General features: G+C 46.9%; 56 protein-coding genes, 3 tRNA genes and 1 other RNA gene (2 of these 60 only partly in view). 27 read left to right on the top strand and 33 right to left on the bottom strand.

Features of this window, described 5'->3' with window-relative positions; all coding sequences use genetic code 11:
• From A1sIIB60_RS06680 to ffs, 5 genes are all read right to left on the bottom strand, one after another.
• Positions 1-419, bottom strand: partial view of an aspartate-semialdehyde dehydrogenase gene (locus A1sIIB60_RS06680; protein WP_095689539.1) — the beginning only. It extends 676 nt beyond the left edge of the window; 419 of the gene's 1,095 nt are visible here — the first part of the coding sequence; its start codon is at positions 417-419; its stop codon lies beyond the left edge, outside the window.
• Positions 416-1,687 carry an aspartate kinase gene (locus tag A1sIIB60_RS06685; RefSeq protein WP_095677747.1) on the bottom strand — a complete coding sequence of 424 codons (1,272 nt, stop codon included), beginning with the start codon at positions 1,685-1,687 and terminating at the stop codon, positions 416-418. Before A1sIIB60_RS06685 ends, A1sIIB60_RS06680 begins: the two co-directional genes overlap by 4 nt.
• Before the next feature lie 92 nt (positions 1,688-1,779).
• Positions 1,780-2,379 carry a recombination mediator RecR gene (gene recR / locus A1sIIB60_RS06690; RefSeq protein WP_095677748.1) on the bottom strand — a complete coding sequence of 200 codons (600 nt, stop codon included), beginning with the start codon at positions 2,377-2,379 and terminating at the stop codon, positions 1,780-1,782.
• Between the two features lie 14 nt (positions 2,380-2,393).
• Positions 2,394-4,163: a DNA polymerase III subunit gamma and tau gene (locus A1sIIB60_RS06695; RefSeq protein ID WP_095689540.1), complete on the bottom strand. Its 1,770-nt coding sequence runs from the start codon at positions 4,161-4,163 to the stop codon at positions 2,394-2,396.
• 58 nt (positions 4,164-4,221) lie between these two features.
• Positions 4,222-4,318: signal recognition particle sRNA small type (gene ffs / locus A1sIIB60_RS06700), an RNA gene on the bottom strand.
• 54 nt (positions 4,319-4,372) lie between these two features.
• Here ffs and A1sIIB60_RS06705 point away from each other — a divergent pair.
• From A1sIIB60_RS06705 to A1sIIB60_RS06715, 3 genes are all read left to right on the top strand, one after another.
• A tRNA-Ser gene (locus A1sIIB60_RS06705) sits at positions 4,373-4,457 on the top strand.
• Positions 4,458-4,535: 78 nt separating this feature from the next.
• Positions 4,536-5,033, top strand: a complete 498-nt coding sequence (locus A1sIIB60_RS06710) for a hypothetical protein (protein ID WP_125932742.1) — start codon at positions 4,536-4,538, stop codon at positions 5,031-5,033.
• 4 nt (positions 5,034-5,037) lie between these two features.
• Complete coding sequence (locus A1sIIB60_RS06715; RefSeq protein WP_125932396.1) at positions 5,038-5,541, top strand: hypothetical protein; 504 nt, start codon at positions 5,038-5,040, stop codon at positions 5,539-5,541.
• Between the two features lie 34 nt (positions 5,542-5,575).
• On the opposite strand, the gene A1sIIB60_RS06720 is transcribed toward A1sIIB60_RS06715, so the two are convergent.
• A complete protein-coding gene (locus tag A1sIIB60_RS06720; protein ID WP_095689541.1) occupies positions 5,576-6,994 on the bottom strand; it encodes an NAD-dependent succinate-semialdehyde dehydrogenase in 1,419 nt (472 codons plus the stop codon).
• Between the two features lie 24 nt (positions 6,995-7,018).
• On the opposite strand from A1sIIB60_RS06720, the gene A1sIIB60_RS06725 reads away from it, so the two are divergent.
• Positions 7,019-9,394: an amino acid permease gene (locus tag A1sIIB60_RS06725; RefSeq protein WP_223298681.1), complete on the top strand. Its 2,376-nt coding sequence runs from the start codon at positions 7,019-7,021 to the stop codon at positions 9,392-9,394.
• Here the strand turns inward: A1sIIB60_RS06725 and tadA are convergent.
• Positions 9,391-9,825, bottom strand: a complete 435-nt coding sequence (gene tadA / locus A1sIIB60_RS06730) for a tRNA adenosine(34) deaminase TadA (protein WP_257789611.1) — start codon at positions 9,823-9,825, stop codon at positions 9,391-9,393. The genes A1sIIB60_RS06725 and tadA overlap by 4 nt on opposite strands.
• Positions 9,826-9,851: 26 nt before the next feature.
• On the bottom strand, positions 9,852-10,364 hold the full coding sequence (locus A1sIIB60_RS06735) for a tRNA adenosine deaminase-associated protein (protein WP_223298682.1): 513 nt from the start codon (positions 10,362-10,364) through the stop codon (positions 9,852-9,854).
• A 46-nt stretch (positions 10,365-10,410) separates the two neighbouring features.
• Between A1sIIB60_RS06735 and upp the strand changes: the two genes are divergently transcribed.
• From upp to A1sIIB60_RS06750, 3 genes are read left to right on the top strand one after another with little or no spacing between them, the layout of a single operon-like run.
• On the top strand, positions 10,411-11,049 hold the full coding sequence (upp, locus tag A1sIIB60_RS06740; RefSeq protein WP_095671687.1) for a uracil phosphoribosyltransferase: 639 nt from the start codon (positions 10,411-10,413) through the stop codon (positions 11,047-11,049).
• Complete coding sequence (locus A1sIIB60_RS06745) at positions 11,050-12,369, top strand: NAD-dependent malic enzyme (protein ID WP_095689542.1); 1,320 nt, start codon at positions 11,050-11,052, stop codon at positions 12,367-12,369.
• Positions 12,370-12,990: a DedA family protein gene (locus A1sIIB60_RS06750; protein WP_095689543.1), complete on the top strand. Its 621-nt coding sequence runs from the start codon at positions 12,370-12,372 to the stop codon at positions 12,988-12,990.
• Here A1sIIB60_RS06750 and A1sIIB60_RS06755 read toward each other — a convergent pair.
• Genes A1sIIB60_RS06755 through A1sIIB60_RS06765 form a run of 3 tightly spaced genes read right to left on the bottom strand, consistent with a single transcriptional unit; the run spans position 12,917 to position 16,190 of the window.
• Positions 12,917-13,837 carry a DMT family transporter gene (locus A1sIIB60_RS06755; protein ID WP_420021917.1) on the bottom strand — a complete coding sequence of 307 codons (921 nt, stop codon included), beginning with the start codon at positions 13,835-13,837 and terminating at the stop codon, positions 12,917-12,919. The genes A1sIIB60_RS06750 and A1sIIB60_RS06755 overlap by 74 nt on opposite strands.
• A 38-nt stretch (positions 13,838-13,875) precedes the next feature.
• Positions 13,876-14,406: a TIGR00645 family protein gene (locus A1sIIB60_RS06760; protein WP_095689545.1), complete on the bottom strand. Its 531-nt coding sequence runs from the start codon at positions 14,404-14,406 to the stop codon at positions 13,876-13,878.
• 14 nt (positions 14,407-14,420) lie between these two features.
• Positions 14,421-16,190 carry an ABC-F family ATP-binding cassette domain-containing protein gene (locus tag A1sIIB60_RS06765; protein ID WP_095689546.1) on the bottom strand — a complete coding sequence of 590 codons (1,770 nt, stop codon included), beginning with the start codon at positions 16,188-16,190 and terminating at the stop codon, positions 14,421-14,423.
• Between the two features lie 24 nt (positions 16,191-16,214).
• Between A1sIIB60_RS06765 and A1sIIB60_RS06770 the strand changes: the two genes are divergently transcribed.
• Together A1sIIB60_RS06770 and A1sIIB60_RS06775 are read left to right on the top strand one after the other, a co-directional pair.
• Positions 16,215-17,489: a kynureninase gene (locus tag A1sIIB60_RS06770; RefSeq protein ID WP_095689547.1), complete on the top strand. Its 1,275-nt coding sequence runs from the start codon at positions 16,215-16,217 to the stop codon at positions 17,487-17,489.
• Complete coding sequence (locus tag A1sIIB60_RS06775; RefSeq protein ID WP_095689548.1) at positions 17,486-18,298, top strand: tryptophan 2,3-dioxygenase; 813 nt, start codon at positions 17,486-17,488, stop codon at positions 18,296-18,298. The genes A1sIIB60_RS06770 and A1sIIB60_RS06775 overlap by 4 nt, the downstream gene beginning before the upstream one ends.
• A gap of 7 nt (positions 18,299-18,305) precedes the next feature.
• Here A1sIIB60_RS06775 and A1sIIB60_RS06780 read toward each other — a convergent pair whose 3' ends face one another.
• Both A1sIIB60_RS06780 and A1sIIB60_RS06785 read right to left on the bottom strand, forming a co-directional pair.
• Complete coding sequence (locus A1sIIB60_RS06780; protein ID WP_095689549.1) at positions 18,306-18,635, bottom strand: PGPGW domain-containing protein; 330 nt, start codon at positions 18,633-18,635, stop codon at positions 18,306-18,308.
• On the bottom strand, positions 18,632-20,047 hold the full coding sequence (locus A1sIIB60_RS06785) for a glycosyltransferase (RefSeq protein ID WP_095689550.1): 1,416 nt from the start codon (positions 20,045-20,047) through the stop codon (positions 18,632-18,634). The genes A1sIIB60_RS06780 and A1sIIB60_RS06785 overlap by 4 nt, the downstream gene beginning before the upstream one ends.
• Before the next feature lie 172 nt (positions 20,048-20,219).
• Here A1sIIB60_RS06785 and A1sIIB60_RS06790 point away from each other — a divergent pair, with 172 nt between their 5' ends.
• Positions 20,220-21,614: an aspartate aminotransferase family protein gene (locus tag A1sIIB60_RS06790; RefSeq protein WP_095677891.1), complete on the top strand. Its 1,395-nt coding sequence runs from the start codon at positions 20,220-20,222 to the stop codon at positions 21,612-21,614.
• A gap of 11 nt (positions 21,615-21,625) precedes the next feature.
• On the opposite strand, the gene A1sIIB60_RS06795 is transcribed toward A1sIIB60_RS06790, so the two are convergent.
• On the bottom strand, positions 21,626-22,261 hold the full coding sequence (locus tag A1sIIB60_RS06795; RefSeq protein WP_095689551.1) for a nucleoside/nucleotide kinase family protein: 636 nt from the start codon (positions 22,259-22,261) through the stop codon (positions 21,626-21,628).
• Between the two features lie 51 nt (positions 22,262-22,312).
• On the opposite strand from A1sIIB60_RS06795, the gene A1sIIB60_RS06800 reads away from it, so the two are divergent.
• Positions 22,313-22,702, top strand: coding sequence for an RbsD/FucU domain-containing protein (locus A1sIIB60_RS06800; protein ID WP_095689552.1), 390 nt, complete (start codon positions 22,313-22,315; stop codon positions 22,700-22,702).
• On the opposite strand, the gene rbsK is transcribed toward A1sIIB60_RS06800, so the two are convergent.
• Genes rbsK through A1sIIB60_RS06815 form a run of 3 tightly spaced genes read right to left on the bottom strand, consistent with a single transcriptional unit; the run spans position 22,683 to position 25,574 of the window.
• The gene (rbsK, locus tag A1sIIB60_RS06805) at positions 22,683-23,603 is read right to left on the bottom strand and encodes a ribokinase (RefSeq protein WP_095689553.1); all 921 of its coding nucleotides are present in this window, start codon (positions 23,601-23,603) and stop codon (positions 22,683-22,685) included. The genes A1sIIB60_RS06800 and rbsK overlap by 20 nt on opposite strands.
• A gap of 2 nt (positions 23,604-23,605) precedes the next feature.
• Positions 23,606-24,742: a Gfo/Idh/MocA family protein gene (locus A1sIIB60_RS06810; protein ID WP_095689554.1), complete on the bottom strand. Its 1,137-nt coding sequence runs from the start codon at positions 24,740-24,742 to the stop codon at positions 23,606-23,608.
• Between the two features lies 1 nt (position 24,743).
• The gene (locus A1sIIB60_RS06815; protein ID WP_095689555.1) at positions 24,744-25,574 is read right to left on the bottom strand and encodes a class I fructose-bisphosphate aldolase; all 831 of its coding nucleotides are present in this window, start codon (positions 25,572-25,574) and stop codon (positions 24,744-24,746) included.
• 55 nt (positions 25,575-25,629) lie between these two features.
• Here A1sIIB60_RS06815 and A1sIIB60_RS06820 point away from each other — a divergent pair, with 55 nt between their 5' ends.
• A complete protein-coding gene (locus tag A1sIIB60_RS06820; RefSeq protein WP_095677764.1) occupies positions 25,630-26,664 on the top strand; it encodes a phosphoheptose isomerase in 1,035 nt (344 codons plus the stop codon).
• A gap of 14 nt (positions 26,665-26,678) precedes the next feature.
• Complete coding sequence (locus A1sIIB60_RS06825) at positions 26,679-27,992, top strand: FGGY-family carbohydrate kinase (protein ID WP_095689556.1); 1,314 nt, start codon at positions 26,679-26,681, stop codon at positions 27,990-27,992.
• Here the strand turns inward: A1sIIB60_RS06825 and A1sIIB60_RS06830 are convergent, their stop codons facing one another.
• From A1sIIB60_RS06830 to araB, 3 genes are read right to left on the bottom strand one after another with little or no spacing between them, the layout of a single operon-like run.
• Positions 27,993-28,760, bottom strand: coding sequence for an ROK family protein (locus A1sIIB60_RS06830; RefSeq protein ID WP_095689557.1), 768 nt, complete (start codon positions 28,758-28,760; stop codon positions 27,993-27,995).
• Between the two features lie 53 nt (positions 28,761-28,813).
• Positions 28,814-29,476: an L-ribulose-5-phosphate 4-epimerase gene (locus tag A1sIIB60_RS06835; RefSeq protein ID WP_095689558.1), complete on the bottom strand. Its 663-nt coding sequence runs from the start codon at positions 29,474-29,476 to the stop codon at positions 28,814-28,816.
• A complete protein-coding gene (gene araB, locus A1sIIB60_RS06840; protein WP_095689559.1) occupies positions 29,476-31,161 on the bottom strand; it encodes a ribulokinase in 1,686 nt (561 codons plus the stop codon). The genes A1sIIB60_RS06835 and araB overlap by 1 nt, the downstream gene beginning before the upstream one ends.
• 89 nt (positions 31,162-31,250) lie before the next feature.
• Between araB and A1sIIB60_RS06845 the strand changes: the two genes are divergently transcribed.
• The 8 genes from A1sIIB60_RS06845 to A1sIIB60_RS06880 all read left to right on the top strand — a co-directional run bounded on the left by A1sIIB60_RS06845 (position 31,251) and on the right by A1sIIB60_RS06880 (position 40,139).
• A complete protein-coding gene (locus A1sIIB60_RS06845; protein ID WP_095671707.1) occupies positions 31,251-32,096 on the top strand; it encodes a phosphogluconate dehydrogenase C-terminal domain-containing protein in 846 nt (281 codons plus the stop codon).
• 4 nt (positions 32,097-32,100) lie between these two features.
• A complete protein-coding gene (locus A1sIIB60_RS06850; protein WP_095689560.1) occupies positions 32,101-32,913 on the top strand; it encodes a sugar phosphate isomerase/epimerase family protein in 813 nt (270 codons plus the stop codon).
• A gap of 2 nt (positions 32,914-32,915) precedes the next feature.
• Positions 32,916-33,632 (top strand): SDR family NAD(P)-dependent oxidoreductase, encoded by a 717-nt coding sequence (locus tag A1sIIB60_RS06855; protein WP_095689561.1) that lies wholly within the window; start codon positions 32,916-32,918, stop codon positions 33,630-33,632.
• The gene (locus A1sIIB60_RS06860; protein ID WP_095689562.1) at positions 33,629-35,410 is read left to right on the top strand and encodes a D-apionate lactonase family protein; all 1,782 of its coding nucleotides are present in this window, start codon (positions 33,629-33,631) and stop codon (positions 35,408-35,410) included. Before A1sIIB60_RS06855 ends, A1sIIB60_RS06860 begins: the two co-directional genes overlap by 4 nt.
• Before the next feature lie 137 nt (positions 35,411-35,547).
• Entirely contained in the window at positions 35,548-36,615 is a 1,068-nt protein-coding gene (locus tag A1sIIB60_RS06865) for a substrate-binding domain-containing protein (RefSeq protein WP_095671711.1), read from the top strand.
• 235 nt (positions 36,616-36,850) lie between these two features.
• Positions 36,851-37,822: an ABC transporter permease gene (locus tag A1sIIB60_RS06870; protein ID WP_095677771.1), complete on the top strand. Its 972-nt coding sequence runs from the start codon at positions 36,851-36,853 to the stop codon at positions 37,820-37,822.
• Positions 37,819-38,613: an ATP-binding cassette domain-containing protein gene (locus A1sIIB60_RS06875; RefSeq protein WP_095677772.1), complete on the top strand. Its 795-nt coding sequence runs from the start codon at positions 37,819-37,821 to the stop codon at positions 38,611-38,613. Before A1sIIB60_RS06870 ends, A1sIIB60_RS06875 begins: the two co-directional genes overlap by 4 nt.
• 32 nt (positions 38,614-38,645) lie before the next feature.
• Positions 38,646-40,139 (top strand): FAD-dependent oxidoreductase, encoded by a 1,494-nt coding sequence (locus A1sIIB60_RS06880; RefSeq protein WP_095689563.1) that lies wholly within the window; start codon positions 38,646-38,648, stop codon positions 40,137-40,139.
• Here the strand turns inward: A1sIIB60_RS06880 and aroE are convergent.
• On the bottom strand, positions 40,136-40,999 hold the full coding sequence (gene aroE / locus A1sIIB60_RS06885) for a shikimate dehydrogenase (RefSeq protein WP_223298684.1): 864 nt from the start codon (positions 40,997-40,999) through the stop codon (positions 40,136-40,138). The two genes, A1sIIB60_RS06880 and aroE, sit on opposite strands and share 4 nt — an antisense overlap.
• Before the next feature lie 34 nt (positions 41,000-41,033).
• Here aroE and A1sIIB60_RS06890 point away from each other — a divergent pair, with 34 nt between their 5' ends.
• A complete protein-coding gene (locus A1sIIB60_RS06890; RefSeq protein WP_190279203.1) occupies positions 41,034-41,945 on the top strand; it encodes a TIM barrel protein in 912 nt (303 codons plus the stop codon).
• 27 nt (positions 41,946-41,972) lie between these two features.
• Positions 41,973-42,740 carry a 6-phosphogluconolactonase gene (locus A1sIIB60_RS06895; protein ID WP_190279204.1) on the top strand — a complete coding sequence of 256 codons (768 nt, stop codon included), beginning with the start codon at positions 41,973-41,975 and terminating at the stop codon, positions 42,738-42,740.
• Here A1sIIB60_RS06895 and A1sIIB60_RS06900 read toward each other — a convergent pair.
• Complete coding sequence (locus A1sIIB60_RS06900) at positions 42,737-43,618, bottom strand: ROK family protein (protein WP_095689565.1); 882 nt, start codon at positions 43,616-43,618, stop codon at positions 42,737-42,739. The genes A1sIIB60_RS06895 and A1sIIB60_RS06900 overlap by 4 nt on opposite strands.
• An 88-nt stretch (positions 43,619-43,706) precedes the next feature.
• On the opposite strand from A1sIIB60_RS06900, the gene A1sIIB60_RS06905 reads away from it, so the two are divergent.
• Positions 43,707-44,693 carry a Gfo/Idh/MocA family oxidoreductase gene (locus A1sIIB60_RS06905; protein WP_095689566.1) on the top strand — a complete coding sequence of 329 codons (987 nt, stop codon included), beginning with the start codon at positions 43,707-43,709 and terminating at the stop codon, positions 44,691-44,693.
• A gap of 11 nt (positions 44,694-44,704) precedes the next feature.
• Here A1sIIB60_RS06905 and A1sIIB60_RS06910 read toward each other — a convergent pair whose 3' ends face one another.
• The 5 genes from A1sIIB60_RS06910 to A1sIIB60_RS06930 all read right to left on the bottom strand — a co-directional run bounded on the left by A1sIIB60_RS06910 (position 44,705) and on the right by A1sIIB60_RS06930 (position 49,391).
• Positions 44,705-45,439, bottom strand: coding sequence for an SDR family NAD(P)-dependent oxidoreductase (locus A1sIIB60_RS06910; protein WP_095689567.1), 735 nt, complete (start codon positions 45,437-45,439; stop codon positions 44,705-44,707).
• 32 nt (positions 45,440-45,471) lie between these two features.
• The gene (locus tag A1sIIB60_RS06915; protein ID WP_095689568.1) at positions 45,472-45,759 is read right to left on the bottom strand and encodes a putative quinol monooxygenase; all 288 of its coding nucleotides are present in this window, start codon (positions 45,757-45,759) and stop codon (positions 45,472-45,474) included.
• A 77-nt stretch (positions 45,760-45,836) separates the two neighbouring features.
• A tRNA-Arg gene (locus A1sIIB60_RS06920) sits at positions 45,837-45,909 on the bottom strand.
• A gap of 124 nt (positions 45,910-46,033) precedes the next feature.
• Positions 46,034-48,049 carry a 5'-nucleotidase C-terminal domain-containing protein gene (locus A1sIIB60_RS06925; RefSeq protein ID WP_095677776.1) on the bottom strand — a complete coding sequence of 672 codons (2,016 nt, stop codon included), beginning with the start codon at positions 48,047-48,049 and terminating at the stop codon, positions 46,034-46,036.
• 67 nt (positions 48,050-48,116) lie between these two features.
• Positions 48,117-49,391: an FAD-dependent oxidoreductase gene (locus tag A1sIIB60_RS06930; protein WP_095689569.1), complete on the bottom strand. Its 1,275-nt coding sequence runs from the start codon at positions 49,389-49,391 to the stop codon at positions 48,117-48,119.
• 67 nt (positions 49,392-49,458) lie between these two features.
• Here A1sIIB60_RS06930 and A1sIIB60_RS06935 point away from each other — a divergent pair, with 67 nt between their 5' ends.
• Together A1sIIB60_RS06935 and A1sIIB60_RS07385 are read left to right on the top strand one after the other, a co-directional pair.
• On the top strand, positions 49,459-49,707 hold the full coding sequence (locus tag A1sIIB60_RS06935) for a type II toxin-antitoxin system Phd/YefM family antitoxin (RefSeq protein ID WP_190276881.1): 249 nt from the start codon (positions 49,459-49,461) through the stop codon (positions 49,705-49,707).
• On the top strand, positions 49,704-49,964 hold the full coding sequence (locus A1sIIB60_RS07385; protein ID WP_095677779.1) for a type II toxin-antitoxin system RelE family toxin: 261 nt from the start codon (positions 49,704-49,706) through the stop codon (positions 49,962-49,964). Before A1sIIB60_RS06935 ends, A1sIIB60_RS07385 begins: the two co-directional genes overlap by 4 nt.
• 60 nt (positions 49,965-50,024) lie before the next feature.
• Here the strand turns inward: A1sIIB60_RS07385 and A1sIIB60_RS06945 are convergent, their stop codons facing one another.
• The 6 genes from A1sIIB60_RS06945 to A1sIIB60_RS06970 all read right to left on the bottom strand — a co-directional run bounded on the left by A1sIIB60_RS06945 (position 50,025) and on the right by A1sIIB60_RS06970 (position 55,082).
• Positions 50,025-50,702 carry an LmeA family phospholipid-binding protein gene (locus tag A1sIIB60_RS06945; RefSeq protein ID WP_095677780.1) on the bottom strand — a complete coding sequence of 226 codons (678 nt, stop codon included), beginning with the start codon at positions 50,700-50,702 and terminating at the stop codon, positions 50,025-50,027.
• A 41-nt stretch (positions 50,703-50,743) separates the two neighbouring features.
• Positions 50,744-50,832 (bottom strand) — tRNA-Ser (locus A1sIIB60_RS06950).
• A 30-nt stretch (positions 50,833-50,862) separates the two neighbouring features.
• Positions 50,863-51,963 carry a sugar phosphate isomerase/epimerase family protein gene (locus A1sIIB60_RS06955; protein ID WP_095677781.1) on the bottom strand — a complete coding sequence of 367 codons (1,101 nt, stop codon included), beginning with the start codon at positions 51,961-51,963 and terminating at the stop codon, positions 50,863-50,865.
• Positions 51,921-53,339, bottom strand: a complete 1,419-nt coding sequence (locus A1sIIB60_RS06960) for an FGGY family carbohydrate kinase (protein WP_095689571.1) — start codon at positions 53,337-53,339, stop codon at positions 51,921-51,923. Before A1sIIB60_RS06960 ends, A1sIIB60_RS06955 begins: the two co-directional genes overlap by 43 nt.
• The gene (locus A1sIIB60_RS06965) at positions 53,329-54,279 is read right to left on the bottom strand and encodes a transketolase family protein (protein ID WP_095677784.1); all 951 of its coding nucleotides are present in this window, start codon (positions 54,277-54,279) and stop codon (positions 53,329-53,331) included. Before A1sIIB60_RS06965 ends, A1sIIB60_RS06960 begins: the two co-directional genes overlap by 11 nt.
• A complete protein-coding gene (locus A1sIIB60_RS06970; RefSeq protein WP_095677894.1) occupies positions 54,276-55,082 on the bottom strand; it encodes a transketolase in 807 nt (268 codons plus the stop codon). The genes A1sIIB60_RS06965 and A1sIIB60_RS06970 overlap by 4 nt, the downstream gene beginning before the upstream one ends.
• A gap of 94 nt (positions 55,083-55,176) precedes the next feature.
• Here A1sIIB60_RS06970 and A1sIIB60_RS06975 point away from each other — a divergent pair, with 94 nt between their 5' ends.
• Positions 55,177-56,518, top strand: partial view of an aminopeptidase P family protein gene (locus tag A1sIIB60_RS06975; protein ID WP_095677785.1) — the 5' portion only. 110 nt of this gene lie beyond the right edge of the window; only the first 1,342 of its 1,452 coding nucleotides appear in the window; it begins with the start codon at positions 55,177-55,179; its stop codon lies beyond the right edge, outside the window.

Genomic DNA, 56,518 nt, shown 5'->3' on the forward strand with positions numbered 1-56,518 from the left:
ATAATTCCCTTAGGGCGCTTCTTAATATCTTTTGGATTTACCTCTGGAACAACCAAAGGAACTTTCTTATCCATGCGGAACGCGCCTGAGTTATCGACAACAACTGCGCCACGAGCTGCCGCGATTGGCGCCCACTCGGCAGAGATCTCATCTGGAACATCGAACATCGCGATATCAATGCCATCGAATGCTTCAGGTGAGAGTGCAACAACGGTTAGCTCTTCACCGCGGCAAACCAACTTCTTGCCAGCACTTCGAGCTGATGCGATCAAACGGATCTCACCGTAAACATTTTTGCGCTTACTCAAGATATCGAGCATCACGGTTCCGACAGCGCCAGTTGCACCGACTACTGCCAGTGATGGAAGTTTCTTCGCTGACTTTGCTTTCTTAGCTACTTTGGCTTTTTTCTGAGTCATCGACCTGTTCCTCCATATACGACTGCTTCGACTTGATCGGCATCTAATCCGAAGGCGGTATGCGCTGCGCGAACACCCTTTTCGAGATCGCTTTCGCGGCAGATGATTGAGATTCGGATTTCAGATGTTGAAATCATTTCAATATTGAGCCCGGCTTCAGCCATTGCTGCAAAAAACGTTGCTGTTACGCCTGGATGTGAACGCATTCCAGCGCCAACCAGCGAGAGCTTGCCGATGGAATCGTCGTATTGAATTGAAGCGAAACCAACTTCACCCTGAATGCGCTTCAAGATCGCAGTTGCGTTTGCGCCTTCGGCCTTTGGAACTGTAAATGAAATATCGGTAAGGCCAGTTGCTGCGGCAGATACGTTCTGCACGATCATGTCGATGTTGATATCGGCATCAGCAATAGCTTGGAAGATGCGTGCAGCAATACCAGTGCGATCAGGTACGCCAACGATCGTGACCTTGGCTTCGGATTTATCGTGTGCGATACCCGAGATGATTGCTTGCTCCATGTTTCCTCCTTCAGGATGGTTTTCAACCACCCAGGTTCCTTCGTTTGGTGAAAATGATGAACGTACGTGAATTGGTAAGTTGTAACGACGCGCGTATTCAACGCAGCGCAAGTGCAGAACTTTTGCGCCAGCTGCAGCAAGTTCCAACATCTCTTCATATGTAACTGTCTTTAACTTGCGCGCAGTGGGAACAACACGTGGATCCGCACTAAAGACGCCGTCAACATCTGTGTAAATTTCGCAGACATCTGCATCGAGCGCTGCAGCAAGTGCAACTGCAGTTGTATCTGAACCACCGCGACCTAAAGTTGTGATGTCTTTTGTATCTTGCGAAATTCCTTGGAAGCCAGCAACGATTGCGATTGCACCGTCGGCGAGCGCTTCTTGAATTCGTCCCGGTGTTACATCGATGATGCGTGCGCGACCGTGAGCAGAATCTGTAATCACGCCAGCTTGTGAACCGGTGAATGAAAGAGCTTCATGTCCCAAATTTGAAATCGCCATTGCAAGTAGCGCCATCGAAATGCGCTCACCGGCGGTTAACAACATATCTAGTTCGCGACCGCCAGGAATTGGGGTAACGGCGTTAGCTAAATCGATTAGCTCGTCAGTGGTATCGCCCATCGCGCTGACCACCACAACGACCTGATTGCCATCCTTCTTCGCCGCCACGATGCGAGCGGCAACACGCTTCATGCCCTCGGCATCGGCTACGGAGGATCCGCCATATTTCTGAACGATTAGTCCCATGGCGCAATAGTGAACTAATTCGGGGCGGCTTTCCACCCGATTAGGGAAAATCTCAATATATGGAACAGCCATTCGATCAAATAGTGAGACGATCAGCTTTCTACGTTACGACGGCCTTCAAAAGCGCGACCAAGGGTTACTTCATCTGCATATTCGAGATCTCCGCCAACCGGCAGGCCGCTGGCTAAACGAGAGACGTTGATGCCAAGTGGCTTAATCAAGCGAGCTAAATAAGTAGCCGTTGCTTCGCCTTCGAGGTTCGGGTCGGTGGCCAAGATGACTTCGGTGATATTTGAGTCAGAGAGTCGAACCATTAATTCGCGGATGCGAAGTTGGTCAGGACCAATTCCATCGATCGGACTAATGGCGCCACCGAGCACGTGATACTTGCCGCGGAATTCGCGGGTGCGTTCGATTGCGATTACATCTTTGCTCTCTTCAACTACACAAATTTGCGCGGGATCGCGACGTGGATCGCGACAGATGCGACATTCCGTTTCTTCAGAAACGTTTCCGCATTGGCTGCAGAACTTGACGCGCTCTTTAACGGTGCGGATTGCATCAACTAAAGCAATAGCCGCATCACCATCGGTCTGCAAGATATGGAATGCAATTCGTTGTGCGCTCTTTGGACCAATTCCAGGCAGGCGACCTAAAGCATCGATGAGATCTTGGATCGCACCTTCGTACATCCCTGTGCTCATTATTACTTATTCTTTTCGTTGATCACAGTTGCACCAAGTTCGGCGGCGAGTAGCGCTGCACCTGATAACAGGTTCTTATCTGATGGCGCTTCATCTTTGCGAACTGCGCGCGCTTCAGGCGTTGAAGTTGTATCGATCGATGCATCAACAACGACTTCTATTTTACGATCGATGCCAACGATTTCGATAAATGCTTGGCGCAGGATCTCGTCTGATTCAGAGCGCACGAATGAGTCGCGGGCACCGGCGTTGACTATGCCGATCGTTATTAGTTTGTCGTCTACGGCGATTATCTGCGCGGAGGCGGAGAGCAAAGACCACGTTAGACGACGGCGCTTCTTAACGTTTTCGATTACATCTGGCCAAAGGCGACGTAAACCAGCGATGTCCATAACTTTGTTTTTCTCCGAAGCAGGTTGGCTCGTCGACTCGGGAAAAGCTTCTTTAGAGTCTCCTCCGCCAACTGCTTTCGGAGAAATAACTTCGGCAACAGGTTCTTCGGCAACTTTCGCTTTTGCTGCTGGTTTCTCTGAAGCCTTTGGCGCATCTTCAACCTTTGCGGGTGGGGTTGGTGCCGTGGACTTTGCTGGCGTTGGTGAAGGTGTTGCGATGTTTTCGACTCGTTCGAGGCGTTCGATGCGCGAAAGCAATCCCGCTTCGGAGTTATCGCCGCCAGGTAACAACATGCGGCCGCAAATGAGTTCGAGAATTAATCGTGGTGCTGTTGCACCGCGCATTTGGGTTAAACCTTCTGATGCAATATCTGCAGAGCGAGATAAGTTGGCAGCGCCAATGTTGGCGGCTTGTTTGCGCATACGTTCTAGTTGATCATCGGGAAGTCCACGCAAAATTGAGTTTGCATTTGTTGCTTCAAGTGCATCAACGATCATTAGATCGCGCAGGCGTTCAAGTAAATCGCCAGCAAAGCGACGTGGATCGTGACCGGATTCGATTACGCGGTCAACGGTTTTAAATAACGTTGCGCCATCGCGCGCAGCAAGTGCATCAACGGCATCATCCAGTAATGCGCCGTCAGTGAAACCAAGTAATTGGATAGCGATTTCATAGCTAACTCCATCTGGGCCAGCACCTGCCAGCAGTTGGCCAAGTACAGATAAAGCATCACGCACTGAGCCGCCGCTAGCGCGAACAACAAGTGGGATAACGCCTTTAGCAACGGTGACGCCTTCTTCTTTACAAATCTTTTCGAGGTGCTCAGCCAAGATTCCAGGTGGAACTAATCGGAATGGATAGTGGTGAGTACGTGAACGAATAGTTGAAATCAACTTTTCAGGTTCGGTTGTAGCGAAGATAAAAATTACGTGAGGAGGTGGTTCTTCAACAACTTTGAGAAGTGCGTTTGCCGCACCTGGCCCAAGCTGGTGCGCTTCATCGATGATGTAAATCTTGTACTTGCTTTGTACTGGTGCAAAGAATGCTTTATCGCGCAGATCGCGTGCATCGTCAACTAAACCGTGGGTGGCCGCATCAAGTTCAATAACATCAAGTGAACCCGGACCATTTGCAACTAAATCTTTACAGGATTGGCAGAGGCCACATGGAGTTGGTGTTGGGCCTTTTTCGCAGTTAAGGGAGCGCGCCATGATGCGAGCGCTAGAAGTTTTTCCGCAACCACGTGGTCCGCTAAATAAATATGCGTGATGTGTTTTTCCAGATGTAAGTGCGTTAGAGAGTGGAACAGTTACATGTTCTTGTCCGATTACATCCGCGAATACAGATGGTCGATACTTGCGATACAACGCGAGTGACATATTCACTCCTCTCATCTCGGCTTCAACTACATCACAAACTAAACAGAGTTCACAATACTTAAGGGACCCCTCACGCACCCATCAGAGCACGCCTACCCTTGCTGTATTCCTACCCTGGGGGAGTTCAGCGCGGTAATGCCGCGTGAGGGATCTGGCGTAAGGATAGTTGTTACACCTATACCCTTAGCCAGTCGGGAGCGATCCCGCCAGGAGGATTCGCATAGCGGCCGAGTGCGCACGCTTGGAAAGCGTGTAAAGGGCAACCTTTCGAGGGTTCAAATCCCTCATCCTCCGCAGGGTGTATTTCAGCCATCGCCAATGGGTGGGGATAACCTGATTAAGGTCGTCAGAGCTTTTCTCTATTTTTCAGGAATGCCAATAACTATTCCTAAATCATTACTTCTCGTACCTAAAATCCCCAGCATCGCTGTTGTTGGTTTACTAGCAGCCCAATTTCTTATCCTTCAAAGTATTGGAGGTACTGAACCTAAGTGCACTTTAAATGTCGAGAGGCCACACTATTCAACAAGTTTGTCTGAAAATCAAAACATCGATGCCATTAAACTGAATATCACCTCGATTTGTAATGTCTCACAAAAATACACTCAACTAAGCGCATCTATACAAAAAATTAAGAATAACCGCGAAATCACTGCCTACTCGTTTGTAAATGAAAGAAGGAGCTCGACCACCAAATCACCTAATGTCGCGAGCTTCAAAGAGCTCTTCGGTCCATGTCAGAAGGGGGTATCCGCCGCATATCGTGGCACCGCCCAGGGTTATGTGTACTTAGAAAATGGCAAAAAACTGGCTGTTAAGGGAGACTCAGGAAAATTTGTAGCGGCAGGATGCTTGATAGGTGCACAATAAAGGTGTGAGTTATTTTGAAGAGTGCTTAACATCTGGTGGTCTTCTTTTCCAAGAAGAAAGAAGAGCTCTTTATAAGTACCTGCTTGAAATAAACAAGGACTTTTATGTTAATCAAGCAAACATGCTTCTAGAGAAAGGTATTACAAGTAGAAGTATCGCTAATGGTGAAGCTACTTATTTCCTTAAGGGTAGAAAAGTGAATTACTCCGCAAGAGAGTTAAACTCTGATGAAATTCAATCTGAAGTTCGGGAAATCAAATTGACTAGGATTAGAAAATACAACATTAGAAAACTTGAGAAGTTTTTCGCGCAATGCGATGTAGACGTAATCTCGAACTTTCCTATCCCTGGACAAATTCCGAAGGCAGAATCAGGATACGGCTTTAATACATACCCTTTCTACACTCTTGCTTATTACGCCGACGGTAGGAACTACATAAAGGGAATAGTCAAAAAACTTAGGACAAATGACAACGAGATTCTTACAAAGCTTCGAACAGTGATTTAATCTATTTGATGAAATAAATTGGTTTAAATGTAAGTTAGATTTCGACGCCGATGTATTTCGTCTCGAGGAATTCGTGGATACCGTCGAAGCCACCTTCGCGACCAAGACCGCTCTGCTTTACGCCACCGAATGGCGCTGCTGGATCTGAAATCATTCCGCGGTTGATTGCAACCATTCCGGATTCAAGGGCTTCCGAAATCTGGATCGCGCGCTTTAGATCTTCAGAGTAAACGTAGCTAATTAGTCCGAAGTCAGTGCTATTTGCGAGTTCAATCGCTTCAGCATCGGTATCGAAGATAACCACTGGTGCAACCGGTCCGAAGACTTCGTGGTTAAGAATTTCCGCTGTTTTTTCTACTTCTAGAACTGTTGCTGGGTAGAAAGCGCCTGGACCATCAGGGGTCTTGCCGCCTGTTAATACCTTGGCTCCAGACTTAACTGAGTTATCAACTAGCTCTGCAATCTTGTTGCGTTCTTTAATTGAAACACTTGCGCCAAGTTGTACACCAGCATCGCGACCGCGTCCCATAACAAAAGTTCCCATTGCTTCAGCAAACTTTTGCATAAATTCTGCGGCTACCTTGCGTTGCACATAAACTCGGTTTGCTGCAGTACAAGCAGCTCCACCATTGCGCATCTTTGCCAACATCAAACCTTTAATTGCTTCATCAATATTGGCGTCATCCATAACAACAAACGGTGCATTTCCCCCGAGCTCCATAGAGCAACGAATTACATTATCGGCCGCTTCTTTAAGAATGATTCGACCAACTTCAGTAGAACCAGTAAATGAAAGATTCTTAACACGTGGATCATGCAACATCTTGGCGATCGCAGGACCAGTTGGTGTTGGAAGAATTAAATTAACTACGCCCTTTGGAACGCCTGCGCGATCAAGGATGTCCATGATGGCGAGCGCGGTCAGAGGTGTTTCACCGGCTGGCTTCAAAATCATTGTGCAACCTGCAGCAATTGCGGGACCAATTTTACGTGTTGCCATTCCGGCAGGGAAGTTCCAAGGAGTAATAAGAAGTGAGAGACCAACAGGTTGGTGTGTAACTAAAATTCGCTTATCGCCACTAGGTGACATGCGGAAATCTCCTGCAATGCGTACTGCTTCTTCAGAGAACCAGCGGAAGAATTCTGCGGCGTAGGCAACTTCACCTTTTGCATCAGGTAGCGCCTTGCCATTTTCTTTGGAAATCAACTCTGCTAAGTAATCTGCTTCTTGAATCATTAACTCAAATGCTTTACGTAGCATCTCTGCGCGCACGCGGGGCGCGGTCTTGGCCCAGGCAGGTGCGGCGCGGTGGGCGGCAGCTAGGGCGGCCTCGATCTGCGCATCTCCGGCGGTGGCTACCTTGGCAATTACTGAGCCATCACTGGGATCTGTTACATCTAAAGTGCCATTTCCATCTACCCATTGACCATCTATATATAACTGAGTGCGCATAAGATGAGCATACTAAATAGTTAAATGGACGCGCTAGCCGCGGTAACTGAAGGAGTTTTTGTGCCCAAGTCGTGGACAGATGGTGCGCCTGAACCAGTTGCTCTCCAAGAAACTGCGCATGTAAAAGATCCGCTTAGCTACAAGGTAAAGCGCCGTCTTTTAGGTAATGCGCTTAACCGACATTCGCTCGGACATCAACGTTTATCAAAGCGCTACGCACTCGGAATTCTCTCTTCCGACTGTATTTCATCTTCGGCTTACGGTACTGAACAGATTCTTATTGCGCTCTTGCCAGCATTTGGATTAGCAGCTTTCGCAATATTGATGCCAATGACAGCGGTTGTTTTGGTAATTCTTACCATAATTACACTTTCATACCGCAATGTGATCGATGTTTATACAAAAACTGGTGGCGCATACATTGTCGCGCGAGATAATTTCGGACCTGTAACAGCGCAGATTGCAGCAGTTGCTTTGATTCTTGATTACGTCGTAACAGTTGCAATTCAATCTGCAGCAGGTGTTGCCGCAATCATTTCTACATTCCCATCACTCGATCCATGGAAAATTCCAATGATCTTGTTGGTAATCGTTCTACTTACTTACGGAAATCTCCGCGGTGTTAAAGAAGCTGGAAAAGCTTTTGCATTCCCAACTTACTTCTTCGTCGGTTGTATGTTGATTGTCTTCGGAATGGGTTTCTGGCGACTCTTCAACGGAACGCTTCCAGTCCTTGCAACTGATCTACCCGGTGCGGTTGAAGTTGGACAAGAGCAAGGACTTTTAACGGCAGCTGCAATCTTTATCCTGCTTCGTGCATTTGCAAATGGCGGATCTTCACTAACTGGTTTGGAAGCAATTTCCGATGGCGTTGCGCTCTTTAAGACACCAGAACATGTAAACGCAAAACGCACACTCGTGATCATGAGCTGCATCCTTGGAACTCTCGTACTTGGAGTTTCTTACTTTGCTCATCACATTCAAGCAATGCCTTATGAATCAGGAACTCCTACAGTTATTTCGCAGATCGCCAAGGCTGCAATCGGTGGTGGTGCTTTCGGCAGCTTTATGTTCGTAATGGTTCAGCTTGCAACGATGCTTATTCTCTTTGCTGGCGCTAACACCACATACAGCGCTTTCCCACTGCTCTGTAACTTTGTTGCAACTGATGGCTACCTTCCACGCCAATTAACTAAGCGCGGCCACCGCCTGGCTTTCTCAAATGGCATCTTGCTACTTGCCGGTGGTGGAATTGTCTTGGTTTTGATTACCGCAGGTTCGGTTGAGCATCTAGTCGCTTTCTATGCACTCGGCGTATTTACTGGTTTTGCACTGGCCGGTTTCGGTATGACCAAGCATTCAATTCGAGTAAAACCCGACGGCTGGAGAGTACGAGTTGTAATTAATTTCCTTGCGGGATCTGTCTCACTCGTAATTGTGATCATCTTCTCTGTTGTGAAATTTACACAAGGCGCTTGGTTGGTTCTGGTGGTTGCTCCGATCATGGTTGTTTCATTCTTACGCTTACGTCGCCAATACACTCGCGAACAAGATGCTTTATTAGTCCGACGTGAACAAGAGCGTGCTACAACGATCGTTCGCCACAACGTTACAGTTCTGGTCGATAACGTGGATTTAGCAACAGTTGGAGCCATTCGGTATGCGCGTAGTTTGAAACCAAGAAATCTCAGCGCTGTTCACTTCGTAATCGATGATCGTCGAGCAGAAGCAATTAAAGAGGCCTGGGCCAAGTCAGATGCGCTAGATGATGTCACTCTCGAGTTAATCGACTGCCCTGATAGACGACTTGCAAATTCAGCGCTCGACTATGCAATCCGCATGACGGAAAAGAACGATGTCGAGTTGACGCTTCTGCTTCCTCGTCGTGCATATTCTGGTTTCCTTGGCCGCTTGTTGCATGATCAAACAGCGGAAGAAATTGCCGCACCTATTTCTCAATTGCAACGCGTTGTTGCAACTATCGTTCCTTTCGACGTGGATCGCATTACATCTGCAACACAATTAACAGTTGCGCCTCAAGGTGAAGCAAAACCAGCGGCAACTCCAGTTGCAAAATTTAAGCCTGTTGAAGATGTAATAAAGAACGTCGAACCAATTAGCCATTACGCAGAAAATATGACGCCAATTGGTGAAATCCAGTGGCGCAAGCGGGCTCATGTTCAGGGTCGCGTAACTGCAATTAAAAGCGCGCCGCGAGGATCTGCGCCAATTCTTCAGGTAGAAGTTTGGGATCAGACCGGTGGGGTTACTCTGCAATTCTTGGGACGTCGCGAGATTGCAGGCTTAGAAGTCGGTTCGCAACTACGCGCCGAAGGAATGGTCGGAGAAGAAGAAGGCGCTTTGACTATCTTGAACCCTTCTTACGAACTTCTTGTTTAGCGCTGACCTTCAAAGAAATCTCGCAGTAAATCAGCGCATTCACTTTCGCAGATTCCTGCTGTTACATCTAGCTTGTAAAGCGAACGTGGATCACGAATAACATCCCAAACTGAGCCAACTGCGCCGCCTTTGGCATCCCATGCGCCAAATATCAGATGTGAAATTCTTGATTGGGCAATGGCTCCGGCACACATTGGACAAGGCTCCAAAGTTACAACAAGCGTGCAACCATCTAAACGTGAATTTTGTAATCGTGCGGCAGCGTTGCGAATTGCAACAATTTCAGCGTGTGCAGTCGGATCATTATTTGCTTCTCTTTCATTAGATCCCGTGCCAATAACTACGCCATCTTTATTGATTACTAAAGCACCGACAGGAACATCTCCAGTAGCGGTTGCTTGACGTGCAATTGCGATCGCTTCTTGCATCAGCGATTCAGGCGTGTGGGTAGAAATTCTTATAGCTCCAATAACTCCGCAAATTGATCTGCGAATCCTAAGCGACTAGCAATTGCTTCGAGTTGTTCATCAGGGAAAAGTTCTGCATCATCACAGAGAGCAGAGATCTCCATTGAGTTAACGCCAAGGTCTGCCAAAATTTCTAGATGTCCAACCGGAAGTGGTTCATCATCTTCTTCTGGTGAATCTAAATCACAAAGCTCTAAGAATTCTGCAGCAACTTCATAATCAAGTGCGCAGGTTACATCGCTTAAAAACATACTTATATGTGAACCTAAAACACGAATCAACATAAAAAATTCTTCATCAATTGCTAGAAGCGCTATCGCGCCGCCATTTGTTTGTTGTGATTTAAGTCGATCAATAATGTGCGGCAGATCATGTGCGTCAGGTAACAACGCTAGGTTCCAGCGCCCCTCCTCGTGCCAGGCAGCAACGGCGATATCAACCTCGTTAGCCGCGACAGCCCCGTCGGAACTTGCTTCGTAATTTGCATCACTCACATCAGACATATTGGCACTCATTGGGCTAGATGAAAACCCCTGTAAGGTAAGCGCTATGAAAGTTCACGTCGCCGACCACCCGCTTATCACTCATAAGTTGACCGTCCTGCGCGATGAAAGAACTGATTCACCAACTTTCCGTCACTTGGTAGAAGAACTTGTGACCCTGCTTGCCTACGAGGCTACGCGTGAAGTCAGAACTGAAAAAGTTTCTATAAAGACTCCAGTCACGCAGACGACTGGCTTAAAACTCTCTGATCCCCGTCCGGTTGTTGTTCCAATCTTGCGCGCTGGCCTTGGAATGCTTGAAGGCATGACGCGTTTGATTCCAACTGCAGAAGTCGGATTCTTAGGCATGGTTCGCGATGAAAAAACTTTAAAGGCAAGCACCTATGCAAATCGTCTCCCTGAAAATTTAGCTGGGCGTCAATGCTTTGTTTTAGATCCGATGTTGGCAACTGGTGGAACTTTAGTTGCTGCAATTAACTTCCTAATCGAGCGCGGTGCAGATGACATAACTGCAATCTGTATTCTCTCGGCGCCTGAAGGAATTAAAGTTTTGGAAGATGCCTTTGCAAAATCTGGCGTTCCAATTACTTTAGTTACTGGCGCACTTGATGAAAAGCTAAACGAACACGGGTACATCGTTCCCGGTCTTGGCGATGCCGGCGATCGTCTTTATGGTGTTGTTTAAGTGGCCTCAACTTCCCCGGGATACGGAATCACAATCCGTGTTGAAGGTTCACCTGAACTTCAACCTGTTGCCTTAATTACTGCAACCATTACTGGCGCAGGTGCAACTATCACTGCACTTGACGTTGTTGAGTCACTTCTTGAAAGAGTTGTCATCGACGTAACTTGCGACACCATTGATGCTGATCATGCACAAGAAATAAATTTGGCTTTAACCGCACATAAAGGGCTAACGGTTCGCAAGGTTAGCGATCGAACATTTCTACTCCACCTTGGTGGGAAACTCGAGGTTCAATCAAAGGTCCCACTAAAGACTCGTGATGACCTTTCGCGCGCGTACACACCTGGTGTTGCGCGAATCTGTCAGGCGATTGTTGATGATCCAGCAGATGTGCGTCGCCTAACCATGAAGCGAAATACCGTCGCTGTTGTCACTGATGGTTCTGCAGTTCTCGGGCTTGGAAACATTGGACCAGCAGCTGCCTTGCCAGTTATGGAAGGCAAGGCTGCGCTCTTTAAGCGCTTTGCAGATGTGGATGCTTGGCCAGTTTGTCTTGACACCCAAGATGTTGATGAGATTGTCCGCACAGTTCAATTGATTGCACCTGTATACGGTGGAATCAACTTGGAAGATATCTCCGCTCCACGTTGTTTTGAAATCGAAGAACGTTTGCGCGAATTGTTAGATATTCCAGTTTTTCATGATGATCAACATGGCACAGCGATTGTCGTACTTGCGGCACTCACTAACTCACTCAAGCTGGTCAAGAAGAAGATGAATGAGATCACTATTGTTATGAGCGGTGCTGGCGCCGCCGGAACTGCAATTGCGCGGCTGTTAACCAAGAGTGGCGCCTCAAAGATAATTGCTTTCGATAAAGATGGTTGCGTCACTCCTGGATTTTCGGGAAAAATTTCAGATGCCATAAAGGGAGCCGATGTCTTTATTGGCGTTAGCGCTCCAAATGTATTGACTGAAGAAGATGTCGCTGGAATGGCTAAGGGCTCTATTGTCTTTGCACTGGCTAATCCAGATCCAGAGATTGATCCAGTTATCGCCCGCAAATATGCAGCGGTTGTTGCAACAGGTCGAAGCGATCAACCAAATCAAATTAACAATGTGCTCGCCTTCCCCGGAATCTTCCGTGGGCTACTAGATGCCAATGCCAACAAGATCACGGACGAATTACTGATTGCCGCAGCCGAGGCAATTGCATCTTGTGTATCCGAGTCTCAGTTAAATGCCTCTTTTATCGTTCCTAGCGTCTTCGATTCTCAGGTCGTCGCAAAGGTGGCGGCAGCAGTTAAAAAGAGCGTTTAAATGGAGTTTGCAGCCTCTTTTGATGCACAACTCTCCACGCTCGCACCATTTATCTTCTATGTAGTAGTTGCCGGGATTGTCTTTATTGAAACGGGCCTGCTATTCGGGTTCTTCTTGCCGGGTGATTCGATTCTCTTTAGCGCCGGACTTGTGGCGGCTATCCATGGAAATATAAATATCGTAATTCTGATATCTGCGATCTTTCTCGCCGCATTCTTCGGTGATCAAGTTGGATTCGTAATTGGTCGAGTTGTAGGTCGTCCTTATTTAGATAAGCGCGAATCTCTGCGCGTACAGAAAATGATTAAAAACGCCGAAGATTTCTATGAAAGAACTGGCTGGTGGGCTGTTGTCGCCGCTCGATTCTTCCCATGGATTCGCACCTTCGTTCCACCAATCGCCGGCGCAGCGAAGATGAATTACTACCGTTTCTTATCGGCAAACGTTCTTGGCGCACTTTTATGGGGCGTGGGAATAACTCTCGCCGGGTACTACGCAGCTTCTATTCCTTGGGTTAAGAGTTTTTCCTACGCAATCGCCGCTTTCTTTATTGGCGCTTCAGCAATCTCCGCTTTTGTGAATTACCGACGCCACCGACAACCACGCCCAGATAAGTCATAAGAATTCCAGTTACTAAGTAAGCGCTAATCTGCACACCTTGAGTTGGTGAGTAAAGGTCAATAAGTAAAGAACCAACGAGCTGCCCACCCACGCTAATTAAAGTAAATGTCAGAACACCTAAATGTTGAACAATTGTTGAAGTAAATGCGATGTAGATAACTCCGATTGTTCCGCCGGTGTACATCCACCAAGCACCAGATGGAAGTGCGACTATTTCAACCTGAGTCACTAGCGCCGCAACGATTAGGAATACAAGTAGAAATGTTGTACCCATGATGAAGTTGAGCAAAGAAGTTGTGAAACTTTGTTGGGTGCTCTCGTTAATCTGACCATTTAACGCTCTTTGAACGCCAACAATCGCTCCTGCAAAAACACCGAAAAAGACTGCAAATAGCGAGAGATTTCGCGCATCAATTCGATCAATTACCGAAACCAAGACGGCAAATACAGTTACAAACGCTGCCAAAACTCGACGCTTGGTGATCGCTTTCTTGCCACCGCCGGTTAACCCGATCCGGTCAACAAATAGCGATGATGCAGTCTGTCCTGCAATAGATGCCACTGAATAGATTGCAACGCCAACTATTGGAACTACCTGCGTTTGAAAAGCGACAAAACTGCCGCCGAGCATTCCTGCAAAGAGAGTCCAGATTGGAATCTCTTTCTTTGTCACAGCGCTCTTTAGATTGCGAATGCCTTGCTTAATTGCAGGATTAAAGGCGGCGATTACCGAAATCACAATTAGACCAGAGCCAAATGAAACTAGCGCTGCTTCAATTGGGTTTCCCATACGATGTGAAAGTTCGCCATTAGCGCGCGCTTGCAGCGCGATCATTACACCGGAGATAGCCGCTAAAAAATTTAGGCGGGGATTACTTTTATTCACTACTTATGAGTGCCGACAAATTCACGCTTATCTGCGATCCAATCCATCAGAGCGAAAAGAACGCCAGAGACAACAAATGTTAGGTGGATTGCGATTCGCCAGATGGTGCCTTCACCGACTTCAGCTTCACCAGCTAGTTCGATGAAATCTTTGAGAAGTTCGATTACCGAAATAGCAACTAGCGATCCAATTAACTTGATCTTAAGCCCACTAAAATCAATGGTTCCCATCCAATGTGGACGATCTTTCGATTCAGTTGCAATATCAATTCGAGAGACAAAGTTTTCATAACCGGCGAAGATAACCATCAAAATCAAGTTAGCTAGTAGCGTTAAATCGAGAAGTGCAAGAAGCGCCAAGGTGAATTCGCTGGCGTTCATTGAAGCTGTCTTCTCCGCCAAATGCCAAAATTCAATTACGAAGCGGTAGGCAAGTAGTCCGAGCGCCCCGACTAAACCTAAGTAAAGAGGCGCCAGTAAGAAACGGCTGCGAAAGAGAATGGCTTCAACGGCATGGGATATACGACTCATAACTTTATTTTAACTCAAAGGCCAAGTTGAAGGGTGATTTCTAACCATTCTTCTTCGCGAGAGTTGATTTCTGCGCGTTGTGTTTCTAGTTCTGCGCTGATCCGAATCAACTCTGTCGGGTCGAATGCGGCTTTTTCTTGCGCGCTTTCAAGCTCTGCGATCTTTTCCTTAGCCTTCTGAATCTGTCTTTCGACGCGAACCAAATCTTTTTTCAATTGTCGCTGCTCCGCCGCAGAAGATTGAGATTTTCCTTTTGCTGCTTCAGCTGGTTTTTGCAGCGACTGCGCTCGTTGTTCCAAGTATTGATCAACACCACGTGGCAAATCGCATAATTCTTTATCTCCTAGCAGCCCAACGAAACGATCACAGACGCGTTCCAGGAAATATCGATCGTGTGAGATGACTATAAGTGTTCCACCGTAGCTATCCAAAAGATCTTCAAGTTCAGTTAGCGTCTCAATATCAAAATCATTTGTTGGTTCATCAAGTAATAAAACATTTGGGGAATCCATTAACAAGCGCGTTAGTTGTAAGCGACGTTTCTCTCCCCCAGATAGATCTCCTACAGGAGTCCATTGCGAGTCTTTATCAAAGCCAAGACGTTCGCAGAGTTGTGATGCAGAAAGTGACTTACCATTTCCAAGTTCGATATGTGAAGCAACCTTTTCAACCGCCTCTAAAACTCGCCAAGTTGGATTTAACTCATCAAGATGCTGCGTCAGGAATGCCGCTTTAACAGTGACACCGGTTACGAGTTTTCCAGCATATGGTGGAATTTCCCCCGCCAGCGTGCGCATTAAGGTGGTTTTTCCAGCACCGTTTACGCCGACAATTCCTATGCGGTCGCCAGGACCAACGTTCCAGTAGAGATCGTCGATCAACTCTTTCTCACCGGCGCGAATTTGCGCATGGTGAGCTTCATAAACAGTGTTACCTAATCGGTTACGTGCAAATTTCAACAGTTCACCTTGATCGCGCGGCGCAGGTTCCTCAGCAATCAATACATTTGCGGCATCTACTCTAAATTTCGGTTTTGTTGTTCGCGCAGGAGCACCGCGGCGCAGCCACGCCAATTCTTTACGAATCAAGTTATTTCGACGCGCATCCATCGCACTTGCTTGTCGGGAACGTTCAGCCTTAGCCAAGACGAATGCAGAATAGCCACCGTCATACTCTTCTACTTTGCCACCAACAACTTCCCACGTTCTATCAGTGACCGCATCAAGAAACCAACGATCGTGAGTAATAACTAGGACCGCTAAATTCTTTCGTTGGTTTAAATGCTCTGCCAACCAAGCAACGCCTTCCACATCTAAATGGTTTGTCGGTTCATCCAACAGAATTAGATCAAGGTCATCGATCAGAAGTTTGGCTAATCCAACACGGCGTTTTTCACCGCCAGAAAGTGTGGCAAATTTTCTTTCAAATAAGTGATCGTCAAAGCCACCGAATAGCCCAGTAAAAACTTCTCGGATTCCAGAATCACTTGCCCATTCATGTTTTGCTCTATCGCCAATTACTACATCGCCAACTGTTGAATTGGGATCTGCTTTATCAACTTGGGAAAGCAGCCCGATATTCACGCTATTTGCTTTAGTTACGCGGCCTTGATCTGGTTGTTCAACAGCAGCAATAATCTTCATTAGCGTGCTTTTTCCAGAACCGTTACGGCCAACGATTCCGATGCGATCGCCTTCAGAAACGCCAAGTGAAACTCTTTCAAGCAGCGCTCTAATATCAAAGGCCTTTGAGACCTCTTCGATATTGACAAGATTGCGCGCCACGATGGGAGAGCGTACCTTTCAACTATGAAAGCCACGGACCGACAATTTGCCATCGATCTTGATGAACGCGATCCATTAGCGCGCTTCCGTTCGCAATTTGTGATCAGCGATCCAAATATCTGTTATCTGGATGGCAATTCGCTAGGTCGTTTGCCTCTTTCAACGATCGAGGCAGTCAACTCCTTTATGCGAGATGAATGGGGTCCCGAAGTAGTTACCGGTTGGGGACACTGGGTTGATGAAGCGCAACCAACTGGCGATCTAATTGGTCGGTCGACTCTTGGAGCTGCGGCCGGACAAGTCTTGGCTTGCGATACAACATCCGTCAATTTCTATCAGTTAGCACTGGCTGCAATTAACGCCCGCCCAGGACGCAAAACAATAATTACCGATGCTGCAAATTTTCCGACAGATCGCTACATACTTGAAGGAATTGCAAAACAGTTAGGGCTTAAATTAATAATTATTGATAACGAAACGCCAGGCAAAGCAGAGAACGAGCGAATAACTCCTGAAATCTTGGAACCTTACTTAAGTGACGATGTAGCACTAGTTACCCTCGAAGTTATTCAGTATCGCTCAGGTGCGCGCAATGACATCAAGCCCTTAACTGACTTAGTCCGCAAATACGGGGCGCTCATGCTCTGGGATGCCAGTCATGCAGTTGGTGCGATTGAGATGGACTTTGATAAGAATGGCGTTGATATCGCGGTCGGTTGTACATATAAATATGGAAATTCAGGACCTGGTTCCCCCGCTTGGTTATATGTAAATAAGAAGGTGCAGGCCGAACTTCAGGTTCCAATTCAAGGTTGGTTCTCTCAAGGTGATCAATTTGCAATGGGTCCAGTATTTGAAAAGGCGGAAGGGATTCGTGGTTTCCAAATTGCTAGCCCTTCACTCATTGGGCTTCGCTGTATAAAGAGCGCGTTTACGATGATCGAAGAAGCAGGTATCGGCGCTATCTCTGAAAAAGCAGCGATCGGAACCGAGATGATGATTCAGCTTTACGATGCGTGGCTGGCAGAACTTGGATTCACTTTACTTACTTCACGAAATCCCCAAGAACGTGGTGGGCACATTTCACTTGGCCATCCAGATGCTGCGCGTATTTGTGTTGCGCTACGCGAGTTCGCAGATGTAATCCCTGACTACCGCACTCCAGATTCAATACGTCTAGCGATAGCGCCACTGCCAACTTCTTATGTTGAAGTTTGGGATGGTTTTGCGCGCATTAGAGATCTAGTTTCATCACGGCAATACGAAAAGATTGAAAAAACAGATTCGCGTGTGACATGAGCGATCAAGATTTCGATTCTGCACTTACCTACACTTCGTATCTGGCAGTCGATGAACTTTTAAAGTTACAAAAGCCACTATCTAAAAGTACAGATTCAGAAGGTCCCGAGCATGATGAAATGTTATTCATCATCATCCATCAAAGTTACGAACTCTGGTTTAAACAGTTAATTCATGAATTTGAGGCGGCTGCAAAATCTCTTGAAGCCGGAGATACCCACCGCTCTCTTGCAATTCTAGGGCGTATTCGCACGATCTTAAAAGTCTGCGTAACACAGGTGGATATTTTAGAAACTATGACTCCCCTTCAGTTCAACGCTTTCCGCGGTTATCTTTCATCATCAAGTGGTTTTCAATCTGCACAATTTAGAAAAGTTGAGGCGCTCTTAGGTCGCAGAGATTCCAAGATGGCTTCGCACCTTCCTATCGATGTTCAGGAAGAAATCCGCGAAATCACTTCACGAAATTCGATCTGGGATTCAACTCTCGCCTACCTTGCAAAGCGCGGACATAAGATTCCTAGCGATGTCTTGGAACGCGATAAAAGCACTCATTACCAATCCGATCCACGAGTACTCGAGGCGCTCCTTGAAGTACACCGTAGCGATCCTGAATCTGCAATGGTTTGTGAGCGATTAGTAGATATCGATGAGGGCTTACAAGAATGGCGCTATCGCCACGTGAAAATGGTGGAGCGAACTATTGGCCATAAAGTGGGCACGGGTGGTTCAGATGGCGTTAAATACTTAGCAAGTACTTTATTTAATCCGGTCTTTAAAGATCTCTGGGAGATCCGATCTCAATTTTAATAAGTAGTTAAATTCTTCCCGTTGAGACAAGGAAGATAATCACAATTATAGAAATAACAGCGCCAACAGCGATCAGCGCTAATTGAGCCCACTTTGGTATGCCGGCTTTATCTGCAGCTTTTTGGGCGTAAGTTCTTGTGTGAACCATTACTCGCGCCGCCCATGCAAATTCTGTCGCCAAGATTCCTAGTCCAGCTAAAACGATCAGAATTCCAGGTCCTGGACCAACTAGAGCAATTGCGCCAGCAACAGTTATAGCACCGCCAATCATACCAATAATTATTCGCCAAACTAAGCGACCGATTACTGTTTTCTTAAACCAAGTTCTGATTCTCATTTTTTTCTTATTCCCTCAGTTAGTTCTCCGTAAGCGGCATCTGCAATTTCTCTACGTCGCATTTTATAACTTTCAGATGCGCCAGTTATTAAATGTTCAAAACGTCTATTACCTTTTATTAGCGGGTGAAGGCTTTTTGCAGTGTTCTCTTCTCCCCAAATTGGAGGTTCTTCGCGAGTAGTTTCAACGTTCGCATGCGGGCGTAGTTTGCGATAAACAAGTGCGAGTCTGCGCAAACCAAGATATGCAACATGGCGCAGACCGCGATTTAAATGTTCTTGGATATTTAAGCGGATAAAGGTGGCTCGAGAAGGACGCACTGGCTCTTTTGCCGTAGCTAGCTCGTAGAGAATCTTTGCAATCTCGGCACCACCAGTTGTTTCGGGAAGCTCTGCACATTTAGCGCTTAACGCAGCCCTTACTTGTGGGTTCTGTAGTTCGCGCACCTTCGCAGAAATATCTGCTAAATCTGCTTGATCGGCGCGAAGTGCAAAGCCAAAGTCATGGCACCACTTGGCGCGGGCATCTTGATCATCGGTCCCGCGAATATTTGAGACAAAGACTGTTGGCACCAACGCCGGCAAGAGTTCATGAACTCCGTTGTAGCCAGTCGCACAAACGCTGGCATCAAATGCGTGAAGAACTTTGGCTAGCGGGAAGTAGCGAACCACCCGGATATCTAGCCCTTCTGGAGCCAGAGATTTTCCATCTTTATCTAAAGGTTGCTTGGTAAGGATTACTTGCAGATCTTTCCAACCTAAGAGCCCTGAAAGCGCTGCGGTCATCTTCTCGTTGACATCGCTATCGCCAGTTCCGAGCTGAACCAATACAGCAGGGCGGTTTAAATCTAACCCCAGAATCTGGCGGGCCTCATCGCGGCTAAATGCAGTGCTCTTATCAAAGAGTGAAACCGGCGAAGTTAGCGTTGCATCTTTGCGAGTTGCAGTTGGCCCAAAATCATATGCGCGCGCAATATCTCCTGGTTCAACGATGTGATCCATCATCTTTGATTGCAAACCTAAGACAAATCTCTGCGGTTTCTTCTGCCAGAGACCGCGACGTACCCATACTAAAGAAAGTTTTGGATGGCTAAATTTTGCAGCAATAACACCTGGGTACGGAACTACTCCATCAAAAGATAGAACTCGTGCACCAGTTTCATCAACTAACGCTAGTAAACGATCACGCAAGTAAATATCCCAGTTATCGCGCGTCATCCACATTCGATCTTTACCAGGAATGTATTCGCAACGTATTCCCATAAAGTCCGGAACTTCTGCTATTCCGCCAGCCATAGAAACAATAATTGGATTTGCAATCTCTTTTAGAGAATATGCAATTGCAGATGCACGAGCTAAATGGCCCATTCCTACGCCATTGCTTGTTGCAAGAATTATTGTTGGTTTTTCCATAACGCCCTAAAGTTTATGAGAAACGCCCGAACTTCTCGCATAAAATGGCCTAGGGGTTGCAACTTTTTTTGACTTCAGAGATACTTAACCCACATTCGAAAGAATGAAAGGATCGGGAGAGTACTTCTCAAACGAGTTTCTAAATCAGAAACCTTTGCCGTACAGCTTTAAAATGATTACACAATCGCATCATGCGGAAAGTTTTAGATTAGTACCAGCAACATCAACGCCTGTCTCGCCTGAAAAAGTAGCCTCTTTACTTGCCTCAGAGTGGGAGTTATTTACTAAGAACACTAAGGGATCGCTCGCTGAGAGCGCACGCTCCATGAAATCCCTTCCTTTAGGCGTTACCTCAAGTTTCCAACACTGGGATCCATATCCAATTTCAATTGTCTCTGCGCAAGGCGCATGGATGACCGATGTTGATGGTCGTCAGCTGCTCGATCTTTCAATGGGCTTCGGAGCAATGCTCGCTGGCCACTTAAACCCAGTCGTCGTTGAAGAAGTTAAGGCATCGCTCGATACCGGGATGCTCTTTGTCACCCCTTCACCTATCTCAACCGATGCTGCTGAACGTATCTGCCGTCGCTTCGGTATTGATCAGGTTCGCTTTACTAACTCTGGCACCGAATCAACTATGTATGCCGTTCGCGTGGCTCGGTCTGCAACTGGTAAGCGCGATATCGTAAAAGTTGAGGGCGGTTATCACGGAAGTTACGACCCATTTGTAGTTTCAGCAAAACCAAAACTTGATGCTGCTGGCGATGCTGATTTCCCAACCGCTGTGGTTGATGAGAATTTAGTTGCCGGAAATGTTCACGTTGTTCCTTATAACAATCCTGAATCGCTAGAACAAATTTTCGCTAAGCACGCATCTACCATCGCTTGCTTCATCGTTGAACCAGTTCTCGAAAATATCGGAATTGTTCTTCCAGATGCCGGTTACCTAGAACGTGTTCGCGAACTCTGCGATCAATACGGAATTGTCTTAATCTTTGATGAGGTAAAGACTGGTTTAACTGCTGGCCATCAAGGTGCAGCGCAACGTCTTGGCGTTAAGCCAGATTTGATTACTCTTGCAAAATCAATTGGTGGCGGATTAACTCTCGCTGCATTTGGTGGCAAGCAGAAATATATGGATTTCGTTGTAAATGGAAAGATGGCTCACTTCGGAACATTTAACGGCAACCCGCTTGCCATGGCCGGAATTCGCGCTGTCGATAAAATTTGTACCGCCGAAACTTTGGCTGCTGCTGAAGCGCTTAATCAACAAGCGCTAGAGCGCATCTCAGAGATTATCGAGGAGTATCAACTACCTGCACACACCGTTGGATTCGGTGTTAAGGGCTGTATTACTTGGTCGACAACTCCAGTGCGCAACTACCGCGATTACAAAGCAACCGACTTTGGCGTAGCCGAACTCTCTTGGCTCTGGTCACTTAACCGCGGAATCATTACGCCTCCGGGACTTGATGAGCAATGGTTGATCAGTTTGGCTCACGGACAGAAAGAGATCGACATCTTGGTCGAAGATTTCCGTTCACTTGCCGCAGCGCTTCGTAGCTAATTACTTTTTAGCTAATCGATCCGAACTACGAAATCTGCTCGCGCACGCCCGCGTTCGATTAATTGGGCATTTGCTTCATCAGTTCCCTTTGCCCACGCTTTGGCAGCTTCTGGTTCTTTTCCGTAAGCGATATGGCGCGAGATTAAGCGAGCAATTCTCTTATCGTCATCTACATCAACCATCCAACTCTCATCCAATAAGTCTTTTACCGCTTCCCAACCGCCAGCATCGTGTAATAAGTAATTACCTTCAATAATTACAACCTTGGTATCTGATGTAACTACGCCCTGAGCCGCGATTGATTCTTCAATAGCACGATCAAATATTGGATAGTAAATACTCTGTGTTTGCTCAGATCTAATTCGCTTTACAAGGGATGCAAAACCTGCAACATCAAAGGTATCTGGAGCGCCTTTTCGATCAGCGCGCTTTAGATCCTTTAAAACCTTATTGCTTAAGTGATAACCATCCATCGGGACAACAGTTACAAACTCTTTGGGAAGTTTGCTCATTAAGAACTTTGAGAGCGTGGATTTTCCGGCGCCAGGTTTGCCAATTATTCCGATAAGCACGCGCTCAGTTGAGTCAGAGAGAAAGCCTTGAATCCTTGCTAGAGCCACCTGTTGGTTTGCTAATTGTTCGGGCACTTTTCAAGTTTAGCGCTTGAACTTAACGCAATACTAGGGAATCATAATTTCATGATAAAAAACGGAATCATCAACGGAGATCTCGCCTCACTTCTAGCCAGATTTCGCCATGTAAACACCATTGCGATTGTTGATGGCCCATTTCCGACTTATCCGAACGTTGAAACCATCGACCTCGCACTAGTCATGGGAACTCCAACGGTTTCACAGGTACTCGACGCGATTTTGCCGCACCTAGATTTAACTGGAATGTACTTAGCTGCAGAGTTTGAGGCGAAGGTAGATGCAGCGAAAGTTGCTGAATACAAAACTCATCATCGCGGATTAGCAACTACGGTAATTCCTCACGAAGAATTTAAAGTAAAAGTTGGCCAAGCGCTAGGAATTATTCATACCGGCGATGCTGTTCCGTACAGCAGCGTTATTTTACGATCAGGCTGAAATCAATCTCTTCAATTTTTGGATAAGAAGACTGCGCTCCCTTTCGGGTAACGCTCTTGGTTGCACAATCGATTCCAAATTGAACTGCTGATTCTTCGCTTGCACCCGATGCTAACGCAGCGGCAAATGCGCCAATAAAGCAATCGCCTGCACCAGTTGTATCCGTCGCCGTTACTTTCTTAGCTGCGAATCGCTTAACAGAACCGTCTGCAGTTACTAGCGCTGCCCCATCGCTTCCCAAAGTTACGATCGTGCGGCCAGTTTTGCGAAGCGATGCAATAACTGCATCTGAATCCGGTGCACGATGGGTCTTATCGAGTTCAGCAAATTCAATCTCGTTAGGTATTAACCAATCTGTTAACTCGAGCAGGTCATCTGTAAGTGGTTGATAAGGCGCAGGATTAAGGATTGTTGTGATCCCAAGTTCCTGAGCGGTACGAAAAGCAGCCAACGTTACTTCTTGGGGAATTTCACATTGCGCAATTAATACGCTGACTTCCTTTAACTTGGAGACTTCATCAATTGCGTTCTGTGGCGTCAGCGCAAAATTTGCACCTGGAACAATTGAAATTCGATTCTGGCCTTGGCCATCTACCCAAATATGTGCAACGCCTGTGTGTGTTGGTAATTGCAGAACGGAAGTTGTATCAATTCCACAATTCTTAAAGTTAGCCAAGCTTTCGCTACCAAATCCATCGTTTCCGACGCCGGTGATCATTGCGACTTTAGCGCCAGTACGGGCTGCCATTACCGCTTGATTGGCGCCTTTTCCACCGAATCCAGTTGTAAAACTTTCTCCAAAGCGGGTTTCACCGGCGGCCGGAAGAATGTCTGCATAGACAGTTAAATCCATCATGGTGCTGCCGATTACAGCGATCTTGGTTTTGGAAAAGTCTTGCATCTTTACAACGCAACTTCCGTACGAGTTTCATGTGATTTCATCGCTGCTGCAAATGTGCGATGCGAATCAACAACTTCAGAAACGGAGGCGCAAGCAAATTTATCGCCAAGTTTCCCTTCGCGTTCTGCGAAGTATGCAGCCCACATCTGCAATAGCGCATCAGGAAAACCAAACTCAAAGATATGTCCGGTGATTACTGGCCAATTTGAAACGTGGCCTGGTTGGATCTCTGACCAGACTTGTTCTCCGTTACGCAGCGCAAAGGTGTGATAAACCGCAGGGTTCTTTGTACTAAAGCGAACTCCCCCGGTCATTCCAATTGCGCTAAAGAAGAAGGTGTTGCTTTCGCCGGGTGCGATTCGCTTCATCTCCCAGAACATTGGAAATTCACGATCGTTGTCGGGGTTGGCAGCGCGCATCGCTAAAACTGCATTATCAAAAGTATCGCAAGGCACTTGCTCGCCTGCAGCGCTTTCACGATGCGTAACGATGTCATCAAGAATTGCAAAAACCTTAGTTGGTTTATATCCCAAGCGAAGTGGAATATGCGCTGCATGCATTCCAAGATCACCAAGTACGCCGATATCCCCGCAGAATTTACGTTGGCGTTTCCAGTTAATTTTCTTCTTGCGATCTATATCTGATGAATGAAGCAACCCTGAACGAACTTCAACTATTTCTCCTAGATTGCCGCTGCGAGCTTCGCGAATAGCAGCCTGTGCGCCCGGAAAGAATGGCAGTTCGCTAGATACGCGTACGAAATTTTTCTTACCGACTAGCGCTGCCTCAATCTTTTCTGCAGCTGCTAGATCGATTCCGAATGGTTTTTCACCTAGAAAATCTTTACCAGCGTTTATAGCGGCGATATAGATTTCTTCATGCAGGTTATGCGGAACGGCGATGTAAACCACATCAACGTTAGGGCTAGCCAATAACTCTTTGTAATCACTGTATGACTCAGAAACTCCCGCGTTGGTAAAGAATTCGCGCACTGCATCGGAAGTATCTGCGATCGCGGTAATTACTGGGCGAACTGGATGATCTAGGAGCGCATCCCAGCGCCCAACTAGAGCAAGTAGTTCACGGCCCATTAGGCCACCGCCGATAATTCCGACCTTTACCGTCTTCTGTGTAGACATATCAAGCAGAGACAATCTTTAGCGCATCCTGTGCGGATGTGCCTTTATGTAACATCGCCATCAACGCTTGAGTCATCTTCGCTGGTTTTGGATGGGCGATGATATTTCGACCATAAACAATTCCGGCTGCGCCTTGCTTTAGAACTTCGGCGGTGCGATTTAGCAGGTCCTCATCAGAGACACGTCCACCACCACGAACTAGAACTGGTACTGAACCCGCAGTTTGAATGACGTGGTGATAATCAGCTGCGATATCTGTTGGATCTGCCTTAATTACATCCGCGCCTAATTCAATTGCCTGTCGCACAAGTGGGACAACTTTTTCAAGCTCACCATCTGATGTGTATCCGCCGGTTGTTGCATCCTTCATAACTAGAGGCTCAACCATTAGCGGCATTCCGTAATGCTCGCATTGCGCCTTAAGAGTCATGATGTTGCGAATACAAGAATCGCGAAGTTCGGGGCGGCCCGGAAGATCAAGTAAGTTCACAACCACAATCGCGGCATCAAGACGAACTGCCTGCAGCACCGCATCTTCAAGCAAAATACTAAAGAGATGATCCGGAATTACCTTGCCATAAACGTTTGCGACATCCGTGCGCAACACCAGCGCCGGTTTATTTGGTTTCGGATTGTTTTGTAGGTGCTTGGCTTGCCCTAGGGTCAATTGAATTGCATCAGGTGCAGCATCGATCAAGGTATTAACTGCAGCGCCCATATCTTCAATGCCTGCAAGGAATGTTCCTTCACCAAAGAAGCCATGGTCAACTGCGATATCGAAGCAGCGGCCATTGTTAAATAAGCGCTTTAGGCGAATTGATACATCAGACATTAAGTGGCTCCATTTTCGCTGGTAATTTCATTAACTCTGCAAGTAGTCTAGAACCATGTCACAGAGTTCAACCACCCCTTCCAAGCTACCTTCTAATCAATTTGATCACTTTTATCGCGGTGGCAATCGAATCGGCGCCTTACGTCACGGCCCCGGAGGACCAATGCGTCCTGAAGAGTGGATCGGTTCGATCACAACTCGTTTTGGTGAAGCAGAGCAAGGGCTTTCACGTTTAAGTGATGGCACTTTGCTACGCGATGCAATCAAGAACGATTCTGATGGTTGGTTGGGTGCAGATCACGTAAAGAACTTTGGCTTAAGTACAGAAATTTTAATCAAGTTGCTAGATCCAGATCAGCGCCTTCCAGTTCATTACCATCCAAATAAAGCCTTTGCGAAAACTCATCTCGGTTTAGATCATGGAAAAACGGAAGCGTGGATTATCTTGGAAGCGCCCGCTGGTTCTGGAGTTGGACTCGGATTCGCACAGAAACAGAATAAAGAAGATCTACTTAAATTGGTTCGCGCGCAAGATTCTGCGGCTCTTCTTGCATCACTTCGTCGCACCGAAGTTCAAGTTGGCGATGCGGTTTTAGTTCCAGCAGGAGTTGCACATGCAATTGATGCTGGAATATTTGTTTTGGAACTACAAGAGCCAACTGATTTATCAGCGCTTCTTGAATGGGAAGGCTTTGCAGTGGATGGAATCAAAGATGGCCATCTCGGTTTAGGTTTTGAAACCGTTACCGACGCGCTGCTACTTGATCCTTTAACTGATTCTGAATTTGATTCACTAATTACTCATAACGTCTTTTCGGGTGGGGCGCTTCGTTCGGTTCTGCCTCTGAAATCAGATGGGTACTTCCGAGCGCATTTAGCGCCTGGTTCTGGTGATTTCCAAGCTGGCTTTGCCGTCGCACTTGTCTTAGATGGATCAGGATCAATTTCCTTCGCTAACGCACCAGAAATGGGGATAACTAAAGGCGATGCCATTGTGATTCCACATAGCGCTGGTGCGTTTGCTTTCAGTGGAGCGAACGCGATTGTCTGTCGCCCACCACTTGCAGAACTGGCGCGAGTTGCGCCGTAAGCGTCACGATTAAAATGTCTCAACAAATTTTGATCGGTGTCGATATCGGCACATCTCGAATCAAGGCAGTTGCAACAGATATTGATTTAAAGGTAATCGCTGAGTACGCCGAGCCAACTCCTTGGCGCCATGAGAAAAACAATAGCGATATAGATATGTTGCTCTTGGCTAAGACGGTCACCGCAGTTGCAGCGAAAGCGGCAGAACTTGCTGGTGGGAAAGTCGCAGCAATTGGTTTCACCGGCTTTAGCGAAACCGGAGTTTTGATTGATGGTGCTGGTAAGCCACTGGCACCTGGTTTAGCGTGGCACGATCCGCGTGGCTTAACTGAACCAATCATCAAAGAGCTTGGCGATTACGAATTTAGAGCGCGCGCTGGTGCACTGCTAAATGAAATTGCATCGATTTCAAAAACGCTCTGGTTAAATCAGGAATACCCTGAAACGCGCAAAGCCAAACACTTTCTCTCAGCGCCAGAATGGGTTGCTTACTGCCTTGGCGCAGATTTGGTAAATGAACTTTCACTAGTAAGCAGAACCGGTTTCTACGATGTCGAAGCGCGTGCACCTTGGCGTGAAGCAATGGCGTTAGTTGGCGGAGGAGAAGATTTCTTAGCTCGTTTAGTTGTGGCAGGCGAACCAATTGGAGTTGTTAATAACGATGCCCCAGAAGTTTTGCGTGGTGCAGTCATCACTATTGCTGGACATGATCATTTCACTGCTGCGTATTACTGCGGTGCGATAAATGAAGGATCGCTCTTTGATTCGATGGGGACCGCTGAGGCTTTACTACGCACATTTAAGAAGCCGTTATCTCGAGATGCCATCGCTGAATTAGCGGCAGCCAACGTTGGATTAAGCGCTTCGGTAATTGCAGATCACTTCACTTTGCTTGGCGCACTGCCAACTGGCCTAACACTTGAAAGAGTTTGTTCGCTCGTTGGCGTTTCAACGCGAGATGAGAAGATTGCACTTGGTGAAGCAGCGTTAAAGACAGATCCAAAAGCTAGTGCGCTACGGGTTAACAATGATTATCACGGTCTCTCTGTCACAAACCTTGATGATGCCGTCTCGCCTGCCGCGCTCTTTCGAGCAACTGCTGAACATCTCGTTGATGAGTCGGCGAAGATGGTCTCGCTGATTGAAAAGTTCACCGGACCTGCGACAGAGGTAGTTATCGCCGGTGGTTGGGTAAAAAATCCAATGATTGCAAGTGCGAAGAAGAAACAATTTGGAAGTTACAAAGTCTCTGATGCCACCGAGGCTGGTGCAACAGGCGCCGCTGAGTTCGCGGGAATTGCTGCAGGAATACTTAATTTAAGAAGTTAGCTATTTATATTGTTCAAGAGTCCAGGCGCGAACACCGCCGGCTACTCCTGCTGCATTTGGAACGATAACAACTTCATCGCCCATACGATCTAGATCTGCTTGGCGAATACAGCGCGCATTTCCGCCGCCGATATAAAGGCGATCCCACATAAATACTGGGCGAAGTTCATCAACCATGGCGCGAATACGGCGTGACCAGAATGCATTTCCGAGGCGACGACGTTCGTGTTCGCCGATCCATGTGTCATAAGTAGTTGCGCGACGAACTGGCGCATGTGAAAACTCAATGTGTGGTGAGAGTGATCCACCGTAGAAGATTGCAAAGCCAAGTCCAGTTCCGAGCGTGATCACAACTTCATAACCAGAGCCCGAGATAATTCCGGCGCCATGAACTTCAGCATCATTTAAAACGCGAGTTGGCATCTCTAACTTTTTAGTTAGTGCGTTTTGCATATCAAATCCGCTCCACAGTTCTTGGAGTTCTGGATCGATCTTTGTGCGTGGACCAGATTTAGTCATGTAATGCGGTGTCGAGATAACAACGCCATGACGGATCATTCCGGGCATACCAACGGTTGCACGGTATGCCGATGGAAGTGAATCGGCGATTCCCTTAATGGTTTCGATAAAGCGATCTGGTGAAAGCGGGTAAGGAGTTTCAATTCGACTTGGCTTTGAGTGCATTGTGCCTGACTCATCGAGTACGCAACTCTTTAGAAAGAGTCCACCGCAGTCGACGGATAGCGTTAAGCGCTCATCGTTGGCCATTGGAAAATTCTCCCACAACCCTTGCTACAACTGAAATTCTTATTTGGCTACGCTTATTTCCCGCGTTGGCCGTAGATATTTTGATAGCGGTCAAACAACTTATCGACGCTCTCTTGATCAATTAACTGCAAGGTCCCGAGTGATTTCGCAATCCAAGTTGTCTTTGCTACATCTTCACACATCACTGCAGATTTAACAGCTGCTGTTGCATCTTTACCGATTGAAAAGACGCCATGGTTCTTCATTATTACTGCTGAAGAACGGTGTCCTGTAAGGGTTTCAACAACACCTTTGCCAATTGCATCGTTGCCGATGAGTGCAAATGGACCGAGAGGGATTTCGCCACCAAATTCGTCAGCCATTGCAGTTAAGGCACATGGAATTGCGCTGTGTACCGCGCTCCATGCAGCAGCGTAATTCGAGTGAGTGTGCACAACTCCGCCCACATCTTTCATGTGGCGATAGATATAGGCGTGGGTGTGGGTATCACTCGAAGGTGATAGTTCGCCTTCTAAAACATTTCCGTCGAGATCACAAATAATCATCTGTGACGGTTTCAGATCTTCGTAACTAACTCCGCTTGGTTTAATCATGAAGCGTTTGCCATCTGACATGCGCTCTGAGACGTTGCCGGCGGTCCAGGCAACTAATCCGTAACGTTGTAGATCAATATTTAACTTGCAGACTTTCTCGCGCAACTCTTTCTTGGAACTCATTACTTTCCTTCCGTAGATGTGAGCGCACGATCTCGGATCGCACGAAGTGAATGCATCGCACCGTTGTGGCCGAAGCTTTCATAAAGATCGTTGTAGTGCTTGTAAAGATCGTTGTAGACCTTAGCGTTTGCCGGGTTTGGCTGATAACGCTCATCTGCCACTCCGCCCATCGCAGCAGCGGCAGTTTGTACATCTTTATATGCACCCGCGGCAACAGCTGCGTGAATTGCCGAACCAAGCGCTGGACCTTGGGCAGATTTAATAATTGTTATTGGCATATTCAATACATCGGCATAGATCTGCATAACGAAACTATTTTTAATGAGCCCGCCAGCGGCGATAAATTCTTTAACGGGTACGCCTGATTCATTAAAGGTCTGCACGATTTTGCGCGCACCATATGCCGTTGATTCAACGATTGCGCGATAGATCTCTTCCGGCTTGGTTGAAAGAGTTAAACCCATAATCAAGCCAGAAAGTTGATGATCAACCAGAGTTGAGCGGTTGCCGCTCTGCCAATCCAAGGCAACTAGGCCATGTGCGCCAACTGGTTGCGCACTTGCTAGTTGAGATAGATAGGTATGTATATCAACGCCTTTTGCTGCTGCAGCTGCGGTGTATTCAGCCGGCGCATAGTTATTGGCAAACCATCCGAAGATATCGCCGACTCCTGATTGGCCAGCTTCGTAACCAAGTGCGCCATCGATAATTCCGCCATCGACTACGCCGCACATGCCTGGAACTTCTGCGAATTCTTCAGAGACCATTACATGGCAGGTTGAAGTTCCCATGATCGCAACCATCTGTCCTGGGTTAACCGCATTTGCCGCGGCAGAAGTTACATGAGCATCCACGTTACCAACTGCAACTGCAATTCCTTCAGGAAGGCCAGTCCATTTCGCTGCTTCAGCGGTTAACGTTCCAGCACATGCACCTAGCGCACCAAGTTCATGCTCTAATTTTTCTGCAATAAATTTTTCAAACTTTGGATTGAGCGCCGCTAGATATTCTTTTGTTGGGTACTTTCCATCTTGATAAATACCTTTATATCCCGCAGTGCAGATATTGCGCACATACTTGCCGCAGAGTTGCCAGATAATCCAATCGGCAGCTTCTACCCATTTATCCATCGCTTGATAAATTTCAGGCGCTTCTTCTAAAACTTGGAGCGCTTTAGCAAACTCCCATTCCGAAGAAATCTTTCCACCATAGCGAGAGATCCAAGGCTCTTTGCGCGCATGGGCAAGTTCATTTATGCGATCGGCATGTGACTGCGCAGAATGGTGTTTCCATAATTTAACGAAGGCATGTGGGTTATTAGAAAATTCTGGAAGTTCGCAGAGCGGGGTTCCATCGCTCTTAACGGGAAGAACTGTGCACGCTGTGAAATCTGTGGTTATCCCAATGACCGATTTAGGATCGATTCCTGATTCCTTAAGAACTGCCGGCACGGTAACTTTCAAAACATCTACGTAATCAGAGGGAACTTGTAGCGCCCAATCAGGTGGCAACTTTGCACCGGATGTTGGGAGTTTCTCCTCTATTACAGCGTGTGGGTATTCATAAACCGCTGTTGCAATTTCGGCGCCATCAGAGACGCGAACTAATAGCGCGCGCCCAGAAAGCGTTCCGTAATCAACGCCAATGACATATTTATTACTTAAATCGCTAGTTAAATCTGGCACTCGCAGAGCCTACCGCAGGGGTTATGGCTACTGCTAGAGTTGAAAAAGTTAATTAATAAAATACATAAAAAAATATATGAGGAGTTTTCATGACTGTCATTACGATTTTAGGCGCCGGCGGCAAAATGGGTAATCGTGTTACCCAGCCACTTCTTGATACAAAGAAGTACGAGCTTCGCTTTGTAGAAAAATCTGAGGCTGGGCAAGCGCGAATCCGCGAAGCCGGAAATACAGTTATGGAATTAGATGACGCCCTTAAGGGAACAGATGTAGTTATCTTTACAACCCCTGATGCGTTAGTGCGCCAAATTTCTGATGAAGTTGTTCCAAAATTAGATCCTGGTACAAAGATTCTCTTCCTTGACCCAGCAGCAATCGCGGCAGATCGCGTCAAGCATCGCGCAGATATCAGTTGCTTTGTCTGCCATCCAACTCATCCACCGGTATTTAGTTTGCTTGGTGAGACAGATCCTGCAGCGCGTCGCGATTATTGGGGTGGCGGCCTTGCAACTCAAGCTCTGGTATTTGCAATTGCCTGGGGAACTGAAGAAGAAGCAGATCTCGTCGAAACAATTGCAACTGAAATGTTTGCGCCAATTAGCGCAAGCCACCGTATTACCGTTCAGCAGATGGCACTTCTTGAGCCGGCTCTTAGCGAGACTCTAATTAACGGTTGCGTCGAAGTAATTACTCAAGGTTTGCAGAAGGTTATCGATCTTGGAGTTCCTGAGGCTGCTGCCAAAGATTTCTGCATGGGCCATTTGCAGATCAGCATCGCGCTCTTGTTTGAAGAGTTGAATTGGAAGCTATCTGATGGCGCACTTATGGCGCTCAAGAACGCTCAAGGTTCACTCTTTCGCGATGATTGGGATGCCATCTTTAAGCCCGAAAATGTGCTCGCTAGCGTTAAGCAGATAACTGGCGGAGATAAGTAATTAAATGAAGCTCGGAGTCTCCAGTTTCACCTTTCCCTGGGCGATCGGCGGGATTGAGCCTGAGCATCCAGTTGTGATGAGCGCCTTTGAACTATTGGAGCGCGCCCACGATTTAAAAGCTGATGTGCTGCAGATCGCCGATAACTTGCCGATTGGCGAGCTTGCAGAAGCCGAACTTCTTAAGTTAAAGGCACAAGCCGATAGTTATGCAATCGCTCTAGAAGTTGGAACTCGCGGAAATAAGAGCGAGAACATTGAGAATTTTCTACGCATCGCCCAATTACTGAGTTCACCGATTCTGCGAGTTGTCATTGATAGCAAAGGCCACGAACCCGCAATCCCCGAAATAGTTCAACTACTTAAACCTTTCGAAGCTAAATTTAAGCAAGCGCAGATCAAGCTAGCGATCGAAAACCACGATCGCTTAACCTGCGCAGAATTTAACGAGATTATTGATCAAGTTGGCTCTGATTGGGTCGGAATTTGTCTTGACACTGTTAACTCACTTGGCGCAGTTGAAGCTCCCAATACAGTTATTCCTGCACTGGCTCCGCGGGCGATCAACGTGCATATGAAAGATTTTGAAATTGTTCGAACCAACGGGCAGATGGGATTTACCGTTCGAGGAACAGCGCTCGGCGAAGGCCGGTTAGATATTGCTGAGGTCATCGCCGCTGTAGGTGGAACAAAGCGCGAGATCACCGCAGTTATCGAACTTTGGACTCCACGCCAGGATAGTTATGAAGCAACCGTTGCTTTAGAGAACGATTGGGCAAAGATCAGCGTTACTAATTTACGGAAATCGATAGGATCTTAACTATGGAGTTAACGGGCTATAACGTTGTCGTAACCGGCGGAAGCGGCGGTATTGGTTCCGCTTTGATTACTGGCCTTATCCAATCTGGCGCCAGCGTTCATAACCTTGATCTGCAAAGTCCGGCCCCCTCAGATGCAAAATTTTATAAGACTGATTTAACTGACGAAAATTCTGTAAAGGCATCTCTCTCTTCTATTAAACCAATTGATGCGCTAATTGTTTGTGCAGGTGTGCAGTTGGTGGGTGCAGATTCCAAGATTGCTGATGTTGCGCTAGATACTTGGCAGAAAACTATTGATATCAATATGACTGGTGCTTTTTTATCGGTTAAGCACGCAATGCCTGGGTTGATTCAATCTGGCAGAGGTTCAGTTATTTTGATCGGTTCTCCAACAGGTATGACGATGGAAGGCGCGGGCTACACAGCATATGGCGCATCTAAAGCCGGAATGATGGGGCTTTCGCGCATCATCGCCGTTGATTATAAAGAGCAAGGTGTTCGTTCCAATGTGGTTGTTCCCGGAACTATGTCGACACCTTTGATTCAGAAGATTTGGGATGACCCAGAGAAAGGCCCTGATTTAATTCGCCGAACTCCGCTTGGGCGAATGGGTAAGCCAAGTGATCTGGTTGGTTTAGTTAATTGGTTGGTCTCTGATCAATCTTCCTTTGCAACAGGTGCAATGTACGCAGTCGATGGCGGAATGACTGCGCGATGAGTAAGAATTTCTGGCCGGATACCCAACGGGTTGAGCACGCCGGATTTACAGTTGATCTCGCACGCGCTGCTATCAGAAACGTTACTTACCAAGGCGCGCAAATAATTGATCTGCTCTACACCGCAATTCGTCCTTGGGATTGGTCAACTCTTGATCCAGATGAACATAGCGAAGTTGTTGAAATATCAGGTGAAAATTGTCTTATAACAATTACTGATTTATTTGTAGGTTCGATGCAGGGGAAGACGGTTCTAACTCTGCAACCTAATGGGAAATTTTCAGTTGATTACCAGCTTACCGGTTTGGGGAAATTTGAAATCCAACGGTGGGGTGTTTGTTTCTGTCTACATACTGGCGACTGGATGGGTTCAACAGTTAGCGCCAGCGGCAATACCTATTCATTGCTTAAAGAGATATCACCGCAGCGCGTTATCGATGGTGTGACGCAAGGGTTATTTCCGGCTAGTAACGATATGTACTTCGTTGCCCCGGATAAGAGATCTTTAAAAGTCCTATCAACTGGCAAGGTTTTAGAAGCGGAAGATCAACGCAACTGGACCGATAACACCTACAAAATTTATAGCGGTTCGTTAGCCGAACCCCGTCCTTTTGTAATTGAAAAAGGAGCACAGTGGGAACAACGAGTCGAATTTGAAGTCACGCCGCCTGCAACTTCGATCCCTGATGGATCAAAGATCATTGCCAAAGAGATTGCTGCTCTGCCACGCATTGGAGTTCAATTTAATGGTGAGCCATTACTGCCGAGCGATGACCTCGAAAAGGCGCTATTTATTCTCGATATCGACCACATCCGCGTCAATGAAGAGTGGCTAACCGCCCAAAAGATTGCCACCGTAAGCAAGAGTGGACTCACTCTCGAAGCAGCGCTGTTGTCATCAAATGACGGTGGCGAACTAGCTAGGGAGGTCGAACATTTAAGCGCACGAGTCCCCGCAGGTTCACGTTTATTGATTCATCGCCAAGGTCGTCAAATTGTTCAAGAATCAGATCTGCCAAAGAATGAAACGTTAAATTCTTATATTCCAGGAAGCGATGCTTACTTAGTTGATCTACATCGCGAGAAATTTGAGTTCGGAGACGCAGTCTCGTATTCAATGGTTCCGACAGTTCATTCATCGGATCCGGAGACCATCTTTAAAACTCTCTACACCCAGAAAGAGTCGATTGAGTTTGCTCAAAAGTTTGTAGCGCCACAAGTAAGTGTTTCTCCAATTACCTTTTCTACTCGCGGAAATCCTGAGACCGGACATCTCCGTGAGAACCGAATTAACTTTGCCCAACCAGGGATGGCAGAACAGATCAAAGGGTTATCTGCCGCCGCTTGGACTTTAGGTTCTGTATTTGCACTTGCGAGCGCAGGTGCATATTCGGGAACATGGCACGAACTATTTGGCGAACACGGCCTTATTTACAATGAAGGTTCGGCAATTAAGTTCTCACCAACTTTCCACGCACTCTCAGCGCTAGGTGCGCATCACGCACATGAAATTACAATTGCAACTTCGCTAGATGGTTCATGGGTGGCTTTCGAAGACCGTGAATCACGAAAGATGGTTGTGGCTTCACAGCGACCATGGGTTGTTGAAATTACCCCCAAGGTTTTGGCTGGGTATAAATCGATTCAGAGCCTGCACGCCGATGAATGCGAAAAGGCGAGCCAGATCATGGATTGGTGGTCATATGCTGAGATAAATCCACTTCTCGGCGATATTCCGCTATCGATCACCCCTTTTGAGATCCTTCTCCTGCGTGGCTAATCCGGTTTTATAACGCCCTTTTCTGCCTCTCGTAACGGTTCGGTAACGATCCAATTTTCATCAAAAAACCCTTTTATTGAGCGGGGTGGCTATGTACTATCGGTATCGCTTGACCCCACCTATAGGAGGAAATACATATGGCAAAGCTTTTCTCACGCCGCACTGCAGCAGTTGTTGCTGTAGCCGCAGCGTCAATGCTTGTGCTTTCTGCATGTTCAAATAGCGACAGCGGAAGCGGAGACACTGTAAAGGTCTCACTAATTACAAAAGATCAGTCAAACCCATTCTTCGTTGCGATGATCAAGGGTGCAACTGAGAAGGCTGAAACTCTCGGCGTAGAACTAACTGTTACATCTGGTGTAGATGAGTCAGATTACGCAGGACAGATCACAGCGATTGAAAACGCAATCTCTGCAAAGCACGCTGGTATCTTGATCGTTCCAGTATCAACAGAAGTTAACGCAGCGATCACAAAGGCACGCGAAGCGGGCCTTTACATCATCGCTCTTGACACAGCACCAGATCCTGCTGACATCGTAGATATCACTTTCGCAACAGATAACCGCGAAGCTGGTCTTCTAATCGGTCAGTGGACAGCTGCAAAGCTTGCTGGCAAGAAGGCAACAATTGCACTTCTAGACATCTTCGATGACCGCATTGTGTCTGTTGACTACATGCGCGATAACGGATTCCTTGCAGGTATGGGAATTGATGTTAAGGATCCAAACAAGATGGGTGACGAAGCCAAGACTGGCAAGTACTCAGGCGGCGACTATGAGATCGTTGGAAACGTAGCAACAGGTGCTAACGAAGACGGCGGCCGTACAGGTATGGAACAACTTCTTGCTAAGAACAAGAAGATCAACGTTGTTTACACAATCAACGAGCCAACAGCAATCGGTGCATGTGCTGCAGCAGCTGCTGCTGGTATCAAGCTCGATGTAATGGTTTCTGTTGACGGTGGCGGCGCTGGTATCAACGCTGTTAAGTCAGGTTGCATCAACGCAACTTCACAGCAGTACCCATTGTTGATGGCTGACCTTGGCGTCCAAGCTATCTACGACATCGTGAAGAACGGTACAAAGCCAACTACTTCAGAAGGCCTTGACTTCTTCAACACCGGCGTTAAGTTGATTACTGATGACCCACAAGAGGGTGTCCCATCAGAGACAACTGAATACGGTCTAGCAAACGCTTGGGGTTAATCCCAGTTCTTTAGTGAATAACTAAAGAAGAGTGTTTAAAGAGGGCGGCTGCTTCGGCAGTCGCCCTCTTTAACACAATCTTGAAAGTGAATATATAAAGAAATAGATTTGAATAAGTTTCAGCAAAGTAAGTTAGAGTTCAAATAAAGTTTCGAAAGGACCAAAAGTGAGTCAAGAGACGACAAACTACGATGCGGCGTCCGAATTCCAGGACCGTGCAACGTTTAGTCAGAAAATGCAGGCGGTGCTCCATAAGTATCCGTGGCTTAGCTCCACAATGGTGCTTGTTGTAGCATCAATTACCTTTAGTTTTTTCAATGAAAACTTCTTAACACCGTCTAACTTCTCACTCATCTTGCAGCAAGTAGCGATCGTTGGCGCTGTTGCAACTGGTCAGACTTTAATTATTCTTACCGCGGGCATCGATCTTTCATGTGGTGCGATCGCGATCTTCTCTTCAATGGCGATGGCTAAACTTGTACAAGGAACTCCTGCAGTTGAAGGCGATGGCCTTTCAATCTGGATCGCGTTCCCAGCAGGTCTACTCGTAGGTGCATTTGCCGGAGCAATTAATGGCTTCCTAGTTACCAAGGTTAAGTTGCCACCATTTATCGTTACCTTGGGAACTTTCAATATCTTCCTTGCATTCACACTCACCTTCACAAAGGGAACTGTTCCTGCAAATGAAATGCCGCCGTTCCTACTAACCCTTGGAAACTATGTAAATCTCGGACCTTTCCGAGTTACTACTGGTGTTCTCTTCATGATCGCTATGTATATCGTCTTAGCTTTTGCTCTGCGTTACACATCATGGGGCCGTCACGTATACGCAGTTGGTGATGACATTGATGCAGCTCGCTTGGCTGGTATCTCAGTTAACCGCGTTCTCATGAGCGTGTATGTAGTCGCTGGAGTCACTTTTGCACTTGCCGCCTGGATTGTTATCGGCCGCGTAACTGTTGCTAGCCCGAATACGGGTGGAGATCTAAACCTCGATGCGATCACTGCGGTGGTTATCGGCGGTACTTCTCTATTCGGCGGCCGCGGCACAATCTTCGGATCCCTAATCGGAGCGGTAATCGTGGGTGTTTTCCGTAACGGCCTAACACTTGCTGGCGTGGATCTGTACTTCCAGCTGATGGCAATCGGAATCCTGATTATCTTCGCTGTCTCTGTCGACCAATGGATCAGAAAGGCACGCAAATGAGTAAGTCACCAATTCTTCAAGCAGTTGGAGTTACCAAGGCTTATGGTCGCGTTATCGCACTTGATGGCGCCGATCTAGAACTATTTCCTGGTGAAGTTCTCGCAGTAGTAGGCGATAACGGTGCTGGTAAATCAACTCTGATCAAATGTCTTTCAGGCGCTGAAGTACCTGACCACGGTCAGATAATTCTCGAAGGTCAAGAAATGTCATTTAAGCGACCACAAGATGGGCGCCATGCCGGAATCGAAACTGTGTATCAGACACTTGCTGTTGCACCAGCTCTCGATATCGCATCCAACCTCTTCCTTGGCCGCGAAATGCGCAAGGCAGGTCCGTTGGGATCTGTTCTTCGTATGATCGATAGCTCTGGAATGCGCAAGGCAGCGAAAGAACATATCTCTGCTCTTGGTATCGGAACAATTCAGAATATTTCACAAGCCGTTGAAACTCTTTCAGGTGGTCAGCGTCAGGCTGTTGCAGTTGCTCGCGCCGCTGCATTCGGTCAGAAGTTGATTATCCTCGATGAACCAACAGCTGCACTCGGAGTTCGTGAATCACGTCAGGTTCTAAAACTTATTGAGTCACTACGTGAACGCGGTATGCCAGTTATCTTGATTTCACACAACATGCCACAGGTATTTGAAGTAGCAGATCGCATCCAGGTTCAACGCCTCGGAAAGCGCGCTGCTGTTGTTACTCCAAAGTCCCACACCATGAACGATGTCGTTGCAATCATGACTGGTGCAATGACAGTAGATAAGAAAGACCAAGCGCTTTCTTCAGTACGTTAATTGCAAATAAATAACTAAAAGAGATTAAAACAATGGCCACTCCGGTTCGTATTGAATCGGATGTGGTCATTGTTGGTTCTGGGATAGGTGGCGCTACAACCGCCTACGCATTGGCGCAAAAGGGCGTTAAAACGCTTGTTTTAGAGCGTGGCGAACGAATGCCGCGTGAGCCTGAAAACTGGTCGCCATCTGAAATATTTATGAAGACTCGCTACAAGCCAAATGAAAAATGGGTTGATGAAAAGGGAAATGAGTTTGTTCCTGGTGTTCATTACTTCGTTGGTGGAAATAGCAAGGTTTACGGTGCATCTCTGCCACGCTTTAGCCGTTATGACTTTGGCGTAATCAAACATCAAGAAGGTATTTCACCTGCTTGGCCATTTACCTACGATGACCTCGAGCCTTTCTATTACAAAGCCGAAGAGTTGTACCGCGTTCACGGCGATGCGCAGAATATTTATGGCAACAACCGCACGACTCCATTTCCATATCCTGCGATGAAGCACGAGCCATACGTTGAAGAACTAGGCAAACGTTTAACCAAGGCAGGCGTACACCCGCATTCAAATTCAATGGGAATTGATCTAGGTCCAGGAGGAAAATGTATTCGCTGCAAAACTTGTGATGGCTTTGTTTGTAAGTTAGATGCCAAGAGCGATGCTGAAGTAAATGCACTTAATCCGGCGATTGCAACAGGCCATGTAACTCTCATGACTTCAGTGCAGGTTAATCGCATTGTGCTTAGCGCTGATGGAAAATCAGTCAGCCATCTAGAAGCAACTAAAGGCGATGAAGCGCTAGAGATTTACGGAAAAAACTTTGTAATCGCAGCTGGATCGGTAAACACCGCAGCCTTACTGCTTCGCTCTGGTGTTGCTAACTCTTCAGATCAAGTGGGCCGTAACTTTATGATGCATAACAACAGCCATATCGCAGCCGTGGATATGCGCCGCAAGAACGATGTCACATTCCAGAAGACCCTTTCCTTCACCGATTGGTATCTCGATGGTGGAAAGGGTTATCCACTTGGCGCCGTGCAGTTAATTGGCAAGGTGCAAGGAATCATGATGAAATCTTTTGCTAAGCGTGTTCCACTGCCGCTACTTAATCTGGTCTCTGATCACAGCGTGGAATTCGTGGTCATGTCTGAGGACCTGCCACACCCAGATAACCGCGTAACCATTGATGAAAATGGGGCGATCAAGATCGCTCGCAAATCAGTTGGTATGAAGACCCACTTTGAACTTCTGCGCCGGGCTAAGAAAGTACTTCGTAAAACGGGTTATCAGGCAATCTTTAGACAACCTTTTGATATTTCCATGAACTCACATCAATGTGGAACAACCGTTGCTGGCAACGATCCACGTACCAGCGTTGTCGATGGTTACTGTCGCAGCCATGATCACCATAATCTTTATCTAATTGATGGTGGATTCTTCCCGTCATCTGCAGCAATGAACCCAGCGCTGACAATTGCCGCACAGGCGCTGCGCGTTGTCGAGCATTCAGATCTCGCTAAAGTTTAAGCAAGACCTAAGACGCGCAATAGTTCATCATTTAAATCCTTGGCATCAACATCTACGCCAGTCCAATACTTAATTCCGATCACCGCTTGATTTACAACCATACCTAAACCTTGCAGAGTTGTTGCTCCGCGCTTACCCGCTTCATCTAAGAAGTAAGTCTGAGGTGGATTAACAATTACATCGGCAGCCAACATTCCTGGGCGGATCGAATCGAAATCGATATCCTGCTTGCCTTCGGTATTAACCATGCCCATTGAGGTCGAGTTGATTACAACTTCGGCATCGGCCGGAATTGAATAACTCTTATTCCATTCTACAAATTCTGCAGTGGCAGAAGTCTTATCGTTGAGCAGCGCAGTTAGCTCTTCACCGCGAGCGCGTGAACGGTTTACAACATAGAACTTAGTCGCACCAGCGAGCGCGAGTTCTACGGCAATTGCACGCGCAGCACCACCTGCACCGAGCAGAACAATTGTTTTACCTGTTGCCGGTGTAATTTCTAGAAATGATTTTAAAAATCCTTTGCCATCGGTATTTTCACCGATTAACTTGCCGTCGCGATTGACCGCACAGTTAACGGCGCCGATTAGAGCAGCTGACTCCCCTAGGCCATCTAAATACTTAATTACTTCGACCTTGTGAGGGATAGAGCAGTTAAAACCCTTCCAATTCATCGCTCTGGCGCCTTTTACAGCCGCTTCCAATTGGTCTGGGTTAACTTCACAGTTAACGTAGCGATAGTGCAGGTTATTGGCCTTGTAAGAGGCTTCCACCATGGCAACTGTTGGGTTGGAGTCCGAACCCTGTGAAAAGCTTCCAGTTAATTCATGTCGGAAAGATCCGCCGATATCCATGGTCATGTTCAGACCTTACCTTGCAAGTTATGATCAGCCAATGGCTACTCCATTCTTACAACGCATCGCATCCGCACCTATTTCATGGGGAATCTGTGAAGTACCGGGTTGGGGCGCGATGTTGCCCACTAAGCGCGTGCTCTCAGAGATGACCAGTCTTGGGCTACCTGCAACCGAACTCGGCGCACCAGGTTTCTTCTCTGATGATTCTGCAGAACTCAAGGATCAGCTAGCAGAATTTAATATGTCGATGATTGGTGGCTTCACACCCGTTGTGCTGCATGACAAGTCACAAGAAAAAGCAACAATTGAAATGGCTCTGACCACCAGCAAAAAGTTTCAAGAGATCGGTGCAACTCACTTTGTTTCCTGCCCAGTACAAACTTGGGACTGGGCTAACCCTGAAGAGTTAAGCAAAGATGAAGTAACGCAATTCTTTAAGATGCTCGCTGAGGTAGATCAGATTTGTAAAGATCATGGCCTCGTACAAGTGGTTCACCCACATTTGCAAACAGTTGTTGAGACTAAAAAAGATATTGATATGGTGGTCGATAACTCTGAAGTTATGTGGTGCCTAGATACCGGTCACATGACCATCGGCGGACAAGACACCGTTGAATTTGCGAAGAAGTACGCCAGCCGCGTTGGTCACGTTCACCTTAAAGATGTAAATATGAAATCTGTTCCGCCAGTTCTATCGCGTCAGCAGAGCATCATGGAAGGTGTACAGAAAGGTTTGTTTACACCTCTTGGGCAAGGCGATGTTCCGATTCTCGACACAATTCTCGCGCTGGAAGCGGCCGGATATCAGGGTTGGTATGTCATCGAACAAGATGTCGCAATTACTGGTGAAATGCCAGGAATTGGCGAGGGCCCAATTAGCGGAATGAAGCAATCAGTTGATTATCTTCATAACGTTGTAGCACCAGCGCTAGCTAAAATCGGCAAATAAAAATTGCAACAGATAAATCCCATTGTTTTGCCCGATGATTTCTCGGTTGGCCACTACGCCGCTGAAATTATCTTCACCGAATTAGTTCGCGCTAAATCTGAAGGACGCCCATTTGTTCTGGGTTGTCCAGGCGGACGCACTCCACGCAGTACATATAACGCACTTGCTGCAATGATCAAGGCCGGTAAGCAAGATATTTCCCATGTAGTTATTGCGATGATGGATGAATATCTGCAAGATAACGCTGACGGCTCACATTCAAATCATGGCGAAGATAAACACTTTAGTTGTGTGCGCTTTGCCAAGTTAGAAATCTTTGATGTTCTCAATTCGGGAGCTCCTGAAGGCGGAAAAATTCCTGCAGAAAACGTGCGCTTTCCCGATGCCTCAGATCCACAAGGCTATGAAGATTACCTACGCAAAGTTGGTGTGAACGTCTTTCTTATGGCTAGCGGTGGATCTGATGGCCACGTCGCATTTAATCCACCAGGGACTGAAAAAAGCGCACGTACCCGCATTGTGAGAATTGCAGATGAAACTCGCCAGGATAACCTAGGAACTTTTCCAGATTTTAAGGATGTAAGTGAAGTGCCAATGTACGGAGTTAGCGTTGGTCCAACCACAATGATTGATGTATCTGACATTGTGATTATGGAGCTCATCGGGTCCCATAAAAATAAAGCCTTTAAACGTATCTCGGCGGCAACCGGATATGAAAGTGATTGGCCTTCTACAGTTGTGCGCGAATGTAAGGATTACTACATCCTTGCTGACAATGCTGCAGCTAACTCTTAATTAGCTGCGATCGCTGCGCCAATTACGGCAGCGTTACTTCCGGCGACTGAGTTAATAACTTCGGGCGCTTTTCTACGCTTGGTCACGTTCTTTTCATAACTAGATAGAACTAAACCACGGTACAGATCACTGCCTAGCCATAGCCCACCACCAATAACGATCTTTGCTGGATCTAGAAAATCAACCATTGCTGCCAATGATTTACCTAGAACAGCCGCTGCTGAGCCAATAATCTCTTTTGCAATTGGATCTTTCTCGTATTGGGCAAAGACAACTTCAGTGCTCGTTACATCTGCGTTGGTCGCCTTTTGATAACGCCTGGCAATTCCTAGTCCAGATGAGAATTGTTCAAGGATCGGGCTCTCTTGTGAATTATCAATCTGGGTTATTCCAAAACCGATTGCTTCACCCGTTGCACCAGCCCAAGGTTTTCCAGCAACAACCAGCGCATGCGAGATCCCTGAACTAACAGTTACAAATAAGAAATCTCTAACATCTGCTGCGCGTGCTTCAGCCAGAGCCATTGCGCGCACATCAGACTCGATTGTCCAGGCAAATCCAGTTAGTGCAGCAAAATCTTCTTTCGGCTGCGCAGACCAAGCGATCTGATCTTTGCTATTTAACAGCTGATCTGGGGTTACATATTCAGCAAAGCATGCGCCGCCTTTTGTAACTTCCAGATTCTTCTCATTAGCGATCTGGAGTAGCGCTTTTATTAAAGCCTTCGTGATCGCCAATTCTGGATCGGCATCACCGTACAAAGCTGTTCTTGCAGGGACAATCTCGTTATGCAGGATTTCAAATGATTCACCGACGAGTGCGCCTGAAATTTTGGAGGCCCCAACATCTATTGCAAGGGCGGCCCTAGTTGAATTCATAATTCATAAGAATAGTCCCTATCCGTTAGAAAGGCTTTTGAGTAGACTAAATAACATTAAATAGTCTTTTTAAACTAGGGAGTCTTTCGTGTCTGATATTCGTGTTGGAATCATCGGTGTTGGAATCATGGGCGCAGGACATGCGCGTTACTTAACTGAGCATGTAGACGGTGCTGTAGTTACCGCTCTCTTTGATCTAGATGGCCCACGTATGGATGCACTTGCTAAAGAGTTAAGTGCCAAGTCCGGTGCGACGATCAACCAACATGGATCCGTTGAGGCCTTGGTAAGTGATTCCAATGTGGATGCTGTAATCATCTGCTCACCTGATGGGTTGCATCCAGAGCATTTAACTCTCTCAATTAACGCTGGCAAGCACACGCTCTGCGAAAAGCCACTTGCTCCAAAGTCAGCAGATGCCAAGAAGGTTGCCGATCTTGCAAATGCTTCAGGTTTAAATATTACCCTTGGATTTATGCGTCGTTTTGATCCTTCATATATTGAGTTGAAGAAGGAGATTCAATCTGGCAAGTACGGCAAAGTTCTACATCTTCGCTGCATCTCTCGTAACGTTAGCTCGCTAACGGCAACGACTCCAATGTTGTTAACAAATGTTGCCGTTCACGAAGTCGATATCGCTCGCTGGTTACTTGGTGAAGAGTTTGTTTCTATGACTACAGTTGCAATGAAGCGCAGCAAATATGCCAATGACCAACTGCAAGATCCACTAACTGTTTTAGCGCACACCGAATCTGGCGTGTTGATGACAGTTGATATCGCCGCCAATAGCACTTACGGCTATGAAGTCCGCATGGAAGCGCTTATGGAGAATGGCTCACTTGAGATCGATAACTTAGGTGGAGTTTCAATCTCATACGATTTCAACTTACCGCCACGCACTCATGGCAAGTTGTACGAAAACTGGATGGGTCGCTTTGAGCAGGCATATATCAACGAACTAACCGCTTGGGTTGGATCAATTAAGACCGGCGTGCGTCATCCAGATCTAGCGACAGCTAATGATGGTCTTGCATCATCAATTGCTTGCGAAATGGGAGTTGCTTCGCTTAAGTAATTTAGCGAGCGTTATGACTGCTGCTGCATAGACCAGAGCGTCCAAATATGTGTTCGCACCGTTAGCGGTTGACGCATGATTTGTACGATCTGGAAAGCAACATCATCTGGGCGCAAGTAACTAGCAAGTTTTGGTTCACCCGCTGTACGTCCAGCTTCAATCGCAAATTGAGTATCTGTTCCGGCAGGACATACCAACGCTACGCGCACACCTTTTTCGCGAAGTTCGCGATCGAGTCCGCCTGCAAAACCAACCTGTGCATGCTTAGTACCAGCATAAATTGATTCATCTCCGCCGCCACGGAAGCCTGCAACTGATGAAACCATGATGATATCGCCAGCTTTTTTAGCAAGCATCGTTGGCAGAGCCGCGCGAACAATGTGCACGCTTCCTTCGTAGTTTGTGCGCATCATGCGATTTACTTCATCATCGCTGTAATCAAGGACTGATCCATACATTCCAATGCCAGCGTTAGGAACAAGGCAATCAATAGTTCCGAATGCATCTAACGCCTTCTTTGCAACAGCGCGAGCAACATCTGGAATCGACGAATCTCCCGCTAAATATGCAGCGTTATCGGCGCCAAGTGAGGCAACCATCTCTTGAAGCTTTGCTTCGTTGCGCGCATTTAGAACTACTTTGCAACCTAACTCAACGAGTTGCTTTGCGGCTGCAGCACCGATTCCGGTTGTTGCGCCAGTGATTACTACTACTGAACCTTTGATATCTCTTAGTTGATAAGTCATGCAGGAATACTAAGACAGGTCACAGCTAATTTCTAGAGGGCATCCATAAGGGTAATAGTCTCGCCGAAGACATAGTTCGGGCCAATCGCCTGCCATGCCTTGCTGTTTTCGTTGACCATGTGGGCATCCCAAGATGGGCGATCGCTCCAGATCTCCCAGACATTTACAACATCTGGCTTTTGAGTATCGCGGTAGATATCAATAAATTCGCAACCAGCCTCAGTTCGGATAACCGCGATATGGCTCTTGAGTTTTGAAACAAACTCATCAAATTGGCCCGGTTTAACATTTACTTCAACGAATAGAAAGACTTTGCTCATAGCCGAACGTTATCCCTTTTCAGGATGAATAAAAAGAAAAGCCTTCCGGTGTGAAAGGCACCGAAAGGCTCATCTCGTGCGCGCGAAGGGATTCGAACCCCTAACCTTCTGATCCGTAGTCAGATGCTCTATCCGTTGAGCTACGCACGCTTAATTGGTAGTGAAGTTGAATAATACCCGCTTTTGATACATCACCCAAATGGGCTAAAACCCTTATAGACAAGCGTAAAGGGCGCCCGATTACTCGAGCGCCCTTTACGTTATTGCTTACTTATTAGCCAACTTTCTTTACTCGCCCATCAAGTACAGGAAGTTGTGTGACCTTTCCGGCGGCCATATCTGCCTTCAGTGCATCTACAAATACATCAAGTAGCGCTCCGTAGACCTTCGCCTTTGCAGGTGAGAACACTTCCAGATATCCATCTCCACCGTAAATGATGAAGTCAAGAGTTGTAAGTGTGTATTCCTTGCTGTCTTTAGCAATTGCAGTTCCATCAAGCTTTGTTACTTCAACGATTCGGCTACCTACTGGCTTTGAAGAATCGAATGAGAACTTGATACCTGAAACTTGTGGGAAGCGACCATCGGCTGGATAGTTTCCGCCAACGCCATTCTCCAGCGCCTTCCAAAGATTTGTGCCTGTAACAACAGTTGTTGCTACCTGGTTACCGAATGGGTAAACAGTTAACGCATCACCAAGAGTTACATCCAGTGGACCAGAGCCTGTGCGAACAAGTGCTGTGTTAGCTGGGATGTAGGTCTTGGCTGGGAATGTATCGCGGATACCGCCACCATTTGTGATTGCGATATCTGTCTTGTACTTAGCGCGTAGCAAGTCAGCGATGTAATTACCCATTGGGTTCTCACCTGAACGTTCAACCGCTGGAGTACCTCCGCGTGGGAATACTGCGGATACTTGACCGATCTTTACATCAAGCTTTCCTGTTAGTTGATCTTTGTACTTCTTAACTAGCGCAGCACCTGCTGTGTCCTGAGTTGTTACAGTACTTACAACTCCAGTGTTTATCGTTGGCGCCGCAGCCTTTAGTACGTGCTGCAATGAAGATCCAACAACTTTGCCAGCCTTTAAGCAGATCTGTGATCGTGTGTACTCAACGCCTGCGTTACGCGTTTGGCCAAGTAGTACCGGTGTAGCATTACGAGCTGTCGAAGGAATCAAGGTTGAGAAAGTTTGGTGGCTGTGGCCACCGTAAATAGCATCTGCACCCTTAATCTCTGCAGCAAGGTTGTTGTAAAGACCCTTCGCTACGCCATCTGAGTTCTCAGTCCAACCCTGGTGGATCAAAACTGCCACTACTTCTGCACCTGCGGCGCGGGCTTCGGCTACAGCCTTATTGATTCCAGCCACGCCTGGTTCGATTTGAATCGTCTTCTTAGCGCCTGCTGAATCCTTGTAATCCAGGTTACCTGGGAAAACTTGTTCAATTGTTTCAGGTGTATTTGCTCCGACTACGCCAATCTTTACGCCACCGCGTTCAATGATTGTGTATGCCTTTGCTTCTTTGGTACCTGACTTAAGAACCTTTAGTGACTCATCACCATAGTTTGCAGTGACCCACTGGAAAGTTGATGCGCCAATTACTTTCTGAACGTGCTCAAGGTTGCGGTCGTGTTCGTGATTACCAAACGCTGAAACATCGAGCTTGATTAGGTTTAGAGATTCGATGGTCGACATCTCTTCAAACTCAGTTGAAATAGGTGGCGCTGCACCGATGTTGTCACCTGAAGACAGCGCAACAGTTGCTGCAGATGCCTTGCGGTCTGCATCCCAGTTGCTAGCGAGCAGCGCTGTACCAAATGAGTTACCAACTTCGATTGCACCGTGTAAATCACTTAGCTGAAGTAATTGCACATTCTTATTGCTAGATGATGCAACCTTCGCCAATTGAGCAGCGGTGTAGCTAGTTGTTGATGCAGTTGGTTTAGAGAAACCGTAAGCATTTACTGCCTGAACAACTGGAGTACCTGCAGGTTGACCAACAACGACCGGCATCAAGACGATATTGCCGCGCTTCTTTGCTGGAACAAAGACTGGACATGATCCGGCGCCAGCCGAAACAACATATCCAGTAACTGCTGGAGTTACATCGTCAGCGGGCGTCCAACGAACGACTATGCCTGTTGAGCCGAATTTAGAAGTGACAGATGTCGGTGCATTTGGCAGCGAGTATGTTGCCGCTTGTGCTGTGGGTACTAGTAATGAAACCAATAGGGATGTGGCTAGAGCTATAGAGCCCAAGCCGAGAATTTTGCTAAATTTAATATTCATGGGCAAATTTAAGTACCAGTTACGGTTTTTTATGCAATGGAATGGTTACAAAATAGTGGCTATTAGGTTAACTTTTTGCGATTCGAATTAACTCATCCCTATTAACGACCTTCAGGCGGGGTTTGCCCAACGGCTCTCCCGCCGCTACTTCAGCGGCATTAATTGCCTCCCAATGGGACTGCGAAATGACTTTGGTCGCGGGCAAAATATCTGCGATATCGCCACCGTTTTTTGCACCCTTTAAATCTTCAACTAATAACTTCATGACATCTGCAGCATCTGATTTATTTGTGCCAATTACACCTGATGGTCCGCGCTTTGCCCACCCAACTACGTACATGCCTTCATTTACGCGGCCCTCGTTATTTACAACTTTCCCGCGCTCGTAAGGAATGCCAGGGATGCTCGCTGCTTCATAGCCAATTGCAGTGATAACTAACCCGCAGTTAATACTAAATCTCTCATCACTGCCGGTTTTTTGGAAAATAACTTCTTCCACTTTTCCATTTCCTTTAAATTCAACAGGTGTAGCAAGGAATTGAAACTTCATTGTGCGGTCGTGGTTTGTCGCCTCTTTTTCAGAGATCAACAACATCGCATCAAGATTGCTCTTGGTGTCTTTCTCGATCTCATCCCCTGCTCGAGAAATCGCGGCTTCGATATCCGAATTAGCCATCAAAACGTTGGTGTGCTCTAACTTCGGAAGTTCGCGAAGTTCAGGAGATGTAAAGGCAGCATGTTCTGGTCCGCGGCGAGCGCTAATCACAACTTCGCGGATCGAGGATTCTTTAAGCACTGCAATCGCGTGATCTGCAGTATCCGTTGGGTCTAGCTCACTTGGTTCAAGCGCCAACATACGCGCCACATCCATGGCCACGTTTCCGGCACCGATCACAACTGCAGTGGTGCAATTTAAATTAATTTTGAAATCTGCAAAGTCTGGGTGTGCGTTATACCAAGGTACAAAGTGAGCCGCAGATATCGATCCTGGTAGATCTTCTCCAGGAATGCCAAGCTTTTTGCCCACTGCTGAACCTGTTGCAATAACAACTGCGTCATACATTTCGTTTAACTGCTCGATCGAAACATCGGTGCCAAGTTCAACGTTGCCAAATAAGCGGAAGTTTCCAGCGGTAGCGATCTTTTCAAAGACTTTCGCCACCGTTTTGATCTTTGGATGATCGGGTGCCACACCACTGCGAACCAATCCCCATGGGGTTGGTAGGCGTTCAATCATGTCGATGGAAAATTGCAGATCATCGGTCTGCAGATTCTGAAGTGCTTGCGCCGCAAAGTAGCCGGCCGGACCTGCACCGACGATCGCTACTTTGTAATTTTGCATGTGCCTATTCTATTCATGGCTACTGGCATCTCTGTACATTTTTAAGGTTTTTATGTACACTTTATTTATGAAGTCATTTCCCTTAACCGATGCTCGTCGTGAGTTGCCCACGCTCGTGGATAAATCAGCGAAAGAGCCAATTCTTATCACTCGCCATGGTGAGGAAGCTGCAGTGCTGCTCTCTCCCTCACTTTACGAAAAAATGCTTGACGCCATGGAAGAACTTGAAGATATCGCCGCCTATGATGCCGCTAAAGCCAGACGTGAAGATTCAACGCTTTGGCAAGATGCACGTAAGGAACTTGGCTTGGTTTGAGCGAGTTCACCTTAAGAATCGAAAAAACCCCACGCAAGTTTCTGAAAACGTTAAATCTCAGCGATAAACGACGGATCGACATCGCCCTTTCTTTGCTTTCGGAGAACCCAATCCCTCCTAAGGCTAAGAAGCTTTCAGGGAGAAATGGCTACAGAATAAGGGTCGGAGACTTTCGAATAATCTATGAAATCCAGAAAAGCATCCTTGTAGTTCTTGTAATCGATATTGGCCACCGGCGCGAAATTTATAGAAAGTGAAAGATTCCAGAAAGTGAATTTATATCGTTTACACATTAGCGCTAATTAGCAAGGCGCCCCCTATAGAGATAAAGCAAGGCTTCTTAAATTAATGTTGGTTCCTTGAAAACTTACCGAAAGTCCTTTTGGCCCGATGGATACAGATTTAACTTTTAAGCCCGCTGGAACCCTTAAGTCCTTTACAGTTCGACTCTTGATTTGCTCCTGAATGTCTGCGGGAAGCGATGAGGCTGGAATTGGACTGCCCATTATCGAAACACTTTTTATCTGTAAGTAAATCTGATTGTTTGAATACTGCGGAACTATTAATGCTTTACCAAGCCCACCTGCTCCAACTGATATTTGCAAAGCATTATCAACTATTTCCGCATCGTTGAAACCAGATTCAGCTAGTAGCTGTGAAATAGCGACTGTTGTTTTGATTTCCAAAGATCCGATCCGCGTGGATGAAGATTTACTAATTTCTTTCGCAGAAATTTCTATTGAGGATTTTCTGCCACTGCTCTTCAACGTGTAGTCAGCAATATCGATTTTTACCTCTTTGATTAAATCTGAGTTTAAGATACTCGGCAAATCTGTTAGAGGCACAGAGGCGCTTATTCCTGAGGCGCTTGGAAGCTGTTGTTGTACACGGGATTCAATCTTTGATGAGACAGCACTTTCGGCGGCTAAAGCTGCGGTGCCTAATAGAACTAAGACAGTTGTTGCAACGATTACGGCAGATTTTTTACGCTTCATTCGCGGGAGACTACACAAGTTAGATGAAGAATCCCTGAGAGCGGAGACGAGGAGATTTGAACTCCTGAAGGGTTTAACCCCTTACCTCGTTAGCAGTGAGGCGCACTCGACCGGGCTATGCGACGTCTCCAAGTACAGGTGTGAGTTTACAGGTAGATGACTACCGCGTGAAACGCTTCTCCTGCATCAAGGCATCCCAGATAACCGCCTGTGCGGCCAACGCATCTTGCGAGTTCTGAGCCTGATTTAGGGCTGCGATATCAACGCGATCACAGACTTCTTCAAGGTAGGTAATGATTTCAATACTGCGAGTTAGCGCGCGCACTGGATCTTCGCGGAATGGGAATTGATCAAGTAACACTGGATCAGTCCAATTGATGCTGCGAAGTGCCAACATATATTCGATAGTTTCAAATAAGTGGACTGATGCAACAGGTAGATCATCATCCCAGCCGCGCCAGTTATCGTTTAGCTCAGCGCTAACTAACTTGCCGTGGCGATGGATAAGCAGAAGTGATTCAGCTGGTGTCTCTTGCGCCATCAGTGAATGACCAAAGTCCATCACGATTCCGACGTTATCAACTTTCATCTCGCTGATTGCAAGAAGGGTTTTAGCCGCTGTTGCCAGAGTCATTCGTACGCGCGGTTCTTTGCATTTATATTCAATCGCAAACTGCACCTTAGGGTTTTCATTTGCCAGATCGCGGATACCGTTGATGGTGTAGTCCCAGATTTGCAGGTAATTTGCTTGCAGTGGGAAATCAAAACCATCTTGGCCGGGCCAGAATTTTACGTAAGTTGCGCCAAGTATTTCTGCTGCAGCAATTGCTTCGCGAACACGATCTTTAGTTTGTGAACGAAGTTTGGTATCTGGGTTGGTAAATGAACCCTTTACATATTCGCGCATGTAGATATGTGGAGTTGTCGCGCGGCAGATAAGTCCGTTGTCATCGAGCATCTTCTTGATCTCAATTGCGGTGCGCTCTGGAATATCAAATGGCACATTTATATCGAGGTGCTTTAGGCCAGGTACCTTGGCGGCATCTTCAATCATCTGCTGGCTGGTGCGCGTTGGGCCGTAACCGTCTCCGGCATAGCGATCAACAAATTGGCCAAAGGCCCAGATGCCTGCTCCGTAAGTTAGTTTTCCCATTTCCGCGCCTTCTTTCTTCGTTGTTGTTGAAATCTTACGAGTTAAAACAGTTGGTGAATAGGGCTTTAGCGATCTTTCATGCGTGATGCAGCCAAGGCTTTTCGCCATGTTTTAAGGGCTTTTTCGCGCTCTTCATCAGAAAGGTGCGGTGAATACTCATCGTATTTAAGTTCAATCTTTTCGATATCTGTAATGGTGGCAAGGCCGGCACCTAATGCGGCAACCATCGCTGCACCAAAGGCGGAGAGTTCAAGTAGTTGTGAAGATTTAATTTTCTTTCCGCTTAGATCGGCGAGCATCTGCATTAAGTATTGATTGCGCGCTCCACCACCATCGGCATAAAGCGAATCTATTTTGATTCCAGATTTAGCAAAATCTTCGAGGACATCGTTTATTTGAGCAGCGGTTGATCTAAGTGCGGCTGCTGCAAGATCTGCGCGGCTGCTACCTCGGGTTAGCCCTGCGATGATTCCAGTTGCTTCACGATCCCACCAAGGCGCACCAAGACCGTTAAAGGCAGGAACTATTTCAACCTGCTGTGTTGATTCGGGTGCAAGTTTGGCAAGTTCATCGGGGGTTGTATCGAGCAGTTGTGCCAACCAAACCAGAGTCGAGCCAGATGAAAGAATATTTGCCTCTGCAGCTCGAGTTATCTTCTCTCCAAGTGACCAGGCAATTGTTTGTGGATTTGTCTCGGTAAGACCCATGAGCGATGTACCAGTGCCGAAAGTTGCTTTGAAGTTACCGGAGATCCAACCTTTGTGAGCAAAAAGCGCGGCGTGCGAATCTCCCATAATGCCCGAAAGCGGTACATCGTTAGTTAGGCCGAGCTCTTTCATATTTGTGCAGAGGTGTTTCTCATCTGAAGAGCAAACCTTTGGCAAAGTTTTTATATCTATCTTGAAGAGATCGAGAAGTTCTTGGCTCCACTGACCAGTTTTGATATCCAGCAACTGGGTTCGGCTAGCGCTACCTGATTCGATGATGTGGCCGGCGCCTAATTTGAATGCGATCCATGAATCAATAGTTCCGATACAGATTTCCCCGTTGAGGTTATGGTTCTCTAACAACCATTGAGCTTTAAGCGCTGAGAACATGGAGTCTAGTTCAAGCCCAGTTATCTCCTTCGCGCGGGCAGCGTTTTTCGCTGATTTTTCCGCTAAATCAGAGGCTCTGCGATCCTGCCAAGTGATCACATTGGTGAGCGCCGTGCCAGTTGTGCGATCCCAGAAGAGAACTGATTCGCGTTGAATACTTAAGCCAACTGCTGAAATTTTATGAGCTTTCGTTATTTGAAGTGATGCTGCAATAACCGAGCGCCAAATTTCTTCGGGATCTTGTTCAACCCAACCAGGTTGCGGAAAAGTTGTTTCAATCTTTACCTCTGCTTGGGCAAGAACTTCGCCCTTTAAATTAATGGCTAGAGCCTTGGTGGAACCACTGCCTTGATCGATAGCCAGAATTATTGGCGAGCTATTTTCCATGCTTTAAGAGTTCTCGAGCAGAGGCAACGATTGAATCTGCAGTAAGTCCGTAATGTTCAAGAAGATAAGAAACTGAACCAGTTGGTGCAAAGGTATCTGTGCCAAGTAATTTCATAGCAACTGGATGGTTCTGGACCACAAACTCGGCGATTGCTCCGCCGACGCCACCACGAGTAACCGATTCTTCTGCGGTGATTATTGCTTTTGTTTCTTTCGCTGCAAGAAGGATTTCAGTGGTATCAAGTGGTGAAACAGTTGAAAGGTTTATCACACGAGCAGAAATACCTTCACTCTTTAATAGGTGGGCTGCGGCAACTGCGCGTGAGACCAGTGTGCCCGTTGCAATAATTGTTATGTCGTTGCCATCGATGATGCGCATCGCTTTATTCGGGACAAATGCTGGGCTCTGTCCTTGCGATACTGATGGAACTTTAAATCGGCCAATTCGCATAAAGACTGGGCCGGTTGTATTTGCCGCCCAGGTCACAGCTTCTTTAGTCTGTGCTTCATCAGCAGGTAGAACAATTGGAAGTGAATCAAGTGCGCGCATCCAAGCAATATCTTCAATTGAATGATGTGTTGGTCCGAGTTCGCCGTAAGAAACTCCGGGGCTCATGCCGCAGAGCTTTACATTTGTGCGGGTATAGACCACATCGGCTTTGATCTGCTCGAGTGCACGACCCGTTAAAAACGGGGATGCGGCACATACAAATGGCGTAAATCCAGCGTTTGCTAGGCCAGCGGCAACGCCAACCATGTTCTGTTCTGCGATACCGACATCGATTAAACGATCAGGAAATAGATCGCGGAACTCGCCTAAGTTGCTCGAACCAACTGAGTCATTACAGACAACAACGATTTTAGGATTTTCATTTGCCAGCGCAATCAAAGTCTTGGCAAAGATAATGCGGTTATCGAACTCTTCTAACTTTTCGCTCATTGCTTGCCTACCTGCTCGAGCGCTTGTTCATATTGTTCAGCCGATGGAACTTTATGATGCCACTCAGCCTTACCTTCCATAAAGTCCACGCCCTTACCTTTTGTGGTCTGCGCGATTATGACTCTTGGTTTGGTCTGTGGGTCAGTGAAAGCTTTAAGAAGTGCATCGTAGTTATGTCCGTCGACTACACAGACTTCCCAACCAAAGGCTTCAAATTTCTTATCTAGCGGATCAAGTTCGTTTGTCTTTGAAGTTGGACTTCCCTGCTGGAAACCGTTGCGATCCACGACTGCAATAAGATTTGTAAGTTTGCGATGGCCAGCAAACATCGCTGCTTCCCAGTTGCTTCCCTCTTGAAGTTCGCCATCTCCCATGATTACAAAGGAGCGCGACCCATTCTTTGCAAGCTGTGCACCAATAGCAGTACCAACCGCGATTGGAAAACCGTGGCCAAGTGGACCGGTATTTGATTCAACGCCCGGAACTTTGTTGCGGTTAGGGTGGCCATTTAACTTACTTAACGGTTGTGCAAAAGTCTTTAGCTCTTCAACTGGAAAGAATCCACGTAGCGCCAGAGTTGAGTAAAGCGCAACAGCGGCATGGCCTTTGCTTAAAATCAATCGATCGCGGTCGGCTTTATTTGGTTCTTTAGGATCAACGTTAAGAACTGCACCGAAGAGAGTTGCCAAGATATCGGTAACTGAAAAATCTCCGCCGATATGGCCCATGCCTGCACCTTTAATTGTGTGCAGAATTTGTAGGCGGATTTCGCGCGCTAAATCAGCAATTTCCCGCGTAGCCATCGACATAGTGTCTTAACCCTACGGCTAATGCGGGCAAGGTCAATACCATTATCAAATAGTTACAAAGTAATTCTTCTTATGTACTCTAAGTCTTATGAATGAGAAGGTTGAAGCCCCAGAAGTAAAGAATGCGCGTCCATACGATGTTGCACCTCCTGAGCAGTTCGCAGAATTTATGCGCACCGGCTGGGCTCCTTCAAACCTCGAAGGTCTGCAACCACTTGAAGTTGTGACATATGCCTTCACTCGTCGCCAAGTTTTGTCAGAAGCTTTTCCAAATATTCGCTTGGTAATTCCTTCCGGAAATTACAAGACTCGTTCCAATGACACTGAATATGTCTATCGCCCACATAGCGCTTTTGCTTATTACAGCGGCGTGCAAGGCGCCGATGCAGTTGCAGATTCAGTTTTGGTTTTAGAGCCAAAAGCTGAGGGCGGACATGATGCTTATCTTTACTTGCATCCACGTTCTACTCGCGAGAGTGATGCTTTCTACACAGATCGTAAATACGGTGAACTTTGGGTCGGCCGCCATTTCACACTTGAGGAAGCGGCAACTGTTTATCAGATCGAAACTCGCAATGTAGATAACATCGAAGGCTTGCTGCGTTTTAGCAAGGAAACTTTGTTAATCCGCGGTGAAGATGCCTTGATGGATAAGTTGATCTCAGTTCATGCACGCGAAGCTGAGTTCCAGACATTTACATCTGAACAGCGCCTTATAAAAGATGAGTACGAAGTTGGCCAATTGCAGGCCGCTGTTGATTCAACCGGTCGTGGTTTCTCAGATGTAATCGCGGCAATGCCTGCAGCTGCTGATCACCCACGCGGTGAACGTATTGTCGAAGGCGCATTCTTTGGTCGCGCCCGCCTTGAGGGTAACGACATTGGATATACAACTATCGCTGCAGCTGGTTCACATGCCTGCGTGCTGCACTGGATCCGCAATGATGGAGCAGTCCGCAATGGTGAACTCTTGCTTCTTGATGCTGGCGTAGAAATGGATTCGTATTACACCGCCGATATCACGCGTACCTTGCCGGTAAATGGAAAGTTCACGCCTGCACAGCGCGCTCTGTACATGTTGGTCTATGAGGCACAACTCGCGGGTTTTGCTGCGGTTAAGCCAGGAGTTAAATTCTTAGAGATCAACCGCGCAGCGCAACGAGTACTTGCTCAAGGTTTAGTAGATATGGGCGTGCTTACCGTTAGCGCCGAAGAATCAATGAAGCCAGAAGTTGGTCTGCATCGCCGTTGGACTCTGCACGGCGTTAGCCATCATTTAGGTTTGGATGTTCACGATTGCGAACATGCTCGTCAAGATATGTACCGCGATGGTGTGCTGCAGGAAGGAATGGTTCTAACTGTTGAACCAGGTCTTTACATCCAGCCAGATGACGAACTCTTTGCTCCGGAATATCGCGGGATCGGTATTC

This window comes from Candidatus Planktophila lacus, from assembly GCF_002288385.1.
Lineage (GTDB): Bacteria > Actinomycetota > Actinomycetes > Nanopelagicales > Nanopelagicaceae > Planktophila > Planktophila lacus_D.

Bases quoted from the DNA above. Each gene is read 5' to 3' on its own strand.
- A1sIIB60_RS06685 (WP_095677747.1), bottom strand. From the start codon at position 1,687: ATGGGACTAATCGTTCAGAAATATGGCGGATCCTCCGTAGCCGATGCC.
- recR (WP_095677748.1), bottom strand. From the start codon at position 2,379: ATGTACGAAGGTGCGATCCAAGATCTCATCGATGCTTTAGGTCGCCTG.
- A1sIIB60_RS06695 (WP_095689540.1), bottom strand. From the start codon at position 4,163: ATGTCACTCGCGTTGTATCGCAAGTATCGACCATCTGTATTCGCGGAT.
- A1sIIB60_RS06710 (WP_125932742.1), top strand. From the start codon at position 4,536: ATGCCAATAACTATTCCTAAATCATTACTTCTCGTACCTAAAATCCCC.
- A1sIIB60_RS06720 (WP_095689541.1), bottom strand. From the start codon at position 6,994: ATGCGCACTCAGTTATATATAGATGGTCAATGGGTAGATGGAAATGGC.
- A1sIIB60_RS06725 (WP_223298681.1), top strand. From the start codon at position 7,019: ATGGACGCGCTAGCCGCGGTAACTGAAGGAGTTTTTGTGCCCAAGTCG.
- A1sIIB60_RS06735 (WP_223298682.1), bottom strand. From the start codon at position 10,364: ATGTCTGATGTGAGTGATGCAAATTACGAAGCAAGTTCCGACGGGGCT.
- upp (WP_095671687.1), top strand. From the start codon at position 10,411: ATGAAAGTTCACGTCGCCGACCACCCGCTTATCACTCATAAGTTGACC.
- A1sIIB60_RS06750 (WP_095689543.1), top strand. From the start codon at position 12,370: ATGGAGTTTGCAGCCTCTTTTGATGCACAACTCTCCACGCTCGCACCA.
- A1sIIB60_RS06760 (WP_095689545.1), bottom strand. From the start codon at position 14,406: ATGAGTCGTATATCCCATGCCGTTGAAGCCATTCTCTTTCGCAGCCGT.
- A1sIIB60_RS06770 (WP_095689547.1), top strand. From the start codon at position 16,215: ATGAAAGCCACGGACCGACAATTTGCCATCGATCTTGATGAACGCGAT.
- A1sIIB60_RS06775 (WP_095689548.1), top strand. From the start codon at position 17,486: ATGAGCGATCAAGATTTCGATTCTGCACTTACCTACACTTCGTATCTG.
- A1sIIB60_RS06780 (WP_095689549.1), bottom strand. From the start codon at position 18,635: ATGAGAATCAGAACTTGGTTTAAGAAAACAGTAATCGGTCGCTTAGTT.
- A1sIIB60_RS06785 (WP_095689550.1), bottom strand. From the start codon at position 20,047: ATGGAAAAACCAACAATAATTCTTGCAACAAGCAATGGCGTAGGAATG.
- A1sIIB60_RS06790 (WP_095677891.1), top strand. From the start codon at position 20,220: ATGATTACACAATCGCATCATGCGGAAAGTTTTAGATTAGTACCAGCA.
- A1sIIB60_RS06800 (WP_095689552.1), top strand. From the start codon at position 22,313: ATGATAAAAAACGGAATCATCAACGGAGATCTCGCCTCACTTCTAGCC.
- rbsK (WP_095689553.1), bottom strand. From the start codon at position 23,603: ATGCAAGACTTTTCCAAAACCAAGATCGCTGTAATCGGCAGCACCATG.
- A1sIIB60_RS06810 (WP_095689554.1), bottom strand. From the start codon at position 24,742: ATGTCTACACAGAAGACGGTAAAGGTCGGAATTATCGGCGGTGGCCTA.
- A1sIIB60_RS06815 (WP_095689555.1), bottom strand. From the start codon at position 25,574: ATGTCTGATGTATCAATTCGCCTAAAGCGCTTATTTAACAATGGCCGC.
- A1sIIB60_RS06820 (WP_095677764.1), top strand. From the start codon at position 25,630: ATGTCACAGAGTTCAACCACCCCTTCCAAGCTACCTTCTAATCAATTT.
- A1sIIB60_RS06825 (WP_095689556.1), top strand. From the start codon at position 26,679: ATGTCTCAACAAATTTTGATCGGTGTCGATATCGGCACATCTCGAATC.
- A1sIIB60_RS06830 (WP_095689557.1), bottom strand. From the start codon at position 28,760: ATGGCCAACGATGAGCGCTTAACGCTATCCGTCGACTGCGGTGGACTC.
- A1sIIB60_RS06835 (WP_095689558.1), bottom strand. From the start codon at position 29,476: ATGAGTTCCAAGAAAGAGTTGCGCGAGAAAGTCTGCAAGTTAAATATT.
- A1sIIB60_RS06845 (WP_095671707.1), top strand. From the start codon at position 31,251: ATGACTGTCATTACGATTTTAGGCGCCGGCGGCAAAATGGGTAATCGT.
- A1sIIB60_RS06850 (WP_095689560.1), top strand. From the start codon at position 32,101: ATGAAGCTCGGAGTCTCCAGTTTCACCTTTCCCTGGGCGATCGGCGGG.
- A1sIIB60_RS06855 (WP_095689561.1), top strand. From the start codon at position 32,916: ATGGAGTTAACGGGCTATAACGTTGTCGTAACCGGCGGAAGCGGCGGT.
- A1sIIB60_RS06860 (WP_095689562.1), top strand. From the start codon at position 33,629: ATGAGTAAGAATTTCTGGCCGGATACCCAACGGGTTGAGCACGCCGGA.
- A1sIIB60_RS06865 (WP_095671711.1), top strand. From the start codon at position 35,548: ATGGCAAAGCTTTTCTCACGCCGCACTGCAGCAGTTGTTGCTGTAGCC.
- A1sIIB60_RS06870 (WP_095677771.1), top strand. From the start codon at position 36,851: ATGCAGGCGGTGCTCCATAAGTATCCGTGGCTTAGCTCCACAATGGTG.
- A1sIIB60_RS06875 (WP_095677772.1), top strand. From the start codon at position 37,819: ATGAGTAAGTCACCAATTCTTCAAGCAGTTGGAGTTACCAAGGCTTAT.
- A1sIIB60_RS06880 (WP_095689563.1), top strand. From the start codon at position 38,646: ATGGCCACTCCGGTTCGTATTGAATCGGATGTGGTCATTGTTGGTTCT.
- aroE (WP_223298684.1), bottom strand. From the start codon at position 40,999: ATGACCATGGATATCGGCGGATCTTTCCGACATGAATTAACTGGAAGC.
- A1sIIB60_RS06890 (WP_190279203.1), top strand. From the start codon at position 41,034: ATGGCTACTCCATTCTTACAACGCATCGCATCCGCACCTATTTCATGG.
- A1sIIB60_RS06900 (WP_095689565.1), bottom strand. From the start codon at position 43,618: ATGAATTCAACTAGGGCCGCCCTTGCAATAGATGTTGGGGCCTCCAAA.
- A1sIIB60_RS06910 (WP_095689567.1), bottom strand. From the start codon at position 45,439: ATGACTTATCAACTAAGAGATATCAAAGGTTCAGTAGTAGTAATCACT.
- A1sIIB60_RS06915 (WP_095689568.1), bottom strand. From the start codon at position 45,759: ATGAGCAAAGTCTTTCTATTCGTTGAAGTAAATGTTAAACCGGGCCAA.
- A1sIIB60_RS06925 (WP_095677776.1), bottom strand. From the start codon at position 48,049: ATGAATATTAAATTTAGCAAAATTCTCGGCTTGGGCTCTATAGCTCTA.
- A1sIIB60_RS06930 (WP_095689569.1), bottom strand. From the start codon at position 49,391: ATGCAAAATTACAAAGTAGCGATCGTCGGTGCAGGTCCGGCCGGCTAC.
- A1sIIB60_RS06935 (WP_190276881.1), top strand. From the start codon at position 49,459: ATGAAGTCATTTCCCTTAACCGATGCTCGTCGTGAGTTGCCCACGCTC.
- A1sIIB60_RS06945 (WP_095677780.1), bottom strand. From the start codon at position 50,702: ATGAAGCGTAAAAAATCTGCCGTAATCGTTGCAACAACTGTCTTAGTT.
- A1sIIB60_RS06955 (WP_095677781.1), bottom strand. From the start codon at position 51,963: ATGGCGAAAAGCCTTGGCTGCATCACGCATGAAAGATCGCTAAAGCCC.
- A1sIIB60_RS06960 (WP_095689571.1), bottom strand. From the start codon at position 53,339: ATGGAAAATAGCTCGCCAATAATTCTGGCTATCGATCAAGGCAGTGGT.
- A1sIIB60_RS06965 (WP_095677784.1), bottom strand. From the start codon at position 54,279: ATGAGCGAAAAGTTAGAAGAGTTCGATAACCGCATTATCTTTGCCAAG.
- A1sIIB60_RS06970 (WP_095677894.1), bottom strand. From the start codon at position 55,082: ATGGCTACGCGGGAAATTGCTGATTTAGCGCGCGAAATCCGCCTACAA.